The organism is Furfurilactobacillus rossiae DSM 15814, from assembly GCF_000428925.1.
GTDB lineage: Bacteria > Bacillota > Bacilli > Lactobacillales > Lactobacillaceae > Furfurilactobacillus > Furfurilactobacillus rossiae.
This window is the reverse complement of record NZ_AUAW01000011.1, coordinates 57672-105729: the sequence shown is the minus strand read 5'-3', so window position 1 is coordinate 105729 and position 48058 is coordinate 57672. Positions and strand designations below refer to the sequence as shown.

The 48058-nt window shown below is 43.2% G+C and carries 52 protein-coding genes and 1 rRNA gene (1 of these 53 running past the window's edge); 4 read left to right on the top strand and 49 right to left on the bottom strand.

Annotated elements, in window-relative coordinates; genetic code table 11:
• The 4 genes from G400_RS0108465 to G400_RS0108450 form a co-directional block, all read right to left on the bottom strand.
• Positions 1–244 (bottom strand): 16S ribosomal RNA (locus tag G400_RS0108465); the annotation flags it as partial.
• A 342-nt stretch (positions 245–586) separates the two neighbouring features.
• Positions 587–952, bottom strand: coding sequence for a hypothetical protein (locus tag G400_RS14840; RefSeq protein WP_017261142.1), 366 nt, complete (start codon positions 950–952; stop codon positions 587–589).
• 33 nt (positions 953–985) lie between these two features.
• Positions 986–1366 (bottom strand): CvfD/Ygs/GSP13 family RNA-binding post-transcriptional regulator, encoded by a 381-nt coding sequence (locus G400_RS0108455; RefSeq protein WP_017261143.1) that lies wholly within the window; start codon positions 1364–1366, stop codon positions 986–988.
• Between the two features lie 23 nt (positions 1367–1389).
• Positions 1390–1974 carry a peptidylprolyl isomerase gene (locus G400_RS0108450; RefSeq protein ID WP_017261144.1) on the bottom strand — a complete coding sequence of 195 codons (585 nt, stop codon included), beginning with the start codon at positions 1972–1974 and terminating at the stop codon, positions 1390–1392.
• Between the two features lie 358 nt (positions 1975–2332).
• Here G400_RS0108450 and G400_RS0108445 point away from each other — a divergent pair, with 358 nt between their 5' ends.
• On the top strand, positions 2333–2974 hold the full coding sequence (locus G400_RS0108445) for a VTT domain-containing protein (RefSeq protein ID WP_017261145.1): 642 nt from the start codon (positions 2333–2335) through the stop codon (positions 2972–2974).
• Between the two features lie 67 nt (positions 2975–3041).
• On the opposite strand, the gene G400_RS0108440 is transcribed toward G400_RS0108445, so the two are convergent.
• From G400_RS0108440 to G400_RS0108365, 16 genes are all read right to left on the bottom strand, one after another.
• Positions 3042–3692 carry a TIGR01906 family membrane protein gene (locus G400_RS0108440; protein WP_017261146.1) on the bottom strand — a complete coding sequence of 217 codons (651 nt, stop codon included), beginning with the start codon at positions 3690–3692 and terminating at the stop codon, positions 3042–3044.
• Complete coding sequence (locus G400_RS0108435; RefSeq protein WP_026017064.1) at positions 3689–4477, bottom strand: TIGR01457 family HAD-type hydrolase; 789 nt, start codon at positions 4475–4477, stop codon at positions 3689–3691. The genes G400_RS0108440 and G400_RS0108435 overlap by 4 nt, the downstream gene beginning before the upstream one ends.
• A 15-nt stretch (positions 4478–4492) precedes the next feature.
• Positions 4493–5212, bottom strand: coding sequence for a YutD family protein (locus G400_RS0108430; RefSeq protein WP_017261148.1), 720 nt, complete (start codon positions 5210–5212; stop codon positions 4493–4495).
• A 50-nt stretch (positions 5213–5262) separates the two neighbouring features.
• Positions 5263–5874 (bottom strand): metallophosphoesterase, encoded by a 612-nt coding sequence (locus tag G400_RS0108425; RefSeq protein WP_017261149.1) that lies wholly within the window; start codon positions 5872–5874, stop codon positions 5263–5265.
• 170 nt (positions 5875–6044) lie between these two features.
• Complete coding sequence (locus G400_RS0108420; protein ID WP_017261150.1) at positions 6045–7436, bottom strand: amino acid permease; 1392 nt, start codon at positions 7434–7436, stop codon at positions 6045–6047.
• 234 nt (positions 7437–7670) lie between these two features.
• Complete coding sequence (locus G400_RS0108415; RefSeq protein ID WP_017261151.1) at positions 7671–8855, bottom strand: acetate/propionate family kinase; 1185 nt, start codon at positions 8853–8855, stop codon at positions 7671–7673.
• 46 nt (positions 8856–8901) lie between these two features.
• Complete coding sequence (locus tag G400_RS0108410) at positions 8902–9912, bottom strand: class I SAM-dependent methyltransferase (protein WP_026017066.1); 1011 nt, start codon at positions 9910–9912, stop codon at positions 8902–8904.
• Positions 9913–10001: 89 nt separating this feature from the next.
• Entirely contained in the window at positions 10002–10328 is a 327-nt protein-coding gene (locus tag G400_RS0108405; protein ID WP_017261153.1) for a hypothetical protein, read from the bottom strand.
• The gene (locus tag G400_RS0108400) at positions 10318–10770 is read right to left on the bottom strand and encodes a competence type IV pilus minor pilin ComGF (protein ID WP_152323447.1); all 453 of its coding nucleotides are present in this window, start codon (positions 10768–10770) and stop codon (positions 10318–10320) included. The genes G400_RS0108405 and G400_RS0108400 overlap by 11 nt, the downstream gene beginning before the upstream one ends.
• Positions 10730–10972, bottom strand: coding sequence for a hypothetical protein (locus G400_RS0108395; RefSeq protein ID WP_017261155.1), 243 nt, complete (start codon positions 10970–10972; stop codon positions 10730–10732). Before G400_RS0108395 ends, G400_RS0108400 begins: the two co-directional genes overlap by 41 nt.
• Positions 10953–11381 (bottom strand): pilus assembly FimT family protein, encoded by a 429-nt coding sequence (locus G400_RS0108390; protein ID WP_017261156.1) that lies wholly within the window; start codon positions 11379–11381, stop codon positions 10953–10955. Before G400_RS0108390 ends, G400_RS0108395 begins: the two co-directional genes overlap by 20 nt.
• On the bottom strand, positions 11368–11715 hold the full coding sequence (comGC, locus tag G400_RS0108385; protein ID WP_017261157.1) for a competence type IV pilus major pilin ComGC: 348 nt from the start codon (positions 11713–11715) through the stop codon (positions 11368–11370). The genes G400_RS0108390 and comGC overlap by 14 nt, the downstream gene beginning before the upstream one ends.
• Complete coding sequence (locus tag G400_RS0108380; RefSeq protein WP_081495813.1) at positions 11715–12794, bottom strand: type II secretion system F family protein; 1080 nt, start codon at positions 12792–12794, stop codon at positions 11715–11717. Before G400_RS0108380 ends, comGC begins: the two co-directional genes overlap by 1 nt.
• Positions 12721–13719 (bottom strand): competence type IV pilus ATPase ComGA, encoded by a 999-nt coding sequence (gene comGA / locus G400_RS0108375; protein WP_017261159.1) that lies wholly within the window; start codon positions 13717–13719, stop codon positions 12721–12723. Before comGA ends, G400_RS0108380 begins: the two co-directional genes overlap by 74 nt.
• A gap of 138 nt (positions 13720–13857) precedes the next feature.
• Positions 13858–14601, bottom strand: coding sequence for a YebC/PmpR family DNA-binding transcriptional regulator (locus tag G400_RS0108370; protein ID WP_017261160.1), 744 nt, complete (start codon positions 14599–14601; stop codon positions 13858–13860).
• A gap of 136 nt (positions 14602–14737) precedes the next feature.
• Positions 14738–15814 (bottom strand): S66 family peptidase, encoded by a 1077-nt coding sequence (locus G400_RS0108365; RefSeq protein ID WP_026017068.1) that lies wholly within the window; start codon positions 15812–15814, stop codon positions 14738–14740.
• A 135-nt stretch (positions 15815–15949) separates the two neighbouring features.
• Between G400_RS0108365 and G400_RS0108360 the strand changes: the two genes are divergently transcribed.
• The gene (locus tag G400_RS0108360) at positions 15950–16399 is read left to right on the top strand and encodes a hypothetical protein (RefSeq protein ID WP_017261162.1); all 450 of its coding nucleotides are present in this window, start codon (positions 15950–15952) and stop codon (positions 16397–16399) included.
• A gap of 45 nt (positions 16400–16444) precedes the next feature.
• On the opposite strand, the gene ccpA is transcribed toward G400_RS0108360, so the two are convergent.
• Complete coding sequence (gene ccpA, locus G400_RS0108355; RefSeq protein WP_017261163.1) at positions 16445–17446, bottom strand: catabolite control protein A; 1002 nt, start codon at positions 17444–17446, stop codon at positions 16445–16447.
• Between the two features lie 209 nt (positions 17447–17655).
• Here ccpA and G400_RS0108350 point away from each other — a divergent pair, with 209 nt between their 5' ends.
• On the top strand, positions 17656–18762 hold the full coding sequence (locus G400_RS0108350; protein ID WP_017261164.1) for a M24 family metallopeptidase: 1107 nt from the start codon (positions 17656–17658) through the stop codon (positions 18760–18762).
• Between the two features lie 133 nt (positions 18763–18895).
• On the opposite strand, the gene G400_RS0108345 is transcribed toward G400_RS0108350, so the two are convergent.
• The 7 genes from G400_RS0108345 to racE form a co-directional block, all read right to left on the bottom strand.
• A complete protein-coding gene (locus tag G400_RS0108345; protein WP_017261165.1) occupies positions 18896–19120 on the bottom strand; it encodes a hypothetical protein in 225 nt (74 codons plus the stop codon).
• Positions 19121–19253: 133 nt separating this feature from the next.
• The gene (locus G400_RS14835) at positions 19254–19859 is read right to left on the bottom strand and encodes a YtxH domain-containing protein (RefSeq protein WP_017261166.1); all 606 of its coding nucleotides are present in this window, start codon (positions 19857–19859) and stop codon (positions 19254–19256) included.
• Positions 19860–19879: 20 nt separating this feature from the next.
• A complete protein-coding gene (locus G400_RS0108335) occupies positions 19880–20293 on the bottom strand; it encodes a DUF948 domain-containing protein (RefSeq protein ID WP_017261167.1) in 414 nt (137 codons plus the stop codon).
• A gap of 93 nt (positions 20294–20386) precedes the next feature.
• Entirely contained in the window at positions 20387–21241 is an 855-nt protein-coding gene (locus tag G400_RS0108330; RefSeq protein ID WP_017261168.1) for an aldo/keto reductase, read from the bottom strand.
• Positions 21222–21767 carry a metallophosphoesterase gene (locus G400_RS0108325; protein ID WP_017261169.1) on the bottom strand — a complete coding sequence of 182 codons (546 nt, stop codon included), beginning with the start codon at positions 21765–21767 and terminating at the stop codon, positions 21222–21224. The genes G400_RS0108330 and G400_RS0108325 overlap by 20 nt, the downstream gene beginning before the upstream one ends.
• A complete protein-coding gene (locus tag G400_RS0108320) occupies positions 21767–22369 on the bottom strand; it encodes an XTP/dITP diphosphatase (protein WP_017261170.1) in 603 nt (200 codons plus the stop codon). The genes G400_RS0108325 and G400_RS0108320 overlap by 1 nt, the downstream gene beginning before the upstream one ends.
• A 61-nt stretch (positions 22370–22430) precedes the next feature.
• Positions 22431–23255 carry a glutamate racemase gene (gene racE, locus G400_RS0108315; RefSeq protein ID WP_017261171.1) on the bottom strand — a complete coding sequence of 275 codons (825 nt, stop codon included), beginning with the start codon at positions 23253–23255 and terminating at the stop codon, positions 22431–22433.
• A gap of 192 nt (positions 23256–23447) precedes the next feature.
• Between racE and G400_RS14830 the strand changes: the two genes are divergently transcribed.
• Positions 23448–23957, top strand: a complete 510-nt coding sequence (locus G400_RS14830) for a DUF2507 domain-containing protein (protein WP_017261172.1) — start codon at positions 23448–23450, stop codon at positions 23955–23957.
• 187 nt (positions 23958–24144) lie between these two features.
• Here G400_RS14830 and dltD read toward each other — a convergent pair whose 3' ends face one another.
• The 21 genes from dltD to rny form a co-directional block, all read right to left on the bottom strand.
• Positions 24145–25419 carry a D-alanyl-lipoteichoic acid biosynthesis protein DltD gene (dltD, locus tag G400_RS0108305; RefSeq protein ID WP_017261173.1) on the bottom strand — a complete coding sequence of 425 codons (1275 nt, stop codon included), beginning with the start codon at positions 25417–25419 and terminating at the stop codon, positions 24145–24147.
• A gap of 2 nt (positions 25420–25421) precedes the next feature.
• The gene (dltC, locus tag G400_RS0108300) at positions 25422–25658 is read right to left on the bottom strand and encodes a D-alanine--poly(phosphoribitol) ligase subunit DltC (RefSeq protein ID WP_017261174.1); all 237 of its coding nucleotides are present in this window, start codon (positions 25656–25658) and stop codon (positions 25422–25424) included.
• A 63-nt stretch (positions 25659–25721) separates the two neighbouring features.
• Positions 25722–26930 (bottom strand): D-alanyl-lipoteichoic acid biosynthesis protein DltB, encoded by a 1209-nt coding sequence (gene dltB / locus G400_RS0108295; protein ID WP_017261175.1) that lies wholly within the window; start codon positions 26928–26930, stop codon positions 25722–25724.
• The gene (gene dltA, locus G400_RS0108290) at positions 26927–28456 is read right to left on the bottom strand and encodes a D-alanine--poly(phosphoribitol) ligase subunit DltA (protein ID WP_017261176.1); all 1530 of its coding nucleotides are present in this window, start codon (positions 28454–28456) and stop codon (positions 26927–26929) included. The genes dltB and dltA overlap by 4 nt, the downstream gene beginning before the upstream one ends.
• Before the next feature lie 21 nt (positions 28457–28477).
• Positions 28478–28624: a teichoic acid D-Ala incorporation-associated protein DltX gene (locus G400_RS0108285; RefSeq protein WP_017261177.1), complete on the bottom strand. Its 147-nt coding sequence runs from the start codon at positions 28622–28624 to the stop codon at positions 28478–28480.
• A gap of 203 nt (positions 28625–28827) precedes the next feature.
• Positions 28828–29145 carry a thioredoxin gene (gene trxA / locus G400_RS0108280; RefSeq protein ID WP_017261178.1) on the bottom strand — a complete coding sequence of 106 codons (318 nt, stop codon included), beginning with the start codon at positions 29143–29145 and terminating at the stop codon, positions 28828–28830.
• 135 nt (positions 29146–29280) lie between these two features.
• Positions 29281–31650: an endonuclease MutS2 gene (locus tag G400_RS0108275; protein WP_017261179.1), complete on the bottom strand. Its 2370-nt coding sequence runs from the start codon at positions 31648–31650 to the stop codon at positions 29281–29283.
• A gap of 21 nt (positions 31651–31671) precedes the next feature.
• Positions 31672–32199 carry a CvpA family protein gene (locus G400_RS0108270; RefSeq protein ID WP_017261180.1) on the bottom strand — a complete coding sequence of 176 codons (528 nt, stop codon included), beginning with the start codon at positions 32197–32199 and terminating at the stop codon, positions 31672–31674.
• A gap of 109 nt (positions 32200–32308) precedes the next feature.
• The gene (locus G400_RS0108265; protein ID WP_017261181.1) at positions 32309–32626 is read right to left on the bottom strand and encodes a DUF1292 domain-containing protein; all 318 of its coding nucleotides are present in this window, start codon (positions 32624–32626) and stop codon (positions 32309–32311) included.
• 83 nt (positions 32627–32709) lie between these two features.
• On the bottom strand, positions 32710–33144 hold the full coding sequence (gene ruvX / locus G400_RS0108260; protein WP_017261182.1) for a Holliday junction resolvase RuvX: 435 nt from the start codon (positions 33142–33144) through the stop codon (positions 32710–32712).
• Complete coding sequence (locus G400_RS0108255; protein ID WP_017261183.1) at positions 33141–33407, bottom strand: IreB family regulatory phosphoprotein; 267 nt, start codon at positions 33405–33407, stop codon at positions 33141–33143. Before G400_RS0108255 ends, ruvX begins: the two co-directional genes overlap by 4 nt.
• A 300-nt stretch (positions 33408–33707) precedes the next feature.
• The gene (alaS, locus tag G400_RS0108245; RefSeq protein WP_026017072.1) at positions 33708–36356 is read right to left on the bottom strand and encodes an alanine--tRNA ligase; all 2649 of its coding nucleotides are present in this window, start codon (positions 36354–36356) and stop codon (positions 33708–33710) included.
• A 333-nt stretch (positions 36357–36689) separates the two neighbouring features.
• Positions 36690–38066, bottom strand: a complete 1377-nt coding sequence (locus tag G400_RS0108240; RefSeq protein ID WP_017261186.1) for a DEAD/DEAH box helicase — start codon at positions 38064–38066, stop codon at positions 36690–36692.
• A 44-nt stretch (positions 38067–38110) separates the two neighbouring features.
• Entirely contained in the window at positions 38111–39052 is a 942-nt protein-coding gene (locus G400_RS0108235) for a DHH family phosphoesterase (protein WP_017261187.1), read from the bottom strand.
• A 79-nt stretch (positions 39053–39131) separates the two neighbouring features.
• Positions 39132–40271 (bottom strand): DNA polymerase IV, encoded by a 1140-nt coding sequence (gene dinB, locus G400_RS0108230; protein ID WP_017261188.1) that lies wholly within the window; start codon positions 40269–40271, stop codon positions 39132–39134.
• A gap of 151 nt (positions 40272–40422) precedes the next feature.
• Positions 40423–40887 carry a preprotein translocase subunit YajC gene (yajC, locus tag G400_RS0108225; RefSeq protein ID WP_017261189.1) on the bottom strand — a complete coding sequence of 155 codons (465 nt, stop codon included), beginning with the start codon at positions 40885–40887 and terminating at the stop codon, positions 40423–40425.
• Positions 40888–40962: 75 nt separating this feature from the next.
• Positions 40963–41970 carry a Holliday junction branch migration DNA helicase RuvB gene (gene ruvB, locus G400_RS0108220; RefSeq protein WP_017261190.1) on the bottom strand — a complete coding sequence of 336 codons (1008 nt, stop codon included), beginning with the start codon at positions 41968–41970 and terminating at the stop codon, positions 40963–40965.
• 187 nt (positions 41971–42157) lie between these two features.
• A complete protein-coding gene (gene ruvA, locus G400_RS0108215) occupies positions 42158–42760 on the bottom strand; it encodes a Holliday junction branch migration protein RuvA (RefSeq protein ID WP_017261191.1) in 603 nt (200 codons plus the stop codon).
• Positions 42761–42848: 88 nt separating this feature from the next.
• Positions 42849–44900: a DNA mismatch repair endonuclease MutL gene (gene mutL / locus G400_RS0108210; RefSeq protein ID WP_017261192.1), complete on the bottom strand. Its 2052-nt coding sequence runs from the start codon at positions 44898–44900 to the stop codon at positions 42849–42851.
• 52 nt (positions 44901–44952) lie between these two features.
• The gene (mutS, locus tag G400_RS0108205) at positions 44953–47580 is read right to left on the bottom strand and encodes a DNA mismatch repair protein MutS (protein WP_017261193.1); all 2628 of its coding nucleotides are present in this window, start codon (positions 47578–47580) and stop codon (positions 44953–44955) included.
• 243 nt (positions 47581–47823) lie between these two features.
• Positions 47824–48058 carry the end of a ribonuclease Y gene (gene rny / locus G400_RS0108200; protein WP_017261194.1) on the bottom strand. The gene runs 1328 nt beyond the window's last position, so only the last 235 of its 1563 coding nucleotides appear in the window; the start codon falls outside the window, past its right edge; its stop codon occupies positions 47824–47826.

The window sequence follows — 48058 nt, the reverse complement described above, 5'->3', positions numbered from 1 at the left end:
GAAACCATCTTTCAAGCGAAAACCATGTGGTTTTCGTTGTTATGCGGTATTAGCATCTGTTTCCAAATGTTATCCCCCACTTTAGGGCAGGTTACCCACGTGTTACTCACCCGTTCGCCACTCACTTCAATGTCTCGTCAATCTGGTGCAAGCACCGTCAATCAAAAACCGAAGTGCGTTCGACTTGCATGTATTAGGCACGCCGCCAGCGTTCATCCTGAGCCAGGATCAAACTCTCAAATTAATGAGTTATTTGAAATAGCTCTTGTTTTGTTGTTACTTGGTTATAAAGTGAATTGACTTCACAATTGTAAATTGCTTCGAACTTTCGTTCAAAGACCCTACATATTTGATTCGTCGAAACGTTGTTCAGTTTTCAAAGATCTACTTCGTTGCCTCAAGACAACTATTTGATAATATCATTCAAACTCAACTGTGTCAATTAAAAGTTGAAGAACTTTTTTGTTTCACAATCGATCCAGATGATTGCTGCATCAACATTCCGTAGCAGCAAGTAATACTATATCAATCACATGAATCTGGGTCAAGTCAAATTTCAAAAAAAATGAAAAATAGTTTATTTCAGTTAATCAAACACTGGTGCAGAGTCAAACTTAACGTCATGGAATAGCATATGCAACTGATCTCCTTGAACAAAGTCAAGGCCTTGATCAAGTGCACGTTGCTTCAACTCTGACGTAATTTGAAGATGATCAAAAACAAACAGTGAGACATTGGCCTCACCTATCTCACAAGTTGTTAACTCGCTTAACCTTAATTGTTCGAGATCTACTTCTAAAGCATCGTGCAAACATTCAAGAATACTTGCCAACGCAGTCTTATCTTCCAAAACCTTAGTACAGAAAAAGCCGTAATTGCCATCATCCTTAGTAACCAAAAAGCTTGGGATGCCATCATTGATTGTCAAAATAGTCCCTGCAACTTGTTTCATAAAACTCTTTCATCCTCCTCTTACAACTTAACATTACTTCAAAAACCGTTGACGAGCTTCCGCCAGCCACCCATCCATTGCATCTGCAATTGGTTGAAAACCCGTGTGAACATGATAATTTGTCCAATACCGCTTGTGCACATCACGGGCGTTGACCACCGGTACATCTTCTTGATCCTCTTCCAAACAGCGTAATGACAGACTGATCTTTTGTGAGTACTCATCTATATCAAGTATTTTAGCCCGTACAGACTGTCCCACCTTTAGATAGTCATGGATATCACGTACAAACCCATAATGTGTCTCTGAAATGTGAATGAGCCCTTGATGAGTTTCATCTAAACTAATAAAAGCACCATACGGCTGAATCCCAGTTACCACACCAGTCACTGTTTGACCAATCTGGTACTTCATAAACCGCGCCTCCCCGCAACTTATTACGCTTCGCTCACGGAGACACTGTTGATTAAAATTGGCGTATCTGGACGATCCTCATAGTTAGTTGAAACCTTAGCCATCTCATCCACAACATCCATTCCCTCAATAATTTGCCCGAAAACAGTATGATGTCCATCAAGCCATGGTGTACCACCCTGCTCATACTTGGCAATAACTTCGCTGGCTAATCCCATTCCCTTTAATTGTTCGATCATATCTGAAGGAACTCGACTTGCCTGCACGATGAAAAATTGGCTACCATTAGTATTTGGACCAGCATTAGCCATTGATAATGCGCCTCTAAAATTAAACAGCTTATCTGAAAACTCATCTTCAAACGTTTGCCCGTAAATGCTTTCACCACCGGCACCAGTGCCTGTTGGGTCACCACCTTGAATCATAAAATCAGCAATAACACGGTGAAAACTTACACCGTCATAATAGCCATTTTTTGCAAGGCCAACGAAATTCGCAACCGTTTTGGGTGCCTGGTCTTCAAACAATTGGAATTTAATATCGCCCATCGTCGTGTGCAGCGTTACTTGTGGGCCCTTAGCCTCGCCAATTTCAATCTGTGGATACATTTTTATTCTCCTTACTACAGCTCGTTTTATTTTTATACGCATTTTCCTGTTCACATTCTCATTGAAGAATGTCAAATCTTTATCATTGTAAACAACCGACTGCTGACATGCAATTGTTGGTGACCGTTTTTGCCCTCACTTATCCTATATTTACTTCTCATGTGTAATTGAAACCAACACCACTATGATTGCAATGACAATATTAGGCCAGTCTGTCATTGTGATTTTGAAACTTTTTGTTAATTTCCATATATTCGCTTAATCGCCTATTTTGTTTGCCACTCATTTCTGCTATAGTGAGCCCATTGTCATTTGACATCTTAACAAACTTACTTTTGCAAATTAGAGAGGATTACCTATGTCGACCCTAATTGATTTCGTTTTACATATTGACGCGCACCTTGTTTCACTCGTCAATAACTTTGGTAACTGGACTTATCTCATACTGTTTGCCATTATCTTTATTGAAACCGGTGCGGTGATTCTGCCGTTCTTGCCGGGTGACTCACTGGTATTTGCAGCTAGCGCACTTGCCGCAAACAGCTTATATCACCTGAATATTTGGACCTTTGTCATTCTATTCCTGATAGCTTGTATCTCTGGTGATTCACTTAACTTTATCATCGGTCAGCGTATCGGCCATGCCTTGTCGAATCATTCTCTGTTTGGAAAACTGATTCGCAAAGATGCGCTTGAACGTTCAGAAACGTTCTTCAATGCCCATGGCGCGATGGCCATCATTCTGGCACGGTTTATGCCAATCATCCGAACTTTTGCCCCATTTGTCGCTGGTGGTAGTAATATGCCGTACCGTCGCTTTATCCGTTTTTCCTTGATCGGCTGTATTTCATGGGTAACCCTATGTTCTGCTGGGGGATATTTCTTTGGTAACATTCCGTTTGTCAAAGCGCACTTCTCTGCAGTCGTTTTAGGCATCATCATCATCTCGTTGATTCCTGCCGTAGTTGGTTATATTCGTGGGAAAGTTAAGGCGTCATAATTTTGCCAAATAAAAGCACGTCGCTTAGCATACTGTGATTTCACACAGTGCTAAACGACGTGCTTTTTTAGTGTTTCAAAACTAGTCCGTGCCTTAAACTATGCTGGCCGACTAGTAAGCCAACGATTATCCACGTTTCAATTAAAACAAAAAACAATGCGAAACAGGCAAGAAAGAAACTAGCTGGCAACGCGTTGATAATCGCATCCTGATTGGGGTCAAACAACCAATCGTCATTTCTAAACAGCAGTTTATGAAATGTGATAAAAAAACTTTCAAAATTCAAGCTCATAATCACACCGATAACGGGAGCAACAGGCAACGCAATCCGCATCGGAATGATCAACTGCCATAAACGGCTTTCCCGATACATTCGCCACAGTCCCCACGCTGTAACTATAGCCGTTATAATCAGGACTACATTATTGAGTAACAACAAGTTCTTTACATCTGCGAAGTGTTTGAGCGCTCCCTCCGAATCAGTAAAATTATTCATGTGTAGCCGCTCCACCCATGGAAAATCTAAGTACTGGAGCAACTGATAATAATTTTTCAGCATCGTTTGCCGATTCAAATTTACATCATGCAAAATTGTTGTGGTTGATAACATGATGCGATATAGCCAGACAGCATGGACTGTCAGAAAAATTGAACTTGTTAAGATAAAAAACCAGCCACACAAATAGCGTAGCCAGTGGTTTACTTTTTTAATAATCATCCGTGTAACCGCCATTTAGTTAAATCTGACACCACATACGTCGGAACAATATCTGCATCGCCTGCGGGAGCCTGTTTAGTTAGTCCTGTCAGTGTCAGCAGAGAGTCCATGTTTGCATTCTTTGCGGCCATAATATCAGTATGCAGGTTGTCGCCAATCATCAGCACATCTTCTCGCGGCAATTGAATCCTGTTGAGTGCCTCGTTCATGATGATTTTAGCGGGTTTACCGATGGTGATTGGTTTCTTTCCTGTCGCATAACGGACAAAATCGACAACCGCTCCAGCGCCCGGCAACATCCCCCGCTGATTTGGAATATTAGTATCCAGATTAGTCCCTACGAACTGTGAGCCATGCTGAATAGCCAACACAGCCTGTACGAATTTTTCATAGGTAACCTCACGATCAAGTCCAACAACCGTAAACGTTGGTGCAAACGATGCATCAGCAACCAGTGCAAAGCCAACATTACGCAATGCATCCTGAAGTCCACGTTCCCCAATAACATAGGCAGTTAATGGTTTATCCGCCGCCAAACGACGCAAATAGTCCGCTGTAGCTAAAGCAGTCGTGTACACATGTGCTGCCGTCGTGGCGATGTGGTGATGTGCGCGCAGATTTTCCGCGACATCTTCAGGACTACGCGTAGAATTGTTTGTTACAAACAAATAGGGAATCTCACTATCAATCAGCCGTTGCATAAACGTTTGGGCCGTTTTAATTTCCTTGGTCCCCTGGTAGATGGTGCCGTCTAAATCAATAAAATAACCTGAATAACGCTTCATCATTCAAAATCCTCACTATTTATCGTTATTCTGAGTCTGCGAATGCGATTTTTGTCTAATTGTAAAATGACGCCGCGAAGGTCGTCTGTTTTGCGTAGACTGAACTTGCTGTCCACTATGACCAGTGGGCCGCGTTGTTTTACTAACCGTACGTTCCTTCGTGTAAGCTGTTTCTTTTTTATGATGTGTTTCAAACTGGTGACGCTGTTGTCCGTTCTGCTTTTGATTCCGCTGATTCGTCGAGCTATCATTTTTCCGCGCTGTTTGGGCCGTTTTAGTTTCCTGACCACCATTGCTTCGACGCCGTCTTGAACGATGGGAACGTTGATGTTCTTCCTTTTGTGGTCGATCTTGTTGCTCAATTTCAACGTCTAAATTATGAAGCACAAAATAGGCACAGCCAAAATTACAATACTCATATAGATAATCTTGCAGCGCCGTTATCGTTTGACTCACTGGTACATTGCGTTTTTTAGCAGCATAAAAGCCTTTTAACCGAAGTTGATCAAATCCCCAGTCCCCGACCAAGAAATCATACTTACTCAAAACAGTACTATATCGCTCAGCAAATTTATGCACATCAAACGCATCGTGAAAATTAGTCACTAATTCGTATGGATGCCCGTTAATAAAGAATTGTTGCTCGTTTTCACGAACAATGGTAAACATCGCAGCTCGCTTTTCTTGAGCTTCCTGAGCAAGCTCTTGGATGTGTTCACGATCGATAACGATCACCTTCCTAACCTTTGTTACAACAATAATTACATATCATATTTTACAAACAACTAATGACGTTTTTTATAATCAACCGCCTTGCCCTCAATCATTTGCTCGATTTCTGCAAACGAAAATGGTCGACCAAATGGAATTTCGTGATCAATATAGCTCTTTTCAGGCGTATCAACACCAACATTAATATTTTCCTTGGCCGGAAAAGCATAATGGTGAATGTGACCATGCAAATTGATAATATTACCAACGATCCCCATAGAGAATGGGTAGTGTGTTAAATAATACTGTCGGTGATCATATTTCAAATACGCGCCAACATCGTGGAATTCAAACTTTGGTTTTCCATCAAGCATGTTTTCGTTATGTGCTGCCAAATATTTAAACAATGCACGGTTATCATGATTGCCCTTAATCAACACAATGTGACCATTCAACCGATGCAAAATGTCGTTCACCGCAATGTGTGACGTGATAGCTGGCCGTGTGAAGTACATCGCGATATCACCTAAATGATAAACCGTGTCCGTATCTGTAACGACAGAATTCCAATTTTTAATAATCGTCTCATTCATGTCTTCGACGGTCAAAAAAGGTCGTGGAGCGAAGTCGTTCATCCCTAGTAACTCTTTATGATAAAAATGTGTGTCCGACGTAAAATACCGCATCCGCAAACCTCCCGTCAATTTCGTCTATTTATTGTACCACATGTTACCATGAACCACCTTGTCGAGACCGCCTGCCCCTGCTTAATGCTCCATTATCAAATGACAAAACAAAAGCCATTATCTGTCCGTTCAAACGGCAAGGTAATGGCTTTAAAAAATCTATTTAATCATCAATCATGTTGTGCCATTTCGGATTCAGCCTTCATGCTAATTGACTTCGCAACAAACAAAAAGATAAACCAAGCTACAGCACCAATAAGTGCAATCAATGTTTCCGTCTTAAATAACATCACAATTGCTACGAAACCAAGAAAGATCAATACCAAGTAATCAGTTAATGGTGCAAACGGCATTTTGAAATCAGCTAATGGAAGATGTTGTGTCTTCATTGATTGCCGATATCTCAAGTGCGCAACGATGATCAACCCCCAAATGAGAATAAAACATGTCGTTGCAACACTGGAAATAAAGGTAAATACACCAGCAGGAAATAAGAAATTCAAAACTACCGCGATAGCAATAATCAAAGTTGAGAAACGTAATGCATTAGCTGGCACCTGATGTGAAGATAACTTACTCATCCGTTTGGAAAAGCGTGACTTACCACCATACGTCAATGAGTATAGCATTCGACCAGTTGTAAACAGAGAACTGTTACATGCCGAAGCGGCTGCAGTCAATACAACAAAATTAATAATACCAGCAGCTGCTTTAATCCCAACATTTTGAAAGACTTGAACAAATGGACTGCTGGATGGTGACACATAAGACCACGGATAGATACTCATAATAACCAACAGCGAACCCACGTAAAATAAGATAACCCGCATGGGAATTTCATTGATTGCCTTGGGAATAACTTCATGCGGATTGGCCGTTTCAGATGCAGTCATCCCCACCATTTCAATTCCGACAAACGCAAACACAACCATCTGAAATGAGAGAACAAATCCCTTTGCACCCTTGGCAAAAAAGCCACCATCACGAAATAAATTGCCAAAGGACGCGTGACCGACAGGCGTTTTAATCGAAAGAAAGATCATTGCCAGCCCGCCAACAATCAGCGCAATAATCGCCACAATTTTAATGATGGCAAACCAAAATTCTGCCTCGCCAAACGCCTCTACAGTGATTAAGTTTAAACACAACAGCACAATTAAAATCACAAAACCTGGTAACCACTGCGGCACTTTTGGAAACCAAAACTGAAAGTACAATCCAGCAGCCGTGATTTCTGCCATGGCAATTGTGATCCATGATACCCAGTAGGTCCATCCAACCACAAAGCCAGTGCGTTTACCTATGTAGCGGTCAATAAAGTCGATAAATGAGTGTTGCGATAAATCCGACATGAGCAACTCGCCCAAAGCACGCATCAGCCAAAAGCACATCAATCCAGTCAACATATACACTAAAATAATGGCTGGCCCCGCCAGATGAATGGATTGTCCAGCTCCTAAAAACAGCCCGGTCCCAATTGTTCCACCTAGCGCGATAAGTTGTACATGCCGACTTTTTAACGATCGCGATAATTCTTGCTGATCCGTTTGATTTTCTGCCATCGAATCCTCTACTTTCCGTATGTCCGTTTAAAATTAGTACTCGCTAATTCATAAATTATATTATACGAGCGTTTTCCATAATGAACAAACGAAACGATTTCACGGAAAAGGTGAAAATAATTCATCTTAACATTACACGTATTAAAAAAAGAGAGTTAGGTGACGGTAAAAGATCCGCCAGCTAACTCTCTTTTTATCTTAACAATATCCGTTAATCGTACTAATCACACTCAATTATTTCTTCAATCTTTCAACATCACGAGCAATCATTAACTCTTCATCAGTTGGAATCAACAAAACCTTCGCTGTTGAATCATCTGTCGAAATAATCGCTTCTTTGCCATGAACGTCATTACGGTCATCATCGATCTTAATGCCAGCGTAATTAAACGCATTGACTACTGCAGCACGAATGGCCTTCGCATTTTCACCGATTCCAGCAGTAAATACCAACGCATCAACGCCACCCATTTCAGCAATGTATGAACCAACGTACTTCACAATGCGGTTAACAAAAATCTTGATTGCCAATTGAGCCCGATGATCGTCACTCGTCTGTAAATCACGCATATCACCAGACGTACCTGAAATACCAAGCAAACCAGACTTCTTATTCAAAATGTCAATCATCGCTTCAGGGTTAGTAATCCCCAACTTCTGCTGAAGGAACGTGACCAGCGAAGGATCTACATCCCCTGAACGCGTCGCCATTGTGATTCCTGCCAACGGTGTAAAGCCCATGGATGTATCAATCGATTCACCATTTTTAATCGCGTCAATTGAGGCACCTGCCCCTAAATGCAACGTAATGACTTTCAAGTCCGACAATGGCTTACCAAGAATTTCAGCGGCCCGAGCGGAAACATAACGATGACTTGTACCATGCGCACCATAACGACGTGCACCAAACTTCTCATAGTACTCGTAAGGGATAGAATACAAGTAGTTTTCTTCAGGCATTGTGCTGTGGAATGACGTGTCGAAAACGGCGACAGCAGTTGCGTTTGGTAGAACTTCGCGGAAAGCACGGATACCTGTCGCATTGGCAGGATTGTGCAATGGGGCATATTCAGCTAGTTCATCGATCTTCGCTAAGACATCATCATCGATCACCACGGAATCCTTGAAAAATTCACCACCAGCCACGACACGGTGCCCAACACCAGTAATTTCATCAAAACTACCGATGACTTTCAAATCAATAAGTTCCTTCAACAAAACGTTGATGGCAACCTTGTGATCTTTAAAGGGTTGTTCAATTTTAAAATGTTGACCATCGCCATAGTCAATGGTAAATGAGCCTTCTGCTAAACCGATTCGGTCCACTAGCCCCTTTGCAATGACCTCTTCCGAAGGCATGTCGAAAAGTTGGAACTTCAAAGTTGAACTACCTGCGTTAACTGCGATTGTTTTTGCCATGTGCGCGATTCTCCTTTTAGTTACTCATCAAATTTATGAAACGAAACTATTTTTGAATATTTGCTGCGACCCAGTTATCAATTTGATCGGTGAACTGGCGGACAGCGTTTGAATCCTTAAATGATGGAAATTCACCCAATAGAACCTGACCGGCTTGCTTTGCATTGCCGCCCTTTTTCTGAAGCATCAAAATAGCCTTGCGAGCCGCTTTATTAATAAATAATTCTGTCGGCAAGTTGAGCAGCCCCTGAAGGTGCGCCTCCGTTTGAATCCACTCAACCAGTCCCTTGGCCTCAACCGATGTGAATAGTTCGCTAGGAACAAGGAAAATTCCCCAGCCGCCGGGTGTCAACTGATTAACAGCTTGTTCAAGAAGTAAATGATGCACATACGAATGTCCTGATTGGGCTGCCGTTTTAAACTGTTTGGCGTGTTCATCCAATGGGTAATACCCCACCGGTAAGTCACTCACCACTAGGTCTGCCTTAGGCATCACTAATGGATCTAACGCATCTTGATGAAACAATTGAATATCGTGTTTCTGCAAGGTGCCGACAACGTTGGCCGCCGCGAGCATAGAATCATCGTTATCAACACCAAAACTGTCGATTTTTACCGAGTTTGACTCGGCTAGTTGGTTAATAACCGTCGTCAGTAAATTACCGGTTCCCACCGTAAGATCCAACAGATTTAACTGATCGCGGTGAATAACGCGACTGGCTAAATATGCAACCAAAAAGCCAATGGTATCCGGTGTTAGTTGATGATTAGCATCAATTGCATCAGTCTCAACATCCTTCAAAAGGACTAATTGTAGACCACGTCGGATGTTTTCTTCATCTAGTTGATTTAAATTAATCTGACGATACAAAGTCGTTAACTTTTCGACTGCTTCCGTATCTGGCCGACCATTTTCAACTCTGACCTGACCGCCGTCAATAAGATCATCACCCACTTCAATGAAGGCATCTAAATAACTCGTTTCCAGTTGTGTTTGTAAAATCCCAATCGCTTGATCAAGTGTTTGATAAAGTGCTTGTGCCTGTTCTTGTGACAGCGTTACTCACCTCTTTAAATATTTGTCTTTTTAAAATTGCATCAAAAACAAAAATCGATGTCCTTGTTAAGGATACCGATTTATGCAAGTTATTTCAAGTTATGTTTCCGCTCCCAAACTTGATAGGACGCGGTTTCTCCACTCGCTAAAATTATTTTTATTTGTGAATTTTTTAACGTAGCCTGTCCTTCATGAAAAGAAAAGCTGGTTTGCTGGGAATGTCTTGCCTGCATCAGACTGACCTCATTCACGATTGTTTGAATCTGCCAATATTTTCGCTCATTTCTTTGGGCATAAATAGTCGACTCATACGTCATTAACTGAATGAGTAAAATAGTTAGCTTCATAATCATCAAAAAAATGGTGGTTGGCATAACAAATGCTGTTCGAAATTTTGTCTCACCGCTAACTTTCAAGACTAGCCTCCGGAAGGAACGTTGTTCTGCTTACTTGTCGGTGATGACGTGTTTTAAATGATATGGTCAAGCAACCATTTGCATACATCATCGAAGCATCTGATATGTTTTCTACTAATGGCATATAACCACCCTTAGTTGTCGTCATAATAAGGTTGTTTCGCTTAGCGACTAAGCGATAATGCTGAACAACTCCCTTATGCGTTTGCCCAATCAACCTGACCTCATTGCCCTGCTGACTTTCAAACCGAAATTTTTCTTCTGGATTTCCTAAATGCATAACAGTGTTATCCAGTTGGTGAATGCTTTGATACTCGTTCGAAGCGTTATAACGCAATTGTTGCAATGTTAATGTCACGGTAAATAATACCAGCACACCAATTGTTAGCCCCCACAACGTTTCAACTATTGTGAACGCTGGCCTTGACCTCACTCTTACCATTCATAACCTCACCTAACTGTCGACTTGTTTTTTCGTAGAGTAAACGCGCTTTTTTTGTACGCTGTCGTTCGAAAGTTAACCGCGTGTTCATTTGCTGTGTGACCCCCATTACTAGCGTACAAGCACTGAGCGCTAGCGCCAAAGCCAACATTGCCTCGACCATAACAAAGCCAGCTCGTTGACTAACGTTTGAGCTTTTCAATGTGAATAATCCCCCATCCTAATTGTGGCTTAATCGCATATTCTCCGCCCAATGAGGACGTTAAAACAATTCTTCGTGGCGCAATCATCTCATCTTTAATGATCAAGATTTTAGGTGAGGTCTTTGTCACAGATAAGGTTGACGGCATTTTAATGGTCTGCGGTTGATGATAAGTTTCTTTGTAAACAACTTTTCGATCATCAATATTAATTTCTGTGACCAAACGTCCCAACATCGTATGCATTTTAGCCCGTTCAAATAGACTCACTAGTGTTTCGAAAAACTGAGCCTCGGCCTGGCGCTCACGAGTCACTTTAAACGTTTGCACACCAATTCCTAGAATTGCTGTCGTAACTGCAAGGACTAACAAACTTTCAACCAATGTAAATGCCGACCTACTTTTTAACATCCACAGCTGCCACATTGTTGTGGATTTCAATACCCTCATCCTTGGCCTTCGAAATTTGCTTACCCGTGAGATAATTTCCCGTCTGAAGTTCATCGAAGGTCACGTCTTTATCACCATTATCATTCTGATAAAGATCTACCTGTGTTTGAACTACCTGTGTCATGGCTTCCCCATGGGTTTTAGTAGCATTTCGACGGGATGCCGTTAAGTTCGGTACAATAATCAGAATCAAGAGTGAAATAATAAATAGAACAATGGCCATTTCAATTAACGTAAATGCCTGACGTTGTTTAACCCGCATTTTTTGAGCATAGATTTTCAATCTTTTTATCATTATGATAATCCCCCTATTGTGTGATAAAGCGGCAACAAAATACTGAGATAGACACCGACGATGCCTAAACCGATAATGCCAAATAACAATGGCTGGATCAGGCTAATCAAGCCTTCTACTCGGTTAAATAAGCGGTGATAAGTTAGTTGAGCATCAACCTTGAGATCTTTAGCAATTTCACGATTACTCAAGCCTTTGTTGAAAAAAACTTTAAATGTCGCCGGTATAAAACGATAGCGATCGACAAAAGCGTCTAATTTAGCACCGTTCCGCAAATGATTATTTAATTGATCAGCTAACTGGCGTAATAACGACTTTGATTCATACGTTTGCAATAATTTCATAACATCATGCGACTGCATGCCACTGTTTAGTAGCAAGCTCAGATTAAGTGATAAATAATAATGCCAATACATTTTCAAAAGTGGGCCAACGACGGGCAATTTGCAGGCAACTTGTAATTGCCTAAGCCGAGGCTGATGCAAAAAACGCCAGCTGATAGTGATGAGACCAGTGATAAAAACTAGCAAACATATTTTTAACGACCAGCCGATGCTGGGAATCGATAGCTGTTTTGCACCCAGACCTGATAATTCTGGTAGCAACAGCTGTTTGATGGCAACAATTAACAGGCCTAAACAGATTAAAATGCCTAGTGGATATCGCAGTACTGCACGAATCTTTTGCTGTTGACGGACCTTAACGGCCAAAAAATTACCTAGGTTCGTCAAAACTGAAATCAATTCGCCATTTTCCTCAGCAATTTTTATTTGATAAAAGCAGTCTACAGAAACGAACGGACGCATTGCCTCAGCAAACTGAATTCCCTGTGCCAATCGATTCTGAATGTCTGCGATTGTTTGATGCATTTTGGGCAGCATCACTCGTGCAAAATTTAGTCCTTCGCGCAGTGAAAATCCTGCGGTCAATACGTCAGCCATTAAACTGAATAATTGTGCAGTCTGTGGTCCTGACAATTGTCGTAATGCTTCACGATTGCGCCAACTAGCCAGCCTGATATCTTTGAGCCACCTCAGGGGCCACCAAACCGTCGTCAACTGCTTCTCTGAGCGCATCATGCCACCTCCTTGTCATTTGTGTTTTCCTCTGTTGACCATTGAAAAATGGCCTGGCTTCACTAAATAATTCTTCACGTGTCAACCAATCGTATATTGTTACTGGCTGTTGCCGCCCCGGTAACAATCGCTGATAGCACACCCCTGCAATTGCCTGTTCTAAGTCGTTTTTGGCAATGCCCAACTGCGCCAACCGACTAATGACACCAAGGGCACTTTGAGCGTGAACTGTTGATAACACTAAATGTCCGCTCAAAGCGGCCTTGATTGCCACCCGTGCCGTTTGTTCATCACGAATTTCACCGATAATAAAGACATCTGGTCGGTGCCGCAACGCTAACTTCAAAAGCGCATCATAGGTCATGCCGGCAAGCTCGTTCACTTGTAACTGCAAAAAATCAGGCTCCTCAATTTCTACTGGGTCCTCAATTGACAGCACCACAGAATCCGTTTGCCGCTCGTGCGCTAGTTGGTAGATTGTGGTTGTTTTGCCAGAACCCATCGGTCCACTGAGGACAACTAGTCCTGCCGAATTTGTCAGTCCACGAATTGCTGGCCACTGTTTATTTTGTCGAACTGAATGGCTCACCTCCGCCAAAGCATAAATAATTCGGATCACCATCGACTCACGGTCTTGAAAATCCCCGACAGTCGACAATCTCAGATGCACTTGTGCCTTATCAACTCGAACATGTAGTGCTCCCAGTTGAGGGCGTCTGCGTTCACTAATTGACATATTCGCCTCATACTTAACGTAAGCAATAAGTTGTTCTGCGTGCTCACAACTCAACTCCCCCATTTTTTCAATTCCGGTTACCGTATGGCAGACAATCTCGTAACCTTGGAACTTTGGAAAAAAATACACATCACTTGCATGTTTGGCAATTGCCTGAGTCAACGTATGCATCAATCTTTCTACTGGTTGCATCTCATCACTCCTTTCATACCCTTTACATACGCAAAAAGTGACCCTGTTGTTTGCCAGTTTCAAAAAAAGACAAAAAAAGACATGATTCAAAAGAATCATGTCCTAGCTTGCACTATTTAATTCAAGTCTTGAAAACGCCTATTCGGTGATATCCTCATCCGCAACTTCAGCCGCTTCATAAACATCTGAAACGTCATCGTTGTCGCTCAACTCATCAATCAAATTGACATATTGTTTAGCTTTGTCGCTTGGGACTTTGGTTACATTTTCCGGAATCATTGTGATTTCGGCAGTATCTAAATCAAAACCCTTTTCTTGTAAGGCATCACGAACGGCAGCCAATTGGGTTGGATCCGTGTAAATTTCAAATGCATCATCAGTCGTATTCATGTCGTCAGCACCGGCATCCAGTGCGTCCATTAACATGGTATCCTCATCAGCATCCAAGCCATCACGTAGGATGACAATGTACCCACGGCGGTTAAACATGAATGCCACAGAACCTGAGGCACCTAATGCACCACCATGATGGGTGAAAGCAGAACGAATTGCCGAAGCGGTCCGGTTCTTATTATCTGTCAATGCAGCAACCATGATGGCAGTGCCACCAGGGCCATAGCCTTCGTAAGTAATTTCTTCAAACTTTTGACCACCAGCACCAGTTGCTTTGTCCAAAGCACGTTTAACAACGTCTTTAGGCATGTTAGCAGCACGCGCTTTTTCCATGACTAACCGTAGTTGTGCGTTTCCGTCAGGGTCGGCACCACCAGTTTTTGCGGCTTGGTATAAGTCACGTGATATTTTTTGGAAAATTTTTCCACGCTTGGAATCCTGGGCGTTTTTACGACCCTGAATATTATGCCATTTTGAATGTCCTGACATGTTCAGCACTCCTTTGATAGTTAGTATGATTTTTGAGCAAAAATAACCTTATACACTATACCACTGGGCCGCGGCCGGTTCAATCTTTTAACCAGATAATCACAAACGAACTGCGGTCTCGTGCTGATGCCTATTTTTATTTGCTGAAATATGGTTCCTCAATCGTCACCGTAGCGGCATCTAAATCAATACTAGCTAAGGCCCCATATGGCAACACTGTGCGTGGATAGGCGTGGCCAAAGTTCATATTGAACAAGATGGGGGTCTGATACGACGCCGTAGCAGCAAGAATTAGTTTTTGGTAATCTTCAAAATACGCCTCGTCTTGCGGTTTACCAACCAAAATTCCGTTTACTGCCTTTAAAATGCCAACTTGGTCAAGCCTCAAAAGCATCTTTTCATAAAGGGACGGCTTGGGCTTTTCCTCACTCGTCTCGATAAATAAAATTTTATTCTGCCAATCAGCGACCTGCGGGATAATTTGATATTTTGTGGTCACTGATGACTCACCAACATACCGCGTTTCAGTCAATAAATCATAGAAACTGTCCAAACAACCACCCAGCAGCTGACCACGAATTACACCGTGTCCCCTAAGAGCCATGTAACCGTGTTTTTCTACATGTGCTGTCAAAGGAATGCCAACTGTGTCAACTGAAAAATCCTGACGACTGTAATACCAGCGATCACTGCTATTTATCTTCGAAATGACTGGATTTTTAAAAACACGTTCAAATTCATGTTTGGTATATGGCAACATTTCCGGACCCAATTCGGCAAAATCCGCCAGAAAACTCGGTCCATAAAATGTCGCCAATCCCATTTTATAAAACATTAAATGATTGACTGTCGTATCCGAGAACCCTAAAAAGACTTTAGGATGCGTCCTCACTTGCCTAACAAACGCTTCATCTTCACACAGGAATGGTAATAATCGATATGTGTCATCCCCGCCAATGGCAGACATTATTCCCTGAACTGAGTCATCGAAAAACGCCTGTCTAAGATCCGCTGCCCGTTTTTCAGGATGGTTACGAAGAAACTGAGTCCCCTTTAACGTATGCCTCATGTACACAGGTTCTAGACCCAGCTCGTGCAATCTGTGTTCTCCTAAGACTAATTCATGATGGAAAGCTTCCTCGCCGAGTCCGCCACCGGACAAACTGACGATTGCGATGTGATCACCACGTTTTAATTGAGCCGGTTTAATCATCTGGTCACCACCTTGTTTCAGAATAACATCAGTATGAACCTTTGTTGAACTGATTAACATGAGTTTCACAAGTTTTCATAAGCCACATGATATAGACAACTGTCGTACAATGTAATGAAAGAAAGGAAGCCCATTATGAAACAGCCACCAATCGCGAAATTATACGAAGCCTATTCGGCCATTGCAGATCACCGCGTCCAACAACCTGATGTAAACCGCTGGCAAATAACATCTAGTGATAACGCTCAGTATTACACGGTTATTAGCAGTGATGATGCACAAACGTTCAGTAGTAACGACAATGCCACATATTGGCAAGGTTACCCGGGTTACCCTATTCTGGCCGTTTGGCTTACTCTAGGTGTATTACCAATCAATCAGAAAATCTTACCTACCTTTGAAAAAATTAACTGGCACGCTCGTAATGAAGCAGTTCATAATCATTACGAGCAGGCAATTAACCAATTTCTAAGTGAGCAGACTGGCGACATGGCTAAAATAATTCAACAATCGTTAGATGATCAAATGTCCCAACTGGCTACTTTAAACTTCACAATTAAACGAAATCGATCGCCTAAAAAATAAAATAGAGCTTGCGCAAAAATGCGTGAGCTCTATTTCTGTATACCTTTACTTAGTCGATTGACGCTTCTTCAAACCATAAGGTAGAACAACCGTCTTATCGCCAATTTCTTCATTGTTCATCAATTTAGTTAACAAGCGCATGGATACAGCGCCAATGTCATAAAGAGGTTGCGTAATCGAACTCATCGTTGGCCGGGAAATTTCTGTGAAGCGCGTATCATTACTAGTGATGATTTCGAAATCCTCTGGTACCTTAACGCCAGCGTCAGTTAGACCGTTTAATACCCCGGCAGCTAATTCATCGTCACCAACGAATGCAGCAGTTGCCTTAACATCTTGCAATGCCTGGGCCAATGCATAACCAGCCTTATATGAATAATCTGTTTGGAAAATCAAGCCTTCATCGTAGCCAATTCGTTTGCTACTCAAAGCCTGCTTGTAACCTTTCAAACGGTAATCCTTGTTGATACTTTCATCCATTGATCCCGTCACAAATGCAATGCGTTTGTTGCCACGACTAACCAGTTTTGCAACAGCGTCAGTTACCGCAGCGACATAGTCAATGTTGACGGATGGTGACTGGTGTTCAGGATCAACTGATCCAGCAAATACAATTGGCACATTAGCCCGGTTAAAGGCATCGCGCAAATCTTTACTTACTTGGTTACCCATAAAAATAATCCCGTCCACCTGCTTAGCGGTCAAGTTATCCACAACTTGTAATTCTTTATCATGATTTTCATCGGAGGATGCCAAAATGATATTGTACTTATACATCAAGGCAACGTCATCAATTCCCCGAGCTAATTCAGAAAAGTACGAGTTTGTTAAATCTGGGATGATAACCCCGATCGTTGTTGTTTTTTTAGAAGCCAAACCACGTGCAACCGCGTTTGGCCGATAATCAAGCTGATCAATCACATCCAAAACTTTCTGCCGTGTAGCCGGTTTAACATTGGGATTGCCATTAACAACCCGTGAAACCGTAGCCATTGAAACCGCTGCTTCCCGGGCAACATCATAAATCGTGACTGTTTGTTTATCCATTGTTATACCCTTTCATTACTAATTTAATTTGTTTTCATCGGTTTTCATAACCTGTTAAATATAACAGAGCATTAAAATGAAAGCAATCATGAAACCGCTTACTTTTAATATAAATCAAACCTTTGTGGTCTGCAAGTCGGAAGCCACTGGTGTGATATACTGGTTTTACATTTGATTTTCAAAATTAACATGAAAAATGAGGCGAAGTTATGGCAGATTATTCACAACTCAAACAAGTTCAGCAATGGATCGGCAAACAAGGAATGGATCTTGGCTACTTTAGCAACTTTCAAACAATTCAGTATTTAACGGGCTTTGGATCAGACCCCATTGAACGGGTGCTGGCCCTGTTCGTTTTTCCAGATGCTGATCCTTTCTTGTTCTGTCCTGCTCTGGAGGTTGAGGCCGTCAAGGATACCGGCTGGCCTTACGGCGTGTACGGGTACTTAGACCACGAAAATGCCTATGCAATGATTGCCGGCCAAATTAAGGCCCGCACTTCTTCACCTGCTAAATGGGCCATCGAAATGGGTAACTTAACCATTGAGCGATTCAACAAAATGCATGAACAGTTCCCTGACGCGATGTTTGACTTAGACGCCACAGATTACATTGCTAATTTGCGTGTCATAAAGACACCACACGAGATTGAGTTACTTAACGCTGCTGGCGCTGAAGCTGACTACGCCTTTGAAATTGGCTTTAAGGCTGTTGCTGCCGGTGTTCCTGAGCAACGTGTCGCTGCCGAATTACAATACGCGTTAATGAAACGCGGCGTGATGAACATGAGTTTTGACACCCTAATTCAGGCCGGTGCACACGCTGCCGAACCACACGGTGCAACTGGCGCCAATAAAATTGAAAATAACGAACTCATTCTGTTCGATTTAGGAACTATTCATGAAGGCTACATCTCAGATGCTTCGCGGACTGTCGCTCTTGGCAAACTGTCAGACAAACAAGCAGATATCTATAAAGTTTGTTTAGAAGCTCAATTGGCAGCCATGGACGCCGCTAAACCAGGCATTACCGCCGCCCAGTTAGATAAAGTTGCGCGTGATATTATTAGTAAAGCAGGCTATGGAGAGTACTTTATTCACCGTCTCGGTCACGGTATGGGGCAATCTGAGCATGAATTTCCAAGCATTATGGAGGGTAATGATCTGGTGCTGAAAGAAGGCATGTGCTTCTCAATTGAACCTGGAATTTACATTCCTGACGTCGCTGGTGTTCGGATTGAAGATTGTGTCCACATTACCGCCGATGGTTGTGAACCATTCACTCACACCAGCAAAGACTTAACTTACGTCGGTTAATCCAATAAACGCATCACACCTGGCGTTAAAATTTAGGTTTCTAAAAGCCACTGAAAATTCCGAAACTATCTCCGGAATTCTCAGTGGCTTTTTCTCTCAATGTAATCAGTATGACTAAAATTATCAGCGTCCATTAATAAAGTCTTGGACCAGGATGCCAGGACTTGCGTCGCCATTTAAATAGATTAACAAGGTTAACGATAATAAGGACAAGCATCACTGTCACACCAAACAGCAACAGCAAACTGTCCATTAAACTGAGATTACCCGCCAGAGCACGATTAACTGCCATTACAATGAGCCAGGCCAACACAACGATGCTACTAACATAATGTGTTGGATAAAACGATGGTTTCATATTAGCGCCTCCGTTAGCTTTTTTCTTATTATACAATTACTTATATTACTAATACAAAACAATCAACTCAACAAAAATGCTTCAATTCACGTTGGTGTGAATTGAAGCATTTTTGATTGAAAATCAATAATAGTTATTTTTTTGCTTTATCGCTGGCGCTGTCAGCAGCACTTTTTGCTGTTGAAGTCGCTGACTTAGCAGCTGAACTTGTTTGGCTTGCCTTGCTTTGCGCAGCGCTGGCGAGTGACTTAGCGGAGTTAGCCGTGGACTTTGCGGCACTAGCAGCTTTGTCTGTAGCTGATTGTGCACTGGCCTCAGCCGCAGAAGCTTCCGAAGTTAATTTACTATCAGCAGTAATCACAATGTCGTCGCTGTCGTCATCATCATCTTCGTCATTAACACCGTTCAGTTCGTCCCGCAATGAAGCTGTCTCATCATCAAAGTCGTCATGCTTCTGACGGAAACGGTCACGGAATGAAGCACCACGATCACCTAATGAACCGGCAAAATCATGTGCTGATTCATTAGCCGATTCCGTGTAGTCTTTCAATGATTCCTTGGCATCGTCCACTGCATCGGCGGCGTAAAATGCATAATCAACAGCACGATCGCGAACTGCCTGATAACGTTCTGTTGCTTCTTCACGTAATTTATCGCGTTGTTCCTGTGATAATGAACGATACCCAGCATAAGCTGCAGCACCGCCTAACACTAGCCCTAACCAAAAACCTTTAGCCATTTTGTCGTCCTTCTTTCACGTTATTTATTCGTTGTCCGAGACTGTTTTTTCGTTTGATGGTTTCGATACATCTTATAAACAGAGTTAGCAGCCTTGGTAGCAACACCTACCTTACCTGCACTTTTACCAGTGCTGGTAACCCGTGTGGTCAAATCACGTGTTGCGTTGTTTAAGTCTGAAACACTTTCACCTAAATCAGCAGCGGCCTGAAAGACCGGATCCACTGTTGCAACTTTATGATTCACATCATCTAACAGCTCGTTTGCATTGCCAAGAATATCCTCTACCTGCTTGGATAAAACATCCACAGAGCTACGGATAACTGCGACACTCTGGTTAACTTCGTGAAATGTCCGCAATAACACCATCAGAAAAATGCTAATAAAGATTGCCAAAATTAAGAATGCAATTGCTGCAATTACGCCACCTGTCATAATCTTTCCTCCAACTTTTCATAATGAATCATGTACTTAGCATCAGCATACCATAAACCGCAAACGCACAAAACCGTTTTCATTCGTCAATCATTATTCTGCGTCACCCAAGTTCGTGAGCTGGGTCATTTCTTCCGCCGATAGTGTAATTCTCGAGGCAGCAGTGTTGCTAAAGAAGTGATTGACATTGCTAGTCCCAGGAATCGGTAGAATCACGTCTGAACGATGCAATAACCATGCCAATGCTATTTGAGCCGGAGTCGCGCGATGTGCCTTCGCAATATCGGCCAATGGACCAGTGGCTGTGGCAAGATGCCCCGTCGCCAATGGATACCATGGAATAAAGGCAATATGGTGCTGATCGGCGTAGTTCAAGACGCCTTCATCATGTCTATCTGTTAAATTGTAACGATTCTGAACTGATGCAATCGGCGTAATCTTTTGAGCTGCTTCAATATCATCAATCGTAACCTGGCTTAACCCAATATGTTTAACCTTGCCTTCTTTTTTCATATCGGCCAGCACACCAACTTGGTCAGCTAATGGATAATGCGGATCAATTCGATGCAGTTGAATCAAATCAAGACTTTCCAACCCCAATGAAAAAAGATTTATCTCAACTTGTTGACGGAGATAATCAGGATTGCCAAGCGGCGTCCAAACATCTGGTCCTTGTCTGGTAAAACCAACTTTAGTAGCAATCATTTTATGAGCACCCTCATAATCCTGCAAAGCTTGTCTAACATAATCATTAGCAAACAGTGGACCATACGCATCGGCCGTATCAATGAAGTTAACATCACTGTTCAGAACAGCATCCATCACATCAACTGCAGCCTTAGGATTCGCATTTGGCCCCCAAACACCCTTTCCTGGCAACTGCATCGTGCCATAACCCAGTCGGTTAACTTCTAAATCGTCATCAAACTTAAATGTCTTTGCTACCATGCTTAGTTTTTCCTCCGTAAGTAACAGTTAATTCTGGAATAGTACGTCCATCTCGCGTGCAAAACTCAATCGTCGTGTGATCACCGGTTGATGTGACCAGTGCAAACGTACCACCTAGACTTGCATATTGGCCACGCGGTTGACTAATACTGCCAGGATTCAAGAAAACAATCCCAGATGTTTCAACCACGCCCAATTCATGCGAGTGTCCAAAAAAAGCAAAGTCTGCCTTTGCTTCCCGTGCGGCTAATGCCAGTCGCGTTAAATCTTGTTTGATTCCGTAACAATGACCATGTGTCAAGAAAATTCGTTTGCCATCCACTGTGACCGTCTGTGATACAGGATACGAAGAATCAAAATCCATATTACCGCCGACCACATGATAATTTTTCCATACTGGATCGTCCGCTGGCAATTCAGAATCACCACAGTGACAAAAAGCATCCACTTGACCTGTAAACCGATCAGCAAGAGTTACCAAAATGTCTCGATCACCATGACTGTCACTTACCACTAGTAATTTCATCAGTCTTCACGCCACCAAATTGGAAATTGTGCCATCAATGAATCCATGGCTTTGCCACGATGACTAATTTCGTTTTTTTCATCCATGTTCATCTGGGCAAACGTCTTTTTCTTTGAAGCCACGTAAAATAGTGGGTCATAACCGAAACCATCTTTACCACGCGCCTCACGTAGAATCGTGCCCCGCACATCACCACTAACAAATAACCGTTTACCATTTGGCTTAACGGCCACGATCGTCGTGTGAAAATTAGCCGTGCGTTCATCATCCGGCACCTTGTCCATGGCTGCCAAAAGCTTACGGTTGTTTGCTTCGTCATCATGGTTGCCGGCGTAACGGGCTGAGTGGATACCAGGTTCACCATTTAGCGCATCGACCTGGAGACCAGAATCGTCTGCAATAATCGGTAATTCGACCGTCTTCGCCAGTGCGTCTGCCTTGATTTGAGCGTTTTCAGCAAACGAACTACCATCTTCTGGCGGCATCGTCACACCAGGAAAATCTTTTAGCGTCAGCACTTTAATCCCCAGTGTTGCAAACCGTTTGCGGTATTCCGCAGCTTTACCTTCATTTTGAGTTGCAATTACAATTGTATCTGCCATAACTAGCCTCCACCTTGTTATTGTCTTACACCCTTAATAATGACCATTTTCAGTAAAAATTTCAATCAATGACCGCTTTATCCACATTCATTCCCGATAATTCAAGCCACTGCATCGCGATCGTTTTGAACATTGCTGGCGAACCGGTTGTAAAGTAATGATCTTCGCCAACCTTTTTCTTAGCAGCCATATGATAAACATCAAGCAACTGCGCTACCACATTGACAGTTTCTGCTCCGGAGTCAATCAAGGTTACATTACTCCCCATGACATTTTGAATCAGCGGCCGTAACAACGGGTAATGCGTACACCCCATGACCAGCGTGTCAACCTTGCTATTGGAAAACGGTTGCAGCCCCTGTGCTACGATTTGTTTTGCAATCGGTGCTTGGTATTCATTGCTTTCAACAAGCGTGACAAACTTCGGGCAGGCCACACTCTGCACATCAACCGTAGCATTCTGTGTATGAATCGCCCGTGCATAAGAGCCACTTTTGACTGTTCCCTCTGTTGCAATAACTCCAATATGGCCATTTTTTGAAGCCTTGATGGCCGCCTTGGAACCTGGATCAATCACACCGATAACGGGAATCGTCATTTTCTTTTGCAGATCTGGCAGTGCGGCAGCAGTTGCGGTATTGCACGCAATGACCAGCATTTTAATGCCTTGCTTTTCTAGAAAATGAACCATCTGCCAAGTAAAATCGACAACCTGTTCAGCGGGTCTTGGCCCATAGGGCAATCGAGCTTGATCACCAATGAAGCGGATCGTCTCGTTTGGCAATTGACGCAGTGCCTGCTTAACCACCGTTAAACCGCCGACACCAGAATCTAAAAAGCCAATTGGCAAATCTGCCCGCAACCGAGTTTTATCCATTTCAACCATAATGACAAACGCCCCTTTATGTTTTCGTACTTTTTTCGTTCTCTAAAAAACTTGAAACTATAGCATGACGCTTTCTGTGGTCTTTTTCAAGCATGCAGTCTGAAAACTTCTGTCCAGTCTTTTTTGACGGATGAAAGTTTGCCGCTGCAAGGCTATAATTAAAGTAATTTATGTATCTTAAGGAGACCAGTCATGGACCAATCAACCTATAATAAACTTTTACAACAGCCCGCAGTGTCTGCACTCGGCGCTGGTTTCATCCGCGACGAAGTACTTCCCGCTATTCTGGGCAGTGACCAGTTGACCATTCTCTATTGGATTGGCCGTCAAATGGCGCGTCAAAACCCTCTTTCAGAAGAACAAGCCATTACCACGTTGTTCACACAACTTAATTTTGGTCGGCTGGTTCAAACTCACGGTGGTCGCAAACAACAACGTTTCGAACTAAACGGTCCGGCAGTCAGTCATCGGTTAGCTGCCTATCCTGAAGCAAGTTTCGACTTTGAGGCCGGTTTTCTTGCCCAAGAAATCGAAATCATTACTGGTGCCGCTACTGAAGGAACCGTTGATGAAATTCATAAGGACCATGTGACGTTTATCATTCAGAGTGATCCAAAAAACATCGTCGGTGAAGTTGCCGCCAGAGTACCGAGCTTAAACATTCATAGTGAAGATACCAACGACGCGGAGCAGTCAAAATAACAACACGACTCTCAATTGTCCTCAATTTAAGGACCTACCCGCTCTGACGACTCCACACATAAACAGGCATCTATGTATGAAAAAACACTTCAAATCCATTATGGACTGAAGTGTTTTTTTTACGACTAATTAGTCTAAAAATACTTTTAAAACATTAACGTGCGCACTACTGAGACAAAATCTCTAACTATTTAAAATTGGTCAGATTTTGTGCCGTTGGATCCAACTGTTGCCAGTCTTTTGAGTAGTAACGTGTATTGATGTGATACTTCGGTTTAGCCTGTTTGTTAGCCATGAATGGACGAACACCCTTATCCACAGCAACCCAACCACGCCAACCTAAGTGAATCGTGTCTTCCATAAAGTATGGTTGACCGCCATCCTGGCTCAAATCAAGCACATTATTGAAACCTTGTGAGGACAATTGCTGCTTGATCTTATTGTTCGTTTGGTCGATCATCTCACGATTAAGTCCCGTATACTTGGCCCACCGCTCATTGATTGGTGGCAAGATGAAAAGGACATCCGTATGCGTTTGTGCAAACTGATTCAGTACCAGCTCAAAATCACTGTATTCAGGAGATTTTCGGTAATCAAACTTAGCCTGCTCACCCTTTAGCTCTGCAACATGACCACGTAAACGATTACTGTAAAAACTATTCTTGATACCCAGCGAATTATTGGTTGTGTTCTCTTTACCCAACGTAGTTGCCGTTTTGTCGAGTGCAGAATAACTTTGCGAATCTGGCAATTGCTTGACGCCCTTGTCAATCTTACTCAAGTTATGCCCTAAACGATAATCGGAGAAAAGTTGATCTTCATGAGATAAAATCAAAGCACTAACGGATAATTGAAGACGATTGTAATTTGACAACGGCTTACCCTTAGCTACTTTACGTAACATTTGAGCAATCGCATGGTCTGAATGACCGGAAGGCATCTCCAACAATCTTTGGGCTGCATACCGATTCATCTTTGTGTTCTGAATTTGTTGGAGCCAATCGACGGTCTGAAGCTTGGAATAGTAGAATCCAAAAGCGTCCGGACGGGCACCCTGTGGCACAAACCACTGAGGAGAAATAATGAACACTGCTTTTTTATTTTTCATCTGAGTGTCAATCGTTTGCATCGAATAATACTGTGTTAACGATTGTGTACCGGCCGCGCCGAGCAAAAACGGACGGTAATTACGGTGATACTTTTGCGCCAAAACTGATGGATGCAATGGATCCATCCGTGACAGCTCACTAGAGCCAAAAAATGGCACGTACTTACCAGCTAACGCCTGCTTTTTAATCTGACGGCCCTTAAAAACTTGTGGCGCTAATGAAACCGCCGCGCGACGCTCCGTTTCCGCCGAGTTGTGAGCAAAGTTAATTGGCGAAAGTAATAGCAAAAGTAAAATGATGAATGCCGTAATGACCGGGCCGATAATCAACCAAAGTCGTTTCGAGGAATTCATGATTAGTCTACAAGTCCTTCCACCTTAGTCACAATTTTATTAGGGGTGTCCCATTCGCTGCGAACAAATTCAGATACAGGTACGTTAACACCTAACTGACTTTGTAATTCGAGTAACAACTGAACTGAACCCATTGAATCCATCAAACCAGAATCAAATAAGTTTGTGTCCATATCTTCCGAAACATCGTTCCCCGTTAAGTCGTTCAAAATTGAAATAACCGTTTCTTTAACATCCATAATTAGTTTTCCTCCTGTAATTAGCTAGCAATAACAACGTGTTACTAAATTAAATCACTTGGTTTAATAATGACCGAACCAAAGTTTGCTCAAGAATCCAGAGAAGAGCAAGAAACTAAAACAAACGAAGTTGAACGTCAGAAAAATCGCAAATGCTTCCGTCAGTTTATTATGCGGAATACTCTCACGATGCTTCTTCTTAAAGCGTAGCCACCAATCGTTGACGACTAGTCCAACACCATGTAGTAACCCATAAGCAATGTAATACCAGGTTACCCCATGCCAGAAACCCATGATTAACATATTAAAAATATAGGCAACATTGCTGACCGTTACCCGGCTCTTAAAAATCTTGTTTTTCATCATGGCAAAAACTAATCGCATGAAGACAAAATCACGGAACCAGAATGATAGCGTCATGTGCCAACGATTCCAGAAGTCCTTCAAGTTATGAGACTGGAATGGCCGGTTAAAGTTCATCGGTGTTTCGATACCCATCAAATATGAGATGGCAACCGCGAATAAAGAATATCCGGCGAAGTCAAAGAACAAGTACATCGACCAAGCATACATCACTCCGACCAGTGGCCATGAGAAGCCTGTTCCACCATAGCGCAACGTTAACGTTTCTAGCTTTGGTACAAGCATGGTACCAAACAAATAGGCTAATAAAAACTTATACATAAAGCCCAAGAAAATGTAATGCACGGCTTTTTCAATCATGCCAACATATTTTTCGCGATCGGGAACTTTTTGATAATCATCAAGCCAACGTCTGTACCGATCAATTGGTCCCGACGAAATGGTTGGCATAAACAGTAGAAACTCAAGAAACAGCATCGGATGGAATTCTTTAATAATGCCATCCCGCATTTCCATGATCATCCCAACTGACCTAAAGGTTAAATAGCTAATCCCCAAAAATCCAAATAAAGAAGTATGTCCAGGATTAATGGCGGGCGTAATCTTAACAAACAGCAGTGGGACAATACTCAATAAAAATGCGCCGTAAAAGATCCACCGATTATTGGCTTTTTTACGATAGGCCATATAACCGCCGACCATGAGCCACTCCCAAATCACGAAGCCAATCAGTGCCACACCTTGTTGCCACTTCTGACTATCAAACATCAAAAAGATAAAAACAAGCGACACGGCACTTTGGTACCAACGCCAGCGATGACCGTGGTACAAACCGATCATTAGCGGGATTAACCCAATCAATAGATAAACAAAGTATTGGGGATTCCCATATGGCTCTAAATTAATCATGCAGGGTTCACCTCGGCAATAATCGATTTAATGTCGACCTTCCCGTTTGCTGTCAATGGCAGGCTGTCTTTGTACACAAACCGGTTAGGAACCATATAATCCATCATGACATCTTTCAGTTCCTGTTTAATCGCCGTTGTTCGTTGAAGATCGTTCTTAAAGTCGTCCTTTGAATTCGGTACAACGTACGCCCACATTTGGCTCACTTTGTGATTGCTATCATACTTTGGCACTGCCACAGCCTGTTTGATCCACTTATTGGCGTCAAGATAATGGTTAACCTCTTCCAGTTCGATTCGGTAGCCATGTAACTTGATTTGGAAGTCAATGCGACCTAAATAATGCAACATGCCGTCTTCATCAAGAAAGCCAAGATCACCAGAATGATAAGCTGTGCGACCATCTTCTGTAAAGAATGCTTTTTCCGTTTTTTCTGGATTATTAAGGTAACCCTTGGAAACACTTGGTCCACTGATAATGATCTCGCCATTTGTGCCGGCAGGCAATGTCTTGTTTTCGTCATCGACGATGCGAATCTGCGTGTCAGACTTAACCGTGCCAATTGGCAAACGCCCTTTTTCAATCAAGGCGTCAGTAATTTCAACGCCAGTAACGGCAACTGTCGTTTCAGTTGGTCCATAAGTGTTAAAAATGTGCGCATGCGGAAACCGCTCCCGTAAATTTTTCGCAGTGGAAACAGTCAGCTCTTCACCACAGAACAAAAAGTGACTCAAGTCTGGCAAATGCTGCTCGTCAAACGTCGGTTCTAACAGACAAATGTCAGCAAACGATGGCGTTGAGACAAACACATTCAAGTTCATTGCCGGCAATGTTTCAAACAGTTGTTTGAAATTATCCGTCACCTGTTTTGGCAGTGCCATTAAAGTACCACCTAGAGCTAGTGTTGGCGCCCAATCCATAACAGATAAATCAAATGAATATGGTGGTTGTGCCAACGTTACTGGATTTTGAGACAATTTAAAATCATCGCTAAGCATCCAGTTTGTATAACTGAGTAAATTTGTGTGACTGATTTGCACACCCTTGGGTTTCCCCGTTGTTCCTGACGTGAAGATAATGTAGTAATTGTCATCACCATCAACAGGATGATCCAATTGATAAGTTGCAGTTTGCGCACTGAGCAAGTCAGTTAACGTATCGCCCGTCAATACAGGTTGTTCGCCAACATCCACTGGCAATGCATCAACAGCAATCACAGCAGCTGGATGCGCAATGTCCTCAATCATCGTTAACCGATCATTTGGTGAATGTTTGTCCACCGGAATGTACGCATGTCCAGCCTTAACGGCACCCAAAAAACTTGCAATCATTGCAAACTGTTGACCACCGAAAACGATAATCGGCGATTTAGCAGGTAGATTGAGTCCGTCCAAATAGGCAGCAATGGCGTCTGATGCACGTTTTAACTGTGCATATGTATGCGTCTCCCCCATGTCATTGTAAACAATGGCATCAGGAGTCGTTGCTGCCCAGTTATCAATCGTGGTAATCATATTATCAATCATAATTTCCCTCCATCCCACGTTCTAGAATTCGTTATAGATGAACTTACTCTGATTTAAACCAGAGTAACTGTATAAGTAGATCAACAATAACAAAATCACGAAATAAAAAGCAGTCCGTAAGACAAATGTGACCCATGGCTGATTTAGCCATATTTTAAACTTTGCCATATTTTCTCTGTCCTCCACTTTGTACCAATACGTCTAGTATAACGATTTTGACCCCATCAATTGTTAAAAAAAGTCTTAAACTAGACTGACTCTATTTTGGTACACCGACTAGCATACCAGAAAACACAAAAAAAGACCCTAACCACATAACGATGTGGTCGGAGTCTCACTAAATTCTCACTTTACGAACATTACGCGAGAACCTACGCCATATACTGTGCTAGCGTCTTTTGAATTTGTTCCTTTGTGTGGTAGCCCACGAGTGTGTCCACAACGTTGCCGTCCTTCTTGACGATCAACGTTGGAATCCCCATGATCCCAAATTTTGATGGCGTGTCAGGATTTTCATCTACATCCATCTTTGTAAATGAAACTTTGTCGCCCATTTCGTCTGCTAATTGTTCCACAACTGGGGATTGCATTTTACATGGGCCACACCAAGTTGCCCAGAAATCTGTCACTGCAACACCTGTATTAGTATCTGCATCATAGGTTTTATCTGTTGTTACATTAACTGCCATAAACATTCAGCCTCCCGTTCACTAACTTTTTGTACGTAAACATAGTGTACTCTTTTTTGGAAAACACGAAATTCTTTTGCTTACCTTTGCAAACTGATTACTTCATGCATTAGATACACGTTTCTGTCGCATTCACTAACCAAGTTTGACAACGGTTGCGCCATCACCACCGGCGTTTGCTGGTGCAAAACCAAAGCTTTTGACCCGCGGATTAGACCGTAAGTACTCTGTTACTCCTTGGCGCAGTGCACCAGTTCCTTTACCATGGACAATCGTCACTTCACCAAGATTAGCCAACAACGCTGAATCGATAAAGCGATCCACTTCACTCATTGCGGCGTCGTAACGGTGACCACGCAAGTCTAATTGTGCCTGCGCGCGTGCACCGATATTACTGTGAACTGCTGTACGACTGGCACGCTGTTCCTTTTCATTGGCGGTTGGTTCATTAGACTTTTCAAGATCTGAATCGTCTACTTTCATCTTAAGTGCACCCATTTGAACTTCCCATTCATGCGCACTCAATTGACGATTGATTGTCCCGTGTTGGCCATAAGATTTGACTACCACAGCATCCCCAGGATGGAAAGTATGCTTTTTTCTCGCACGTGCCAATACTTTATTGTTAGCCAGTGACGGATCTTGTCTCAACGCATTAAGTTTTCCTTGGGCGTCAATGAGCTCGTTCTCGCGAACGCCAGCTCCCTGCTTTACTTCCATTTGACGCAGGTGATGAATGATCTTGTCGGACTGTTTCTTGGCATCTGCCACAATGTGATTTGCTTCTTGCTTTGCCACATCCAGCTGATGCGTTTTTTGTTCCGTGAATCGATCAAATTGAGCAGTCAACTCGGTCTGTAACTTTGTCGCGTCAGCTAATTGTTCAGCCAACGTAGCTGCTTCATCAGTAGCTTGTTTTCGTTGGGCAACAAGATCACCAATCATTGCGTTCAAGTCTTGGCTATCTTGACTCGTCAACTCACGCGCTGCCGCGATAATATCTGAACGCAAACCCAACCGCTGCGAAATTTCCAGTGCGTTTGATCGTCCTGGAATGCCTAATAATAACCGGTAAGTTGGCTGCAATGTCTCACCATCAAACTCCATGCTTGCATTGGTTGTCCGTGGTCGATCATATCCATAAGCCTTTAATTCAGGATAGTGGGTAGTCGCCACCACATCCGCACCAATCGTCCCAAACGCATCTAGGATAGCGATTGCTAACGCCGCGCCTTCTTTAGGATCCGTCCCGGCACCAATTTCGTCTACCAGCACTAGGCTGTTTGACGTTGCCTGATTGAGTATTTGAATCAAGTTGTCCATATGCGAGCTAAACGTACTTAGCGACTGTTCAATGGACTGCTCATCACCAATATCAGCAAAAACATTGTCAAACACAGCGACATGACTACCCTCAAATGCCGGAATAAATAGGCCAGATTGCGCCATTAATTGGCTTAGTCCCAATGTTTTCAAAGTGATCGTCTTACCGCCTGTATTAGGTCCAGTAATAATGATTGCGTCGTAATCGTCGCCAAGCGTAATGTCATTAGGCACAGCTGTTTCGGGATCTAATAATGGATGCCGTGCTTGTCTTAAGTTAATGTGTCCATCTGTGCTCAATTGCGGCTCTGTCGCATTTAGTTGATGTGCATAGCGGGCCTTGGCATTCACAAAATCCAGATGCCCCAACACATCCGCATTTGCCAAGATGTCTTCACGGTGTGGTGTTAGCACAGCTGATAATTCCTGTAAAATTCGGGCCTCTTCATTACGCTCTTGAACCTGGCTCTGCCGCAAACGATTATTTAAGTCCACCACATCTTCTGGTTCAATATATAAGGTTTGACCCGATTGACTTTCATCATGAACCACACCGCCCAAACGTCCGCGATACTCTGTCTTAACTGGGACAACGTAACGATCATTACGCATCGTGATAATCGGTTCACTCAAATAACGAGCCTGCTTGCCACGAACGTAATTTTGCATACGCGACCGAATCAGGTCTTCAGTGCTCTTAATACGACGACGAATTCTGGCCAGTTCCTCACTTGCAGCATCACTAACCCGACCATCTGGCTCAATCGAAGTATTTAACTGACGAGTTAGGTCAGGCAATGCAACAATTTGTTTGGCCGTCTCATTGAGTTGTCGCAGCTCAGTGCCATCCTCTGCGAGCTGACTAAAGAAAGTTCTAACACTCATTGCGGTTTGCAGAACACGGCCAACCGCAGCTAATTCTGTTCCGTTTAAGGCTGCATCAATGGCCAATCGTTTCATGTGCGGGGTCAAATCAGCGAGCTCTGGCAACGGGATACCGCCTTTGAGCCTAAGAATGTCCGTGGCATCTTTTGTTTCGTCCAAACGTCGCTGAATAATGCTTGGATCTGTTGCTGGCTGTAATTCAGCAAGTTCTCTATGACCAATCGGCGAGCTTAACATACCGGTCATTTTTTCTTTTACTTTATCAAATTCGAGGGTTGTGAGCCCACGTTTATTCATCAATTTGTATTCAGTCCTTTTCTACCGAGTCAACCACCATTGAAAGATTTTTTCTGACAGCAGTGGTGTTTGGTGCAAAATCCAGTGACTTACTGGTGAATGTACTAATTGATCATGTATCCATGCCGCTGGCCAGACAGAAGCGATTGCGAGGCCAAAAAAGATTAATACATACATCAGCACGCCGGCAATCAACGCACCACTCAGCGCGTTAATGCCGTGAATCACTGGAATGTTGGTAAATAATTTTAACGATCGCGTTAACCAGCGAAGGAGAATCAAGCCGATAATCATCAACAACCAAAAAGCCAAACCAGCAGACCAAAAATGATTCACTTGGCTATTTAACAGCTGATCATTTGCAGTTGGTTGATGATTCATCGGCAACAAATGTGCCAGCCAACTAGCCACTGTTGGCGTTAATAGTTTGACAATGATAATGACAAACACATAGCCAACCGTCGTGGCAACTTCAACGACAAAACCACGCCGATAGCCTCTGCCCAACGCGATAAGCAGTAATAATATAACAATTAACGATAACACCATGCTGTTACGCTCCACCTATTTCTAGATTTAAGTCAGTTGACGCAAGCAGCGCTGCACTCCTCATGAATAGGAATACAGCGCCGTCATTAAACACAAGTCAGTATACAAGTTAATTTGACATGTTTGAGTCATCATCAAGGAAAGTATTTAGCATTTCCTCAACCATGTCCCATTCGTCGTCATTCTCAATCGGTGATAGTTCGCCTTCCGTGGAACCATCTTCCTCAGGATCAAATGCATATGCCTGAATGTCCACTTCTTCATCATCTGCCGCGCTGGCTGGATAAAGTAAAATGTATGATTTGCCATAATCATCTGACTTAAATGTGAATAAAACATTGTAAAGTGTCTCATTGCCATTATCGTCAACTAATGTAATTTGTTGTTCGTCATTGTCTTCTGCACCACTGTGTTTGGTTTCTGCCATTTTAGTTCCCACTTTCTTTATTACAAGATATGAAGAGTTTTTACAAAATTAAATAATTGATTGTCACTTTAGGCATCCAATAATCATGCCTGTGTCAGTTTACCATGAGCATCTAAATAATTCTGCAAAATTAAAGCAGCAGCTAACTTATCAATCACTTGTTTACGCTTTTTACGTGAGGTGTCCGCTTGTTCAACGAGCATCCGCTCAGCCTCAACCGTCGTCAACCGTTCATCGACAAAGTCAACCGGTTGGTGAAAACGTTCAGTGAGTAACTCACCGTAATGTTGTGAGGCCGCCACACGTGGTCCAAGCGTGTTGTTCATATTTTTCGGTAATCCCAATACAAAGCCTTGTGTCCCATGAGCTTTGACCAACTCTTCAATTCGATCTAAGCCGAATTCACCCTCATCTTCGTTGATACGGACGATTTCAACACCTTGCGCGGTCCAACCGAAGGCATCACTGACTGCAACGCCCACAGTGCGTGAACCAACATCTAATCCCATTAATTTCATTTATTGCTGTTATCCGCCTTTAAATATGAACGTACTAGTTCTTCAATAATTTCGTCGCGCTCATGCTTCCGAATTAAATTACGAGCATCATTCAAACGTGGAATGTATGCTGGATCCCCCGACAACAAGTATCCTACAATCTGATTGATCGGGTTATAGCCCTTCTCTTCAAGTGCAGCATACACCGTTGTTAACGTATCATGAACGTCTTTTTGTTGCTGATTATTAAAATCAAAGAACATGGTTTTATCTGTCGTACTCATCTGTATCCCTCCATGGTCAATCAACCCAACGGACTTCCGCGTGCAGTAACAGACCATTACCGTGAGCCCTAAAATCTACACACTCCGATTAATAACTATTCTACTGAAACATTGGTCAAATAACAATTATCCAGCCTATTGTAACCGTATTGTCAAATAAACAGCCCCAAACTGAAATAAAAAACAGAAACTAACGATGACTGCACCGTTAATTTCCGTTTTCAATAAACCATTATGAGCCAATAAAGCCATTAGTCACTCTTAATTACACAAGTCGTTTGAGTGAACCAATCCTTAAATTTATTGTTTTTCCAACCAAGTCTTGGCCTGAGCCAAAGCTTCGCTAATACCATCTGGGTTCTTGCCACCGGCCTGAGCCATGTCAGGGCGGCCACCGCCACCACCGTTAATAGCTGGCGCAATCGCCTTGATAAGATCACCTGCTTTGCGACCGGCTTTAACTTGATCCGGTGCCATTGCTACTAACAGGCTAGCTTTACCTTCATTGGCAGTTGCCAATACAAGCACATCTGAAGGTAACTTTTGTTTCCAATCATCGGCTAATTGCCGTAATTGGCCCATGCCAGCAACGTTAACCTGCTGAGCAATTAGACTTGTTCCATTGACTGTTTCGATATTGTCAAATGCACTAGCAGCTTGTTGAGAGGCCATCTTGGCTTGCAATGCACGCTGATCACTTTCAAGCTGTTTAACTTCACCCTGAAGTGCCTCAACACGATGTGGCACTTCCTTTAGTTGTGGTGCCTTAACCAATGCAGCTGTTTGGCTCAACAGGTTTTCTTCATCGTTTAAGAACTTAAAGGCATCTCCAGCTGTAACGGCTTCAATCCGGCGTACACCGGCACCAACACCAGTTTCTGACACGATCTTGAATAAGCCCAGCTCGTTTGTATTTGAAACATGGTCGCCACCACAGAATTCTGTGTTGAAATCACCAACAGAAACAACCCGTACCCGTTTGCCATACTTTTCAGAGAACATGGCAATAGCGCCCATCTTCTTAGCTGTTTCAATGTCGGTTTCCACAGTTTTTACAGGGATTTCAGCAAAGATCTGATCATTAACCATCTGTTCAACCTTATGCAGGTCTTCACTGGTAACCTGACCAAAGTGCGTGAAATCAAATCTTAAGTAATGCGGTTCAACCAGTGAACCGGCCTGAGCAGTATGCGTTCCCAGTACGTTACGCAGTGACTGATCTAACAAGTGGGTAGCGGTATGATTTTTTTCGATTTTGCTGTGACGAGCGGCGTCTACCGTTAACGTGTAAGTTGCGCCTTTAACCAACTTGCCAGTCACTTTCACTGTATGCAAGTTCTGACCGTTTGGTGCATGTTGAACATCTGTGACTTTGGCTACCTGATGCCCAGTTTCATCAACGATACTACCAGTATCAGCAACCTGACCACCCATTTCTGCATAGAATGGTGTCATATCAAAAATGACTTCAGCACTGTCAACATTATCATCCGTCTGATCGACTAATTTTTCATCAACAATGATATCAAGCAACTTAGCGTTTTCAACCGTTAACTGGTTATAGCCCACATACTTGCTAACTGACTTAATATCCGTTAACAAAGCACGCTGAACACCCATTGATTTAGCTGATGAACGTGCATTACGAGCCCGAGCACGTTGCTTTTCCATTTCACTCTTAAAACCGTCTTGGTCAACGCCTAAGCCTTCGTCACCAGCATATTCGGTAGTCAATTCAACAGGGAAACCATAAGTATCAAACAGCTTAAAGGCTTCTGCCCCGTCTAATTGTGTTTTCCCGGCAGCTTTGGTTGCAGCAATCGTATCATTCAACAATGACAAACCAGTGTCCAAGGTTACATTAAACCGATCTTCTTCAGAATGAATAACACCGGCAATATAGTCAGCTTGCTCCAAAACAGCTGGGTAATGGCTCTTCATGATTTCCCCAACAACTGGTACAAGCTTGTATAAAAAGGCTTCGTTAATGCCTAATTTCTTGCCATTCAAGATGGCCCGACGAATCAATCGACGGATAACATATCCACGGCCTTCGTTTGATGGCAATGCGCCGTCACCGATGGCAAACGTAACTGCCCGAGCGTGGTCAGCAATGATCTTGAAGGAAACGTCGTCATTCTTGTTGGCCTCATACTTTTTACCATCAGAGAGCTGTTCTGTCGCCCGAATGATCGGTAAAAACAAGTCCGTTTCAAAGTTAGTCCGGGCATGCTGAAACACAGAAACAACCCGTTCCAATCCCATCCCCGTATCAATATTTTTATGCGGCAATGGTTCATAAGTACCTTCCGGTGTGTGGTTAAACTGTGAAAACACAATGTTCCAAATTTCTAGGTACCGTTCGTTTTCACCACCGGGATAATTCTCTGGATCATCTTCGGCGACATTGTTCATTTCTTGACCACGATCATAGAAGATCTCTGAGTCAGGACCTGAAGGACCTTGACCAATATCCCAGAAATTGTCTTCTGCTTCCACAATATGGTCTTCCTTAACACCGGCGTCCAGCCACTCTGCTTTAGCGTCAGTATCCTTTGGATAAACCGTGATGTACAGTTTTTCTGGATCGAAATCAAACCATTGTTCGCCGGTTAATAGTTCCCAAGCCCAGTGAACAGCGTCATGCTTGAAGTAGTCACCCACGGAAAAGTTTCCCAGCATCTCAAACAACGTGTGATGACGCGCCGTCCGACCAACATTTTCAATATCATTAGTCCGAATACTCTTTTGTGAACTCGTCATTCGTGGATTATCAGGCACAACGGATCCATCAAAATATTTCTTCATCGTTGCAACACCAGAGTTGATCCATAACAAAGTTGGATCATCCACGGGAACTAGTGAAGCACTAGGCATAATTTTATGACCGTGCTGTTCAAAAAAATCAAGGTACATTTGCCGAACTTGGCTACTTGTTAATTCTTTCATGACTTTCCTTTCATCACCTGTGACAGAAACAAAAAACAACACTGCCGCTTGCAAAGACGGCCATGGGCCGCGGTACCACTTTGCTTGCAACGATGTTGTCGTTAACCACTCACTCATAACGCTGAGTCGCGTGTTTGTTTTAAAACAAGTGTTTATCAAATTTTATTCAAGGGAGCACAGTCACGCTTACATCACTCTTTTCACCGGCCAGAGCGTCGCTTAAAAGTAAGTTCATGCTGCATATCCTTGACTGATTTTTAGTATAGCATTCACGCTTGGCATGTCAATTTGTTTTCAGAAAATTAACAAGCTACACCTCACTTGCTTTCAGAACTAGTGGCTCCTATTTGACCGTTGAGATTCACCTTGACGCCGATTTTGACGGCGCTGGCTACGAGCCGACTCACGCATTTCAATTCGCTTGTCCGCCTGAGCCTTCCGCTTAATGGCCGTCTTAATCTGATGTTTATAACCAGGCTTAATCTTCTTTTTCTTTTTCTTGACCATCCCAACCAAGGTCGGATCAAGTTTTTCATGAGTAGCCGTTCGTTGGAAACGACGGTTCCGATCGTATGAATCAACAACTTCCCCGTGACGAACATCCTTTGGTGCAAACTTAACACCAAGTTTTTCGATCTCAGCAATTTCGTTTTCTTCACCTGGCTTGTACAGCGTAATTGCAATGCCGGGCATTCCATTTCGACCTGTACGACCCACTCGGTGAATAAAGAAATCAAGATCATGCGGAATATCATCGTTAATAACGTGTGATACCCCTTTGATGTCAATCCCACGGGCCGCTAAATCAGTTGCGACCACATATTGGTAATCTAAGTTTTGAACTTGCTTCATGACCCGTTTACGCTCACGCGCCTGTACGTCACCGGAAATCATGGCAACCTTTAACCCTCGTCCCTTAAGGTAAGCAGTAAGTTCAGCAGTTCGTTGTTTTGTATTACAAAATACCAACACTAAGTAGGGTTCCCCCATCGTCAGTAATTCGTAGATTAATTCATCTTTTTGTTTACCCTTAGTCGAAATCAACCAGTTATCAATTGTTGGGCTGATAATTGAAGTTACAGGAATTTCTTCTACCACAGGGTTCGTCAAATATTTTTTCAAAAATGGTTGCAATTTCTGTGGAATTGTCGCGGAAAAGACCATCATTTGAAGATCCTTTGGCAAGGCCCCAGCAATTTTATCCACGTCCTTTAAAAAGCCCATGTCTAACGTCATATCTGCTTCATCAATTACAAATTGATGAGCTGTATGCAAATCTAGTTCATGTTCTTCCATGAAATCGCGTAAACGACCTGGCGTCCCAATAACCACTTGCGGCTGATGCTTATCTAATTGGCGTTCTTGACGCGACCGATCAGTACCACCAACGTAATTGGCAATTCTGATCTGATCCTTGAAATGACCAGCCAACTGCTTTGCGTCCTCATAAATCTGGCTAGCCAGTTCACGTGATGGGGTCGCAATAATCGCCTGTACTTCATCAACGTCTACCTTTAATTGATCAAAGATTGGCAGCAAGAATGCGTGGGTCTTCCCACTTCCCGTTTGTGACTGACCAACTACAGAGCGACCGCCTAAAATCACAGGAATAAGCTTAGCCTGAACTGGCGTCGGCTTAACAAAATTAATTTCCTGCAGTGCTTCCAATAACTCCGGTCGCAACTGTAAATCCTTAAATGTTTCCGTCATTGTTTCTCCTTTAACGCGTGAATCATCACGACTCACATTTGCGTTTACTTATCCTTAGCTGTCAGTGTTTCAAGCTTAGTAATCATCAGTTTAACTTCATCAAGATCCTTAGCCTTTGCACCACTGGCCAACGGATGACCACCACCATTGTGTTCACGAGCCAAACCGCTAATGGCAGGCCCCTTGGATCGCAAACGGACACGATAACTGTGATCATCTTGTTCTTCAAAAATAGCCCAGGTCTTGACACTATCAATTTTGCCAGCCATGGGGACAAGGCTAGCAGTTCCAGCATCACCTAAATTAAACGATTTAATCGTTTCTGCGCCCAAAATAACATGAGCGGCACCCGATGAAGAAATCGTAAGGTGATCATACAAATACGCGGTCAACCGAGCCACTGGCAAAGGCATTTCGTCTTCCATCTGATTAACGGCAACCGCATCTATACCAGTCTCCATCAGCTGTGCCGTTACGATCATTGTATGAGGTCGCGTATCCGAGTACAAGAATCGACCGGTATCGCCCACGATTCCTGCGTAAAGGACCCTCGCTGCTTCCTTAGACACCTTCAGGTCAAAACGATTGGCAAAATCGACAATCATTTCAGACGTGCTTGATGCGTCCTCTTCTACCCAGCTCAAATCACCAAACGGATCATCATCAGGATGGTGATCTATTTTGATAACTTCCTGACCGCGGCGCCATCGTTGATCATCCACTCGAGGCTCGTTTGCGGTATCCAACACTAAGATGAGCGCAGAATCGAACTGAGCATCTTCTACTTCATCCATTTCTGCCAACCAAGCCAATCCCGGAATTTGCTTACCAACCGCAAAGATTTTTTTCTCTGGAAAAGCCTGTTGCAGAATTTTAGCCAAACCAACCTGTGAGCCAACCGCATCTGGATCTGGCCGCTGATGGCGGTGAATAATAATTGTCTGTTTGCGTTTAATGTCATCAAAAATTGCCTTTTGCACGTCCATCTTTTATTGGACCTCCACTTATCTCGTATCTGCAAGTATAGCGAAAAAAGCCATTAAACACAAAGCAGACTCAATCAATTTAAAATGCCCGATCAGAATTCAACGAATATAGTGGCAAACTTAAGTTTTCAAAAGTTAACGGATCTAGGTTAGTCATGGTAATGCCCAGCAACCGAACCCCCTTACTCAAGTCGGCCGTAACATCAAAAATTTCACGGGCCGCTTCATAAAGTACCGTGGCGTCATTTTCAAAATATTCAGCCTGCGTTTGACGCTTTGTTATTGTATTAAAATCAGCGTCACGAACCTTTAAAACAATCGTTTTCCCATGACGCTGTTGCTTGTTTAGATGACTGACCAAATCTGTAGCAAGTAATTGTAATTGGGTTTCGACATCTGCCTCGTTATCCAACGGTGCATCATACGTTTCTTCGCGACCAATTGACTTGCGCGTTCGTTGCCATTCGACTGGGCGGTCATCACTGCCACGCACATGACGATAGAGACTGTACCCTAATTTGCCAAAATTTTGCATCAGATCTGCCTCCGACCATTTCAGTAGATCGGCTCCCGTCAAAATACCCAAATCATGCATCTTAGGTACCGTTTTCTTGCCAACACCACGAAATTTTTCAATGGGCAAAGGTGAGAGAAATGCCTCTGCATCGCCGGGTAAGACGACCGTCACACCGACCGGCTTGGCAAAATCAGATGCCAATTTGGCCAGAAATTTATTGTAAGAAATGCCGGTTGAACAAGTTAAATGAACCTTTTCCCAAATTTCTGCCTGTAGCTGATGTGCTAGGGTCACTGCAGAATCAATTTCTTGCTTATTATTAGTAACATCCAAATAGGCCTCGTCGAATGCAATCGGTTCAATATGATCTGTATATTCGTGAAAAATTTGGTGGATCGTTGCCGAAACAGCACGGTACTTGGTGAAATCCGGTGTTTTAAAGATTGCCTTTGGTGCCAGTTTTTGTGCTTCCTGCGCACTCATTGCTGAATGTACACCCAGTTTTCGGGCAACGTAATTAGCCGTTGTCACAACACCGTGACCACCTGTTTCTCGTGGATTGCGAGCAACAATCAGTGCTTGATGACGAAATTCAGGATGATCACGTTCCTCAATCGACGCGTAAAAAGCGTCCATATCAACATGGATAATTTTCCGTTCCGCATTAACTGTGAGCGGAATTTTCAACAACGTGTTGGCCACCGATTTCGCCTCCCTTTTTTACCCAGACTGATTTCGACATGAATTGCTTGTATATCCATTTTAGCAAACATACGTTCGTTTTACCAGAATAAAAAAGGCCAACACGATGGCACCGTGTGACCTGTCTTATTCTGCAATTTATGCAAACCGATTATTCACTATCTTTTTCAGTTGCTTGGCTGGCAACACTGTCAGCACTTTGTGCAACGCTACTAGTAGCTTCACTAGTTGCACTTGTAGCTTCACTTGTTGAAGCACTTACACTGCTCGTGGCTGCGTCAGTAACTTTAGCAGTGCTTGTTGACTTAGGCGTTTCTACGTGATGAATGGCCTGCAGGTCAAACACAAGGTAAATTCCGTCTGCATCAATCGTAACCGTCTTGTTAGCACTGTCGAGTGAATCAATCACACCGTGCATACCGCCAATGGTAACCACGCGATCACCCACGTGAAGACCACTCATCATTTCCTTACGTTGATCCTGTTGCTTACGGTTAGGACGCATGATGAAAAAGTAAAAGATTGCGACAAACAAAACAATCAGAAGTACTGAACTCCATAAGTTACTTCCTTGAGCAGCCGCACCGACTAAAGTCGTTGTTAAAGAGCTTACCAATTTATCCACCTCATTCATTTATTCTGTAGAGTACTGTAACAGACTTTCCGACGCTTGCCAAACGAATCCAGCAAATTAGTCCCCTTTTGGTTCGGGAATTTTTAAATGTTGGTAAGCTGCCGAAGTCACGGTTCGACCCCGCGGTGTTCGTTTGATCATGCCAATCTGTAGCAGGTATGGCTCATAAACTTCAGCAATCGTATCCGATTCTTCACCAATGTTTGCAGCCAATGTGGTCAAGCCAACCGGCCCACCATCATAGTATTTAATCATGGTTCGTAACAATTTTAAATCCACTTCATCTAAGCCGAGATCATCCACGCCTAAGACTTTTAGCGCATGATCCACGATTTCAGCATCAACGGCATCGTGATCGCTAACCTCAGCAAAATCCCGCACCCGTTTTAACAGCCGATTAGCAATTCGGGGAGTGCCACGAGAACGACGGGCGATTTCATGAGCCCCCTCCTTAACAATCTGAGTCGCAAGGATATCGGCAGAACGCAACGTGATTTCTTCCAAGTCAGCAGTCGAATAATAGTTCATATGTTCCACAATTCCGAATCGATCACGCAAAGGCGCTGACAGTAACCCTGCTCGCGTAGTCGCCCCAATCAAAGTAAATGGAGGAAGCGGAAAATGCACCGGATGAGCTGTGGGACCTTGGCCAACAACAATATCAACGAAAAAGTCTTCCATTGCGGAGTACAACATTTCTTCGACAATTTTTGGCAAACGATGAATTTCATCAATGAACAAAATATCGCCGGGCTGAAGTTCGTTTAACAGGGCAATTACGTCACCCGGCTTTTCAATTGCTGGACCACTAGTAGTTTTGATGTTTACGTGCATTTCATTAGCAATTACCATGGCAAGCGTTGTTTTTCCTAAACCTGGTGGTCCATAGAGTAACACGTGGTCTAATGATTCTTCACGGGCGCTAGCGGCCTGAATATAGACCTCTAACTGATGTTTGACAGTATCTTGACCAATATATTGAGCCAACGTTGCGGGTCGTAAAGAACGTTCTAAAGACTCTTCCTGATCATCCACAGGCTCATTTGACATTAACTCGTCGTCCATAACAGTCCCCCTTCTAGTTTATTGCTCAACTTCTCCCGGGCTTCGGCACCACTCTCTTAAACGTGCACCTAGCACCCAGAAGTCTGTGCATAACCTGAAGCTGAATGATTCGGAAAAACACCGAATTCTTCACCTTCACGTTATTGCTCAACTTCTCCCGGGCTTCGGCATCACTCTTTAAATCATACTACGCTTGGGTTAACAAACGTAGGGCCTGGCTTAAATAGGCATCCGTACTTGTTGTTTGATTATCATCTAGCTTTTTTGCCACCCGTTTAACGTCTGCACCACTGTAGCCTAATGCGCTAAGCGCCGCCAACGCATCACGAAGGGCTGATGAATTAACTGTAGGCCCTGTTTCGACATCTGTAGCTGATGTAACGATTCCAATATCGCCCAATTTTCCTTGTAAATCCAAAACAATTTGTTGTGCCGTCTTTTTACCAATGCCGGGAAACTTCGTCAAATACTTAACATCATTATTTGTAATTGCACTGATTAGGCCACCATGATCTTCGTTTGCCAAAATGGCAAGTGCACTCTTGGGACCGATACCTGATACGTTAAGCAATTTTAGAAATAACTGCTTTTCTTCACTGTCGACAAAGCCAAACAAGTTAATGTCAGTATCGCGAACAGCTTGGTAAACGTAGATTTTAACGTTCTTTTTAGGGTCCTCTTGAAACCGGTACGGGTTCGCTGTTTGCAGCAAATAGCCGACCCCGTTTACTTCAAGAACAACATAGGCCGGCGTCACCACCGTCACGAGACCAATTAAATACTCAAACATTCATTTTCCTCCGTTTGCATCGGCCAACTTTAAATGGTCTGAGCAAGAGCACGTCATAACTCAAATCCACCCCAAGTCAAACCACACGCTAAAATTCATGCTCATCAAATTCTGCCCACGATTCATGAGAATCCTGAATTCGCTTAAACATTTTTTCCATATCAGCGTTAGTAAAATGAACCACGACAGGCCGACCATGTGGACAATTAAACGGATTTTCCGTCTGAGCCAAATCATGTAATAACACCCGGGCTTGCCGTTCATCCAAATGATGATTGGCCTTAATTGACCGCTTACAGCTCATCATGATCGCTGTTTTTACACGAAATTTGGCAACCGTCAAATCATGATCAGTAAGCACCCAGTCAATCATTTCACGAATCGTTGATTCTTCTTGGCCCTCTTCAAACCAAGTCGGATGCTGACGCACAATAAAACTGTTGTTACCAAACGGTTCTAAAAACAATCCCAGCTGTTCGAGCTTATCCTTAGCATCATTAATCTTTAAGACATCACTAGTCGGATAGTCCAAAACAATCGGCACCAATAGGTTTTGCAAATCACGACTAACTTCACCAATTTTGACACGGTAGTATTCATACTTGATTCGCTCTTGAGCTGCATGCTGGTCGATGAGATAAAGACCATCTTCAGCTTGGGCAAACAGAAAAGTGCCGTGCATCTGGCCAATGTAAGTTAATTCTGGAAAACGGCGTTGACCGTCACTATCGGTTGATTGATTTGGCAGCATTTCCGTTTCTTCGTTTGGCACTGGTACTTGTGGCGCTTCTTCATCGCCAAATGGCGTCGTGTCGTCATGAGCATAACGCGCATCGAAAGCTGCGACTGAAGCGTCCGCCATATCGTCCACATGATGCACCACAACTGGTGCCAATGTTTGTGTTGGTAAGGCATTTGGTAACGTTGTTTCAATGTTAGCATCGTCTGTACTTGTCGCTTCAGTAGCTGGATCAACAACCGATGAAGATGATTCTACCGATTGTTCTTGCCGTCCTGCTACCTGTTGTGGCCGTGCGTAATGAACATTCACATCCGCATTTCTAGTGGTCGATGCTTCGCTTAGTCGCTGTGCTAAAGCATTTGAATCCAGACTTGGTTCCCCACGTAAATTTTGATAAGCGTCAGGAATTAGGTTTTCCCGCGCAATCCGGTTATAAACCGCTTTATCAATTAAATCCGCGAGCTCAGGCTCTTTACTTAGCCTAACCTCCTGTTTAGTTGGATGAACGTTAACGTCAACTAAGAACGGATCCATCGTTAAATTGAGAACGGCGATAGGATACCGTCCCACCATCAGTTTGGAACCGTAACCTTTAATGAGCGCTTTCGTCAGTTGGTAATTTTTAATGTAACGGCCATTAATCAAAATTGAAATGTAGTTACGTGAAGCACGCGTTAATTCAGGCAGCGATACGTAACCAGTCAGTTTAAAATCAGCATCCTCATTTTCGATTGCCACCATTTTGCGGGCCGTTTGAACACCGTAGATTCCTGCAACAACCTGCTGACTGTCTCCGCGTCCTGCTGTCCGTAGCAGTTCACGTCCATTGTGGCTTAAGCTAAACGCGACATCTGGGTGACCCAGTGCAAGTCTGTCCACAATATCCACAATGTTGGCCAGCTCTGTTTGTGGCGATTTTAAATATTTTAAGCGTGCCGGCGTATTAAAAAATAAATCGCTGACAGTTACTTCAGTTCCGGGTCGTGACTGAGCGGCGGTGTGTGTCAGAATTTCGCCGCCCTTAATGTGAACTTCACTCCCCGCACCCTTACCCGTCGCCGTTTTTAGCCAAACATCGGCAACCGATGCGATACTGGGTAACGCTTCACCACGAAAGCCCAGCGAGTGAACACGAAACAAATCTTCACGTGAGGTTATTTTGCTGGTGGCATGCCGTGAAAAGGCCATTTCGACATCTTCATCCGCAATGCCAACCCCGTCATCAACTACTTGAATCGATTTTAGTCCCGCTTCTTCAACCAGCACATCAATCGTTTTAGCATGCGCGTCAACAGCGTTCTCAACAAGCTCCTTTACCACCGATGCTGGTCGTTCAACCACTTCCCCAGCAGCAATTTGATCTGCGAGGACAGTGGGTAATTCATGAATTTTTGCCATACTGTTTAATCCTCTTATTAACCTTCACCGCTCCATTTGAGTAACGGCCAAATTATGACTGCAGCTTTTGCTGAATATCATAAAATTTGTTCATAACATCCATCGGTGTCATACCCATTAAATTCATCTGTTTTAAATCTTTAATGATGTCAGCAACCTTAGGATCCATTGTCGGTGTTTCAAACAACGCCAACTGTTTGCTAGTTGCCGTCTGCTTTCGTTTTGACGCAGGTTTCGGTGTTGGCTCTGATAAAGGTTCATCCACATTCACAGGAGTTGGTGTTTCACCCGCATTAGCCTCAAGCTCTTGCAGAATTGTGCTAGCTCGAGACAATAATCCATCCGGCATTCCCGCTAGCTTAGCCACGTGAATCCCATAAGACTTATCAGCTGGTCCTGGTTGAATTTGGTGAAGAAATACTAGTTGCCCATTCTCCTCAACCGCACCAACGTGAATATTTTTCAACGCATGCAAAGATTCGTCTAATGCTGTTAATTCATGATAGTGCGTGCTGAACAGAGTTTTAGCATGAACGTGATCGTGGACATATTCGATAATCGCTTGGGCTAATGCCATCCCATCGTAAGTCGCAGTACCCCGGCCGATTTCGTCAAATAAAATTAAACTATTAGCGGTCGCGTGCATAAGCGCATCATTAGCTTCCTGCATTTCAACCATGAATGTTGAATTACCGGAAATTAAATCATCTGCGGCACCGATTCTGGTGAAAATTTGGTCAAACACCGGCATACTGGCAGATTTAGCCGGTACAAAACAACCCATTTGGGCCATCACGACGGTCAATGCCAGTTGGCGCATATAAGTACTCTTCCCAGACATGTTTGGTCCAGTAATGAGCAACACTGTTGTATCGTCAGCCATTCGTACATCATTAGGCACATATTCCTGTTTTCCGAGTACCTTTTCAACAACGGGATGACGGCCGTCTTCGATTTCTAAATCATGCCCGTTATTCAGTTCAGGTCGGACAAAACGATAGTTTTCTGAAACAACAGCGAAACTCTGTAACACATCTAAACTGGCCAAGGCTTTGGCTAGTCGTTGCAAACGGCCAATGGCAGCCTTTACAACCTCCCTAACCTTAGTAAAGAGTTGATACTCCAATGCGGTCGACTTTTCCTGAGCCTCCAGAATTAACGTTTCCTTTTCCTTCAACTCTGGTGTTGAAAAACGTTCCGCGTTAGTCAGTGTTTGCTTACGCTCATAACGATCATCAGGCAACTTGCTAAGGTTTGCCTTAGTAACTTCAATGTAGTACCCAAATACCCGGTTATACCCAATTTTAAGGGTACTGATCCCAGTGGCTTGCCGTTCCTTGGCTTCAAGCTCAGCAATCCACTGTTTACCATTTTTCATTGCATCCCGATACTCATCAAGCTGGTCATCATATCCATCTTTGATGACCCCACCATCAGTCACTGATATTGGGGAATCATCATTGATAGCACGATCAATCAGCTCAGCGACATCATCAACAGGATCTAATCCGGTCAACATATCGCCAAATACGTTTTGATCCAACTCTTCTAAAACATATTTGATTTTTGGTACCTGCTGCAACGAGGTCTTCAATTGGATCAAATCTCGCCCATTCACGCTACCAAACGCCACTCGACCAGCCAGCCGTTCTAAATCGTAAACCTTGACCAGTTCATCCTGTAAATTCGAGCGTTCAAAATAATGTTGAAGCAACTCATCCACTTTGTCTTGACGTGCTTTAATTTCATCCAGTGACAACAGCGGTCGATCTAACCATTGCTTTAATAACCGACCACCCATCGCTGTCTTAGTTTCATCTAGCAACCATAAAAGTGTACCGGATTTTTTGCCAGTACGAATATTCGTTGCCAATTCCAAATTTCGTTTGGCATAATGATCCATTTTAAGATAGTAGGATGGTTCATATGCAATTGCGCGCTGCAAATGAGACAGACTCCGCTTCTGGGTGCCCTCCATGTAGCTCAACAACATGGACACCGCAGCCGTTTCAACACCGTCATCCAGATCCTGTGTCACAAAACTCAATTCTGCCCCGGTCGTGATTTCCGTTTGATGAGAGACCAAAATGCCAAGCGGTTTAAACTGATCAATCAGCTCAGCAGGCACAGTGTCGTCAACAACTACTTCTTTAGCCTCGACAGACATGACTTCATTCATCACCGTATCAAACGTTGATAGATTGGCCGTCCTCAGTTCACCCGTCGAAACATCCGCATACGCAAAGCCAAAATGATCATCTTGTTTGGTAAAACCTGCCAAATAATTATTTTCCTTCGCGCCATTGACACCAGTTTCCATTCGCGTTCCTGGCGTAATCAGCTGAATAACTTGTCGCTTGACCATGCCCTTTGCAAGGGCCGGATCTTCCATTTGCTCACAAATGGCAACTTTGTACCCGTGATCAACCAAAATATCAATATAATTTTGAACAGCGTGATGTGGCACCCCACACATTGGAATTGGATCGGCCGAATTATGGTTACGTGCAGTTAGCGTCAATTCGAGCAATTGGGCACCTTTAACTGCATCATCATTAAATAGTTCGTAAAAATCACCAATTCGATAAAACAAAAAGGCATCAGGATACTGATCCTTGATGGACTGATACTGCTTCATCATTGGCGTTTCCATACTCTCTTGTGCTGACTTTTTTGCCATGTAACGTAAACTCCTCACTACTTCAAAAAATGCGTTGTTCGCCGTAAGCGGCCTCACCCACTTATAACTAACAAACAATTCCATCCAAGTCCTAAAAAACGATGGTCTAAGTTTAACATTTTTTACGGTCACTGTCTGGGTTGATTCGAACACGTGGTCCCTACTAAAAACAATGTTTAACTGCAAAGAAAAACGACATCAGCCAAGTCTCGGCTAAGTGTCGTTTTATACCCATTAAGTCACTTATTTAGCGTACTCAACAGCTCTCGTTTCCCGAATAACGGTCACTTTAATATGACCAGGGTATTCAAGATCGTTTTCAATTTCATTCTTAATGTCACGAGCAATGACCGTTGCTTGAAGATCATCGATATCCTGAGGCTTAACGATAACCCGTACTTCACGGCCTGCCTGAATGGCATAACTCTGTGCCACACCATCATGACGATTGGCAATTTCTTCCAACTGTTTCAAACGT

Excerpts from the sequence above, each read along its gene's own strand:
- G400_RS14840 (WP_017261142.1), bottom strand. The coding sequence starts at position 952 with ATGAAACAAGTTGCAGGGACTATTTTGACAATCAATGATGGCATCCCA.
- G400_RS0108455 (WP_017261143.1), bottom strand. The coding sequence starts at position 1,366 with ATGAAGTACCAGATTGGTCAAACAGTGACTGGTGTGGTAACTGGGATT.
- G400_RS0108450 (WP_017261144.1), bottom strand. The coding sequence starts at position 1,974 with ATGTATCCACAGATTGAAATTGGCGAGGCTAAGGGCCCACAAGTAACG.
- G400_RS0108445 (WP_017261145.1), top strand. The coding sequence starts at position 2,333 with ATGTCGACCCTAATTGATTTCGTTTTACATATTGACGCGCACCTTGTT.
- G400_RS0108440 (WP_017261146.1), bottom strand. The coding sequence starts at position 3,692 with ATGATTATTAAAAAAGTAAACCACTGGCTACGCTATTTGTGTGGCTGG.
- G400_RS0108435 (WP_026017064.1), bottom strand. The coding sequence starts at position 4,477 with ATGAAGCGTTATTCAGGTTATTTTATTGATTTAGACGGCACCATCTAC.
- G400_RS0108425 (WP_017261149.1), bottom strand. The coding sequence starts at position 5,874 with ATGCGGTATTTTACGTCGGACACACATTTTTATCATAAAGAGTTACTA.
- G400_RS0108420 (WP_017261150.1), bottom strand. The coding sequence starts at position 7,436 with ATGGCAGAAAATCAAACGGATCAGCAAGAATTATCGCGATCGTTAAAA.
- G400_RS0108415 (WP_017261151.1), bottom strand. The coding sequence starts at position 8,855 with ATGGCAAAAACAATCGCAGTTAACGCAGGTAGTTCAACTTTGAAGTTC.
- G400_RS0108400 (WP_152323447.1), bottom strand. The coding sequence starts at position 10,770 with ATGGTAAGAGTGAGGTCAAGGCCAGCGTTCACAATAGTTGAAACGTTG.
- G400_RS0108390 (WP_017261156.1), bottom strand. The coding sequence starts at position 11,381 with ATGTTAAAAAGTAGGTCGGCATTTACATTGGTTGAAAGTTTGTTAGTC.
- comGC (WP_017261157.1), bottom strand. The coding sequence starts at position 11,715 with ATGATAAAAAGATTGAAAATCTATGCTCAAAAAATGCGGGTTAAACAA.
- G400_RS0108380 (WP_081495813.1), bottom strand. The coding sequence starts at position 12,794 with ATGATGCGCTCAGAGAAGCAGTTGACGACGGTTTGGTGGCCCCTGAGG.
- comGA (WP_017261159.1), bottom strand. The coding sequence starts at position 13,719 with ATGCAACCAGTAGAAAGATTGATGCATACGTTGACTCAGGCAATTGCC.
- G400_RS0108370 (WP_017261160.1), bottom strand. The coding sequence starts at position 14,601 with ATGTCAGGACATTCAAAATGGCATAATATTCAGGGTCGTAAAAACGCC.
- G400_RS0108365 (WP_026017068.1), bottom strand. The coding sequence starts at position 15,814 with ATGATTAAACCGGCTCAATTAAAACGTGGTGATCACATCGCAATCGTC.
- G400_RS0108360 (WP_017261162.1), top strand. The coding sequence starts at position 15,950 with ATGAAACAGCCACCAATCGCGAAATTATACGAAGCCTATTCGGCCATT.
- ccpA (WP_017261163.1), bottom strand. The coding sequence starts at position 17,446 with ATGGATAAACAAACAGTCACGATTTATGATGTTGCCCGGGAAGCAGCG.
- G400_RS0108350 (WP_017261164.1), top strand. The coding sequence starts at position 17,656 with ATGGCAGATTATTCACAACTCAAACAAGTTCAGCAATGGATCGGCAAA.
- G400_RS0108345 (WP_017261165.1), bottom strand. The coding sequence starts at position 19,120 with ATGAAACCATCGTTTTATCCAACACATTATGTTAGTAGCATCGTTGTG.
- G400_RS14835 (WP_017261166.1), bottom strand. The coding sequence starts at position 19,859 with ATGGCTAAAGGTTTTTGGTTAGGGCTAGTGTTAGGCGGTGCTGCAGCT.
- G400_RS0108335 (WP_017261167.1), bottom strand. The coding sequence starts at position 20,293 with ATGACAGGTGGCGTAATTGCAGCAATTGCATTCTTAATTTTGGCAATC.
- G400_RS0108330 (WP_017261168.1), bottom strand. The coding sequence starts at position 21,241 with ATGGTAGCAAAGACATTTAAGTTTGATGACGATTTAGAAGTTAACCGA.
- G400_RS0108325 (WP_017261169.1), bottom strand. The coding sequence starts at position 21,767 with ATGAAATTACTAGTGGTAAGTGACAGTCATGGTGATCGAGACATTTTG.
- G400_RS0108320 (WP_017261170.1), bottom strand. The coding sequence starts at position 22,369 with ATGGCAGATACAATTGTAATTGCAACTCAAAATGAAGGTAAAGCTGCG.
- racE (WP_017261171.1), bottom strand. The coding sequence starts at position 23,255 with ATGGTTGAAATGGATAAAACTCGGTTGCGGGCAGATTTGCCAATTGGC.
- G400_RS14830 (WP_017261172.1), top strand. The coding sequence starts at position 23,448 with ATGGACCAATCAACCTATAATAAACTTTTACAACAGCCCGCAGTGTCT.
- dltD (WP_017261173.1), bottom strand. The coding sequence starts at position 25,419 with ATGAATTCCTCGAAACGACTTTGGTTGATTATCGGCCCGGTCATTACG.
- dltC (WP_017261174.1), bottom strand. The coding sequence starts at position 25,658 with ATGGATGTTAAAGAAACGGTTATTTCAATTTTGAACGACTTAACGGGG.
- dltB (WP_017261175.1), bottom strand. The coding sequence starts at position 26,930 with ATGATTAATTTAGAGCCATATGGGAATCCCCAATACTTTGTTTATCTA.
- dltA (WP_017261176.1), bottom strand. The coding sequence starts at position 28,456 with ATGATTGATAATATGATTACCACGATTGATAACTGGGCAGCAACGACT.
- G400_RS0108285 (WP_017261177.1), bottom strand. The coding sequence starts at position 28,624 with ATGGCAAAGTTTAAAATATGGCTAAATCAGCCATGGGTCACATTTGTC.
- trxA (WP_017261178.1), bottom strand. The coding sequence starts at position 29,145 with ATGGCAGTTAATGTAACAACAGATAAAACCTATGATGCAGATACTAAT.
- G400_RS0108275 (WP_017261179.1), bottom strand. The coding sequence starts at position 31,650 with ATGAATAAACGTGGGCTCACAACCCTCGAATTTGATAAAGTAAAAGAA.
- G400_RS0108270 (WP_017261180.1), bottom strand. The coding sequence starts at position 32,199 with ATGGTGTTATCGTTAATTGTTATATTATTACTGCTTATCGCGTTGGGC.
- G400_RS0108265 (WP_017261181.1), bottom strand. The coding sequence starts at position 32,626 with ATGGCAGAAACCAAACACAGTGGTGCAGAAGACAATGACGAACAACAA.
- ruvX (WP_017261182.1), bottom strand. The coding sequence starts at position 33,144 with ATGAAATTAATGGGATTAGATGTTGGTTCACGCACTGTGGGCGTTGCA.
- G400_RS0108255 (WP_017261183.1), bottom strand. The coding sequence starts at position 33,407 with ATGAGTACGACAGATAAAACCATGTTCTTTGATTTTAATAATCAGCAA.
- alaS (WP_026017072.1), bottom strand. The coding sequence starts at position 36,356 with ATGAAAGAATTAACAAGTAGCCAAGTTCGGCAAATGTACCTTGATTTT.
- G400_RS0108240 (WP_017261186.1), bottom strand. The coding sequence starts at position 38,066 with ATGACGGAAACATTTAAGGATTTACAGTTGCGACCGGAGTTATTGGAA.
- G400_RS0108235 (WP_017261187.1), bottom strand. The coding sequence starts at position 39,052 with ATGGACGTGCAAAAGGCAATTTTTGATGACATTAAACGCAAACAGACA.
- ruvB (WP_017261190.1), bottom strand. The coding sequence starts at position 41,970 with ATGGACGACGAGTTAATGTCAAATGAGCCTGTGGATGATCAGGAAGAG.
- ruvA (WP_017261191.1), bottom strand. The coding sequence starts at position 42,760 with ATGTTTGAGTATTTAATTGGTCTCGTGACGGTGGTGACGCCGGCCTAT.
- mutL (WP_017261192.1), bottom strand. The coding sequence starts at position 44,900 with ATGGCAAAAATTCATGAATTACCCACTGTCCTCGCAGATCAAATTGCT.
- mutS (WP_017261193.1), bottom strand. The coding sequence starts at position 47,580 with ATGGCAAAAAAGTCAGCACAAGAGAGTATGGAAACGCCAATGATGAAG.